48 protein-coding genes (1 of these 48 running past the window's edge) are annotated in these 56,465 nt (G+C 73.3%); 18 read left to right on the forward strand and 30 right to left on the reverse strand.

Annotated elements, in window-relative coordinates:
* Positions 1–387 precede the first annotated feature (387 nt).
* Positions 388–1,395, reverse strand: coding sequence for a stage II sporulation protein M (locus ACH4OA_RS09185; protein ID WP_397938093.1), 1,008 nt, complete (start codon positions 1,393–1,395; stop codon positions 388–390).
* Positions 1,396–1,537: 142 nt separating this feature from the next.
* Between ACH4OA_RS09185 and ACH4OA_RS09190 the strand changes: the two genes are divergently transcribed.
* The gene (locus ACH4OA_RS09190; RefSeq protein WP_397968375.1) at positions 1,538–2,542 is read left to right on the forward strand and encodes an RDD family protein; all 1,005 of its coding nucleotides are present in this window, start codon (positions 1,538–1,540) and stop codon (positions 2,540–2,542) included.
* A 19-nt stretch (positions 2,543–2,561) separates the two neighbouring features.
* Here ACH4OA_RS09190 and ACH4OA_RS09195 read toward each other — a convergent pair whose 3' ends face one another.
* The 8 genes from ACH4OA_RS09195 to ACH4OA_RS09230 all read right to left on the reverse strand — a co-directional run bounded on the left by ACH4OA_RS09195 (position 2,562) and on the right by ACH4OA_RS09230 (position 10,807).
* Entirely contained in the window at positions 2,562–3,176 is a 615-nt protein-coding gene (locus ACH4OA_RS09195; protein WP_365880872.1) for a hypothetical protein, read from the reverse strand.
* A 182-nt stretch (positions 3,177–3,358) separates the two neighbouring features.
* On the reverse strand, positions 3,359–4,816 hold the full coding sequence (gene ahcY, locus ACH4OA_RS09200) for an adenosylhomocysteinase (RefSeq protein WP_397938089.1): 1,458 nt from the start codon (positions 4,814–4,816) through the stop codon (positions 3,359–3,361).
* A 328-nt stretch (positions 4,817–5,144) separates the two neighbouring features.
* Positions 5,145–6,125, reverse strand: coding sequence for a cation diffusion facilitator family transporter (locus ACH4OA_RS09205; protein WP_365880876.1), 981 nt, complete (start codon positions 6,123–6,125; stop codon positions 5,145–5,147).
* Between the two features lie 174 nt (positions 6,126–6,299).
* Positions 6,300–7,451: a mannose-6-phosphate isomerase, class I gene (manA, locus tag ACH4OA_RS09210; protein ID WP_397946024.1), complete on the reverse strand. Its 1,152-nt coding sequence runs from the start codon at positions 7,449–7,451 to the stop codon at positions 6,300–6,302.
* A 63-nt stretch (positions 7,452–7,514) separates the two neighbouring features.
* Positions 7,515–8,642 carry an SIS domain-containing protein gene (locus tag ACH4OA_RS09215; RefSeq protein ID WP_397946025.1) on the reverse strand — a complete coding sequence of 376 codons (1,128 nt, stop codon included), beginning with the start codon at positions 8,640–8,642 and terminating at the stop codon, positions 7,515–7,517.
* Between the two features lie 56 nt (positions 8,643–8,698).
* A complete protein-coding gene (locus tag ACH4OA_RS09220; protein WP_365880882.1) occupies positions 8,699–8,869 on the reverse strand; it encodes a Trm112 family protein in 171 nt (56 codons plus the stop codon).
* Between the two features lie 72 nt (positions 8,870–8,941).
* Positions 8,942–10,309, reverse strand: coding sequence for a phosphomannomutase/phosphoglucomutase (locus ACH4OA_RS09225; RefSeq protein ID WP_397968378.1), 1,368 nt, complete (start codon positions 10,307–10,309; stop codon positions 8,942–8,944).
* Positions 10,310–10,381: 72 nt separating this feature from the next.
* Positions 10,382–10,807, reverse strand: coding sequence for a DUF3499 domain-containing protein (locus tag ACH4OA_RS09230; RefSeq protein WP_365880886.1), 426 nt, complete (start codon positions 10,805–10,807; stop codon positions 10,382–10,384).
* A 349-nt stretch (positions 10,808–11,156) separates the two neighbouring features.
* Between ACH4OA_RS09230 and ACH4OA_RS09235 the strand changes: the two genes are divergently transcribed.
* Positions 11,157–11,543, forward strand: a complete 387-nt coding sequence (locus tag ACH4OA_RS09235; protein WP_365880888.1) for a metallopeptidase family protein — start codon at positions 11,157–11,159, stop codon at positions 11,541–11,543.
* An 80-nt stretch (positions 11,544–11,623) separates the two neighbouring features.
* Here the strand turns inward: ACH4OA_RS09235 and ACH4OA_RS09240 are convergent, their stop codons facing one another.
* The 3 genes from ACH4OA_RS09240 to ACH4OA_RS09250 all read right to left on the reverse strand — a co-directional run bounded on the left by ACH4OA_RS09240 (position 11,624) and on the right by ACH4OA_RS09250 (position 17,343).
* Positions 11,624–13,081: a DUF5719 family protein gene (locus ACH4OA_RS09240; RefSeq protein ID WP_397968380.1), complete on the reverse strand. Its 1,458-nt coding sequence runs from the start codon at positions 13,079–13,081 to the stop codon at positions 11,624–11,626.
* On the reverse strand, positions 13,078–16,836 hold the full coding sequence (locus ACH4OA_RS09245; RefSeq protein WP_397968382.1) for a glycosyltransferase: 3,759 nt from the start codon (positions 16,834–16,836) through the stop codon (positions 13,078–13,080). The genes ACH4OA_RS09240 and ACH4OA_RS09245 overlap by 4 nt, the downstream gene beginning before the upstream one ends.
* 243 nt (positions 16,837–17,079) lie before the next feature.
* Positions 17,080–17,343, reverse strand: a complete 264-nt coding sequence (locus ACH4OA_RS09250; protein WP_003975777.1) for a WhiB family transcriptional regulator — start codon at positions 17,341–17,343, stop codon at positions 17,080–17,082.
* Positions 17,344–18,029: 686 nt separating this feature from the next.
* Between ACH4OA_RS09250 and ACH4OA_RS09255 the strand changes: the two genes are divergently transcribed.
* The 4 genes from ACH4OA_RS09255 (at position 18,030) to ACH4OA_RS09270 (ending at position 21,989) form a co-directional block, all read left to right on the forward strand.
* On the forward strand, positions 18,030–18,548 hold the full coding sequence (locus ACH4OA_RS09255; RefSeq protein ID WP_397938076.1) for a cysteine dioxygenase: 519 nt from the start codon (positions 18,030–18,032) through the stop codon (positions 18,546–18,548).
* Positions 18,549–18,598: 50 nt separating this feature from the next.
* Positions 18,599–19,558 (forward strand): 2-phospho-L-lactate transferase, encoded by a 960-nt coding sequence (cofD, locus tag ACH4OA_RS09260; protein WP_365879242.1) that lies wholly within the window; start codon positions 18,599–18,601, stop codon positions 19,556–19,558.
* Positions 19,555–20,883 (forward strand): coenzyme F420-0:L-glutamate ligase, encoded by a 1,329-nt coding sequence (locus ACH4OA_RS09265; RefSeq protein WP_397968384.1) that lies wholly within the window; start codon positions 19,555–19,557, stop codon positions 20,881–20,883. The genes cofD and ACH4OA_RS09265 overlap by 4 nt, the downstream gene beginning before the upstream one ends.
* A 74-nt stretch (positions 20,884–20,957) precedes the next feature.
* Positions 20,958–21,989, forward strand: coding sequence for a DNA-3-methyladenine glycosylase family protein (locus ACH4OA_RS09270; RefSeq protein WP_397938072.1), 1,032 nt, complete (start codon positions 20,958–20,960; stop codon positions 21,987–21,989).
* Between the two features lie 30 nt (positions 21,990–22,019).
* On the opposite strand, the gene ACH4OA_RS09275 is transcribed toward ACH4OA_RS09270, so the two are convergent.
* The gene (locus ACH4OA_RS09275) at positions 22,020–23,102 is read right to left on the reverse strand and encodes a sugar phosphate nucleotidyltransferase (RefSeq protein WP_397968385.1); all 1,083 of its coding nucleotides are present in this window, start codon (positions 23,100–23,102) and stop codon (positions 22,020–22,022) included.
* A 150-nt stretch (positions 23,103–23,252) separates the two neighbouring features.
* Complete coding sequence (locus tag ACH4OA_RS09280) at positions 23,253–24,761, reverse strand: N-acetylmuramoyl-L-alanine amidase (RefSeq protein WP_397968388.1); 1,509 nt, start codon at positions 24,759–24,761, stop codon at positions 23,253–23,255.
* Between the two features lie 129 nt (positions 24,762–24,890).
* On the opposite strand from ACH4OA_RS09280, the gene ACH4OA_RS09285 reads away from it, so the two are divergent.
* The 4 genes from ACH4OA_RS09285 to ACH4OA_RS09300 all read left to right on the forward strand — a co-directional run bounded on the left by ACH4OA_RS09285 (position 24,891) and on the right by ACH4OA_RS09300 (position 30,747).
* Entirely contained in the window at positions 24,891–25,646 is a 756-nt protein-coding gene (locus ACH4OA_RS09285) for a TIGR03089 family protein (RefSeq protein WP_397968389.1), read from the forward strand.
* A 150-nt stretch (positions 25,647–25,796) separates the two neighbouring features.
* Positions 25,797–26,969 (forward strand): LCP family protein, encoded by a 1,173-nt coding sequence (locus ACH4OA_RS09290; RefSeq protein WP_397946034.1) that lies wholly within the window; start codon positions 25,797–25,799, stop codon positions 26,967–26,969.
* Positions 26,970–27,200: 231 nt separating this feature from the next.
* Complete coding sequence (locus tag ACH4OA_RS09295) at positions 27,201–29,021, forward strand: LCP family protein (protein WP_397968390.1); 1,821 nt, start codon at positions 27,201–27,203, stop codon at positions 29,019–29,021.
* Positions 29,022–29,103: 82 nt separating this feature from the next.
* Positions 29,104–30,747, forward strand: coding sequence for an LCP family protein (locus ACH4OA_RS09300; protein ID WP_397968392.1), 1,644 nt, complete (start codon positions 29,104–29,106; stop codon positions 30,745–30,747).
* Between the two features lie 57 nt (positions 30,748–30,804).
* Here the strand turns inward: ACH4OA_RS09300 and ACH4OA_RS09305 are convergent, their stop codons facing one another.
* Positions 30,805–31,827, reverse strand: coding sequence for a glycosyltransferase family 2 protein (locus ACH4OA_RS09305; protein ID WP_397938059.1), 1,023 nt, complete (start codon positions 31,825–31,827; stop codon positions 30,805–30,807).
* Between the two features lie 251 nt (positions 31,828–32,078).
* On the opposite strand from ACH4OA_RS09305, the gene ACH4OA_RS09310 reads away from it, so the two are divergent.
* Positions 32,079–33,446 carry an LCP family protein gene (locus tag ACH4OA_RS09310; RefSeq protein WP_397968745.1) on the forward strand — a complete coding sequence of 456 codons (1,368 nt, stop codon included), beginning with the start codon at positions 32,079–32,081 and terminating at the stop codon, positions 33,444–33,446.
* A 19-nt stretch (positions 33,447–33,465) separates the two neighbouring features.
* Here ACH4OA_RS09310 and ACH4OA_RS09315 read toward each other — a convergent pair whose 3' ends face one another.
* Entirely contained in the window at positions 33,466–34,053 is a 588-nt protein-coding gene (locus ACH4OA_RS09315; RefSeq protein WP_365883603.1) for an acyl-CoA thioesterase, read from the reverse strand.
* 92 nt (positions 34,054–34,145) lie between these two features.
* Here ACH4OA_RS09315 and ACH4OA_RS09320 point away from each other — a divergent pair, with 92 nt between their 5' ends.
* Positions 34,146–35,444, forward strand: a complete 1,299-nt coding sequence (locus ACH4OA_RS09320) for an LCP family protein (RefSeq protein ID WP_397968394.1) — start codon at positions 34,146–34,148, stop codon at positions 35,442–35,444.
* Positions 35,445–35,504: 60 nt separating this feature from the next.
* Here the strand turns inward: ACH4OA_RS09320 and ACH4OA_RS09325 are convergent, their stop codons facing one another.
* Positions 35,505–35,882, reverse strand: a complete 378-nt coding sequence (locus tag ACH4OA_RS09325; RefSeq protein WP_397968395.1) for a four-helix bundle copper-binding protein — start codon at positions 35,880–35,882, stop codon at positions 35,505–35,507.
* A gap of 158 nt (positions 35,883–36,040) precedes the next feature.
* Complete coding sequence (locus ACH4OA_RS09330; protein WP_397938052.1) at positions 36,041–37,198, reverse strand: acyl-CoA dehydrogenase; 1,158 nt, start codon at positions 37,196–37,198, stop codon at positions 36,041–36,043.
* Between the two features lie 189 nt (positions 37,199–37,387).
* Between ACH4OA_RS09330 and ACH4OA_RS09335 the strand changes: the two genes are divergently transcribed.
* From ACH4OA_RS09335 to ACH4OA_RS09345, 3 genes are all read left to right on the forward strand, one after another.
* Positions 37,388–38,731 carry a UDP-glucose dehydrogenase family protein gene (locus ACH4OA_RS09335; RefSeq protein WP_397968397.1) on the forward strand — a complete coding sequence of 448 codons (1,344 nt, stop codon included), beginning with the start codon at positions 37,388–37,390 and terminating at the stop codon, positions 38,729–38,731.
* Positions 38,732–38,974: 243 nt separating this feature from the next.
* A complete protein-coding gene (locus ACH4OA_RS09340) occupies positions 38,975–39,337 on the forward strand; it encodes a VOC family protein (protein WP_365873523.1) in 363 nt (120 codons plus the stop codon).
* A gap of 33 nt (positions 39,338–39,370) precedes the next feature.
* Positions 39,371–39,763 (forward strand): VOC family protein, encoded by a 393-nt coding sequence (locus ACH4OA_RS09345; protein ID WP_397938050.1) that lies wholly within the window; start codon positions 39,371–39,373, stop codon positions 39,761–39,763.
* On the opposite strand, the gene ACH4OA_RS09350 is transcribed toward ACH4OA_RS09345, so the two are convergent.
* The 4 genes from ACH4OA_RS09350 to ACH4OA_RS09365 form a co-directional block, all read right to left on the reverse strand.
* A complete protein-coding gene (locus ACH4OA_RS09350; protein ID WP_397968399.1) occupies positions 39,760–40,893 on the reverse strand; it encodes a dipeptidase in 1,134 nt (377 codons plus the stop codon). The two genes, ACH4OA_RS09345 and ACH4OA_RS09350, sit on opposite strands and share 4 nt — an antisense overlap.
* 128 nt (positions 40,894–41,021) lie before the next feature.
* Positions 41,022–42,215 (reverse strand): dipeptidase, encoded by a 1,194-nt coding sequence (locus ACH4OA_RS09355; RefSeq protein WP_365880600.1) that lies wholly within the window; start codon positions 42,213–42,215, stop codon positions 41,022–41,024.
* Between the two features lie 4 nt (positions 42,216–42,219).
* A complete protein-coding gene (gene purE / locus ACH4OA_RS09360; RefSeq protein ID WP_365880602.1) occupies positions 42,220–42,741 on the reverse strand; it encodes a 5-(carboxyamino)imidazole ribonucleotide mutase in 522 nt (173 codons plus the stop codon).
* Positions 42,738–43,877: a 5-(carboxyamino)imidazole ribonucleotide synthase gene (locus tag ACH4OA_RS09365; RefSeq protein ID WP_365880604.1), complete on the reverse strand. Its 1,140-nt coding sequence runs from the start codon at positions 43,875–43,877 to the stop codon at positions 42,738–42,740. Before ACH4OA_RS09365 ends, purE begins: the two co-directional genes overlap by 4 nt.
* Before the next feature lie 142 nt (positions 43,878–44,019).
* Between ACH4OA_RS09365 and ACH4OA_RS09370 the strand changes: the two genes are divergently transcribed.
* Entirely contained in the window at positions 44,020–44,514 is a 495-nt protein-coding gene (locus ACH4OA_RS09370; protein ID WP_397938044.1) for a GtrA family protein, read from the forward strand.
* Between the two features lie 18 nt (positions 44,515–44,532).
* Here the strand turns inward: ACH4OA_RS09370 and ACH4OA_RS09375 are convergent, their stop codons facing one another.
* Both ACH4OA_RS09375 and ACH4OA_RS09380 read right to left on the reverse strand, forming a co-directional pair.
* Positions 44,533–45,804 (reverse strand): ATP-binding protein, encoded by a 1,272-nt coding sequence (locus ACH4OA_RS09375; protein ID WP_397938042.1) that lies wholly within the window; start codon positions 45,802–45,804, stop codon positions 44,533–44,535.
* A 35-nt stretch (positions 45,805–45,839) separates the two neighbouring features.
* The gene (locus ACH4OA_RS09380) at positions 45,840–46,517 is read right to left on the reverse strand and encodes a response regulator transcription factor (RefSeq protein ID WP_030653180.1); all 678 of its coding nucleotides are present in this window, start codon (positions 46,515–46,517) and stop codon (positions 45,840–45,842) included.
* A 487-nt stretch (positions 46,518–47,004) separates the two neighbouring features.
* Here ACH4OA_RS09380 and ACH4OA_RS09385 point away from each other — a divergent pair, with 487 nt between their 5' ends.
* Complete coding sequence (locus tag ACH4OA_RS09385) at positions 47,005–48,510, forward strand: peptide MFS transporter (protein WP_397968400.1); 1,506 nt, start codon at positions 47,005–47,007, stop codon at positions 48,508–48,510.
* 105 nt (positions 48,511–48,615) lie between these two features.
* Here the strand turns inward: ACH4OA_RS09385 and ACH4OA_RS09390 are convergent, their stop codons facing one another.
* Complete coding sequence (locus tag ACH4OA_RS09390) at positions 48,616–49,221, reverse strand: ATP-binding protein (RefSeq protein WP_365880612.1); 606 nt, start codon at positions 49,219–49,221, stop codon at positions 48,616–48,618.
* Between the two features lie 417 nt (positions 49,222–49,638).
* Positions 49,639–50,016: an STAS domain-containing protein gene (locus ACH4OA_RS09395; RefSeq protein WP_397938035.1), complete on the reverse strand. Its 378-nt coding sequence runs from the start codon at positions 50,014–50,016 to the stop codon at positions 49,639–49,641.
* A 234-nt stretch (positions 50,017–50,250) separates the two neighbouring features.
* On the opposite strand from ACH4OA_RS09395, the gene ACH4OA_RS09400 reads away from it, so the two are divergent.
* Entirely contained in the window at positions 50,251–51,159 is a 909-nt protein-coding gene (locus tag ACH4OA_RS09400) for an RNA polymerase sigma factor SigF (protein ID WP_397968403.1), read from the forward strand.
* A 172-nt stretch (positions 51,160–51,331) separates the two neighbouring features.
* Here the strand turns inward: ACH4OA_RS09400 and hutI are convergent, their stop codons facing one another.
* The 4 genes from hutI to hutU form a co-directional block, all read right to left on the reverse strand.
* The gene (gene hutI, locus ACH4OA_RS09405; RefSeq protein ID WP_397968404.1) at positions 51,332–52,504 is read right to left on the reverse strand and encodes an imidazolonepropionase; all 1,173 of its coding nucleotides are present in this window, start codon (positions 52,502–52,504) and stop codon (positions 51,332–51,334) included.
* A 20-nt stretch (positions 52,505–52,524) separates the two neighbouring features.
* Positions 52,525–53,862, reverse strand: a complete 1,338-nt coding sequence (locus ACH4OA_RS09410; protein WP_397938029.1) for a formimidoylglutamate deiminase — start codon at positions 53,860–53,862, stop codon at positions 52,525–52,527.
* Positions 53,859–55,061 (reverse strand): allantoate amidohydrolase, encoded by a 1,203-nt coding sequence (locus ACH4OA_RS09415; protein WP_397968747.1) that lies wholly within the window; start codon positions 55,059–55,061, stop codon positions 53,859–53,861. Before ACH4OA_RS09415 ends, ACH4OA_RS09410 begins: the two co-directional genes overlap by 4 nt.
* A 74-nt stretch (positions 55,062–55,135) precedes the next feature.
* Positions 55,136–56,465 carry the 3' portion of a urocanate hydratase gene (gene hutU / locus ACH4OA_RS09420; protein ID WP_397938027.1) on the reverse strand. Its footprint extends 335 nt past the window's final position, so only the last 1,330 of its 1,665 coding nucleotides appear in the window; its start codon lies off the right edge, out of view; it ends in the stop codon at positions 55,136–55,138.

Here is a 56,465-nt window from a genome sequence, read left to right on the forward strand (position 1 = left end):
TTTGTACTCACCCTCTCGGGCTTTCCTCCGGGCTGCTTCCCTTCGGTCTTGCGTTTCCGACTCTATCAGATCTTTTTCCGATCCGATTTCCTCGGCGCTTTCCAGGTTCCCGCTTCCGCGTTTCCCTTTCCGGCGGTTCCGACTTTATCAGAAGTTCTTGGCCGGTCTGACCGGCCGCTCATTTCTGAGTAATCGGGGGATGCTTTCGCGGAATGCCGTTCACGGCGTTCCCGAGAAGCTAAGTAGATTCTAACCCTTGCCCGTGCGCTTTGTCCAGCTCCAGGCAACTCATAGAATCTACCTCCCCACTCCCTCCGTGTCAACGGCTCTTGCGGGGCGAAGAGGACACTAGCAGCTCACCGGGGCCGGACGCACATCCGGCGGGTGTCAGGCGGCCGTGGGGACGGACGCGCTGCGGTCCGTCGCTTCCAGATCGCCCGTCTCGCCCGCGCGTGCCGCACGCCCTCCGAGCACGTAGACGTACGCAAGGAACGCCAGCTCGGCCGCGATCCCGATGCCGATGCGTGCCCAGGTGGGCAGGCCGGAGGGCGTGACGAAGCCTTCGATGGCCCCGGAGACGAACAGGACCAGGGCGAGGCCGATCGCCATGCCGATGGCCGCGCGCCCCTCTTCCGCGAGCGCCGCGCGCCGGGTGCGCGGGCCGGGATCGATCAGCGTCCAGCCCAGGCGCAGTCCCGTGCCGGCCGCGACGAAGACCGCGGTCAGTTCGAGGAGGCCGTGCGGCAGGACCAGGCCGAGGAAGGTGCCGAGGCGGCCCGCCGAGGCCATGAGGCCGAAGCCCACGCCCAGGTTCAGCATGTTCTGGAAGAGGATCCACAGCACGGGCAGGCCCAGGAAGACGCCCAGGACCAGGCACATCGCGGCCGCCTGGGCGTTGTTCGTCCACACCTGGGCGGCGAAGGCGGCCGCGGGATGGCTGGAGTAGTAGGTCTCGTACTCGCCGCCCGGGCGGGTCAGCTCGCGCAGGTGGCCGGGGGCCGCGATGGACGACCGCACCTCGGGATGGGTGCCGATCCACCAGCCGAGCAGGACCGCGACGGCGGTGGAGACGAGCGCCGTGGGCACCCACCAGTGGCGGGCGCGGTAGACGGCGGCCGGGAAGCCCCGGAGCAGGAAGCGCGTGACGTCCCGCCAGGAGGCGCGGCGGGTGCCGGCGACGGTGTTGCGCGCGCGGGCCACGAGCTGGCTGAGCCGTCCGGTCAGGTACGGGTCCGGAGCGCTGGACTGGATGAGGGAGAGGTGGGTGGCGGTGCGCTGGTAGAGGGCGACGAGTTCGTCCGCCTCGGCGCCGGTGAGCCGGCGCCGGCGGCGGAGCAGTACGTCGAGCCGGTCCCATTCGGCCCGGTGTACGGAGACGAAGACGTCCAGGTCCATCGGGTCTGCCTGCTCCTCGGCTGATCGTCCACGGCTCGTCGTGGTGCTCGTACTAGCTGTCAGCTTGTCGTACTGCGGTGCGGCGCGCCCACAGCTTGGCAGACTTGCGGTCCAGGGGGCGGACCAGGGAAGGGCGGCGGGCGTGAGTGAGCTGGTGACCGGTGAGGCGGTGGCGCTCGAACTGCGGCCCGCGAAGCTGCCGAGCAGGGCGCTGGCCGTGCTGCTCGATCTGGCGGCGGCGATGGCCGCGTACATCGTCGTGTTCATGGTGCTGGTGGCGGCGACGGCGTCGCTGGACGAGGCGGCACAGGTGGCGGTGTCGATCGCGGCGTTCCTGCTGGTGCTGGTGGGCGGGCCGGTCGCGGTCGAGACGCTCAGCCATGGGCGTTCGCTGGGGAAGCTGGCGTTCGGGCTGCGGGTGGTACGGGACGACGGCGGGCCGATCCGGTTCCGGCACGCGCTGGTGCGGGGTGCCGTCGCGGTGGTCGAGATCCTGATGACGCTCGGTGTGGTGGCGTGTATCGCCTCGCTGGTGTCGGCGCGCGGGCGGCGGCTCGGTGACGTGTTCGCGGGCACCCTGGTCGTACGGGAGCGTGTGCCCGCCGGGCGGACCGGCTTCGTGCCGCCTCCGCCGCCGTGGCTCGCGGGGCGGTTCGCCGGCCTGGACCTGTCGGCGGTGCCGGACGGGCTGTGGCTGGCCGTCCGGCAGTACCTGGCCCGGATGGGACAGCTCGATCCGGGCGTGTCGGCGGGTATGGCGCGACGGCTGGCGGACGATCTCGCGGGGCGCGCGGGGGCTCGTGTGCCGCCGGAGCTGCCTTCGGCCGCCTTCCTGGCAGCCGTGCTGCACGAGCGGCAGTCCCGTGAGGCCCGGCAGGCGTTCGGGCCGGGCGGGGCCCCGGCCGGCGTCTTCGGCCCGCCCACCGCGTATCAGCAGCCTCAGGAATCGCACCAGCCTCAGGAGGTTCACGGCCACCGGTCCGGTGACCGGCAGGCGGCTCACGAGCCGTATTCCTCCGGGGATTCCTCCGCCGCCCCGGCCGCGTACCAGCCGCCGCGGGATACGGCGCCGGGCGGGCGGAAGGAAGCGGTGCGGGACGAGTCGCGGAGCGGGCCCCCGGCCACCGGGTTCGCGCCGCCTGGATAGGCGGGGCGCGGTGCCGGGCTCAGTCGAAGCGCGACGGCGGTGACTGGAGGTCCTCCAGCTCGATGCCGGGCGCGGCCAGGACCACGTCGCCGGCGAGGTGCACGGCGTACTGCTCGCCGGTGTCCAGGGCGGTGACCTGGTACGCGTCCACGGTCAGGGGGCCGTTGTCAGTGGCGTGTGCTTCGCTGTTCACCAGAGCCCAGGACTGGTCCACGGTGCGGGGGGCGAGGACGGGTCCGGTGAGGGCCACGAGGCGTACGCGGGTCGCGGCGGACGAGGGGGTGAGGCGCAGCAGCCGGGCGGTGGCGACGAGGAACGCGGGGGACGTGCCGGTGAAGGCGTGGGCGCGCACCTGGCCTTCGGTGGCGTGCAGGCCGGCGGGGTCGGTGCGGACCCAGGTGACGCCGTCGAGGGCGGCGCCGCGCACCTGCCAGTCACCCGCGTGCAGTTCTAGACGGAGCGGGCGGCCGAGGTCGTCCAGGGCCAGGTCGACCGAGCCCAGGTGATCGCCGGACGGGCCGGTCAGCCGGGAGACGTAGCGCCAGCCGGACGGGCCGGGGGCGCACTGGAAGTGCTCTTCCGCGAGAGGGGTGTGATCGTGCGGATCGTGGAGCGAATAGCGGCCGCGGGGCATGAGTGTCCTGGGTCTTGACGGCTGGTCCGGCCGGAAGCGGTGGGTCGTAGGGCCAACGGGGCAGGCCCCCGGCACGGGGGTGCGGGGGCCTGCCTCACGGGACCTGCTGCCGGAGCCGCCGGGAGGGGTGCGCCGGTGCGCCGGCGCACTCCCCCGGTGGTCCGGGCTACCGGAGCACCGGCTCAGTAGCGGTAGTGGTCCGGCTTGAAGGGGCCGTCGACGTCCACGCCGATGTACGCGGCCTGCTCCGGGCGCAGCTGGGTCAGCTTGACGCCGAGGGCGTCGAGGTGGAGGCGGGCGACCTTCTCGTCGAGGTGCTTGGGCAGCACGTAGACGCCGATCGGGTAGGCGTCGGGCTTGGTGAACAGCTCGATCTGGGCCAGGGTCTGGTCCGCGAAGGAGTTGGACATCACGAACGACGGGTGGCCGGTGGCGTTGCCCAGGTTCAGCAGGCGGCCCTCGGACAGCACGATGATGACCTTGCCGTCGGGGAACTTCCAGGTGTGGACCTGCGGCTTGACCTCGTCCTTGACGATGCCGGGGATCTTGGCGAGGCCGGCCATGTCGATCTCGTTGTCGAAGTGGCCGATGTTGCCGACGATCGCCTGGTGCTTCATCTTGGCCATGTCCGAGGCCATGATGATGTCCTTGTTGCCGGTCGTGGTGATGAAGATGTCGGCCTTGTCGACGACCTCGTCCAGGGTCGTGACCTGGTAGCCGTCCATCGCGGCCTGGAGGGCGCAGATCGGGTCGATCTCGGTGACGATCACCCGGGCGCCCTGGCCGCGCAGGGACTCCGCGCAGCCCTTGCCGACATCGCCGTAACCGCACACCACGGCGGTCTTGCCGCCGATCAGGACGTCGGTGGCGCGGTTGATGCCGTCCACCAGGGAGTGGCGGCAGCCGTACTTGTTGTCGAACTTCGACTTGGTGACGGCGTCGTTGACGTTGATCGCCGGGAACAGCAGGACGCCGTCGCGCTGCATCTCGTACAGCCGGTGGACGCCCGTCGTGGTCTCCTCCGTGACACCACGGATCTCGGAGGCGAGCTGGGTCCACTTCTGCGGGTTCTCACCCAGCGTGCGGTGCAGCAGCTCCAGGATGACGCGGTGCTCGTCGGACTCGGCGGTCTCCACGGAGGGGACCTCGCCGGCCTTCTCGTACTCCACGCCCTTGTGCACCAGGAGGGTGGCGTCGCCGCCGTCGTCCAGGATCATGTTCGGGCCGCCGGTGGGGCTGTCCGGCCAGGTCAGCGCCTGCTCGGTGCACCACCAGTACTCCTGGAGCGTCTCGCCCTTCCAGGCGAAGACCGGCACGCCGCGCGGGTCGTCCGGCGTGCCCTCCGGGCCGACCGCGATGGCGGCGGCGGCGTGGTCCTGGGTGGAGAAGATGTTGCAGGAGGCCCAGCGGACCTGCGCGCCGAGGGCGACCAGGGTCTCGATGAGCACGGCCGTCTGCACGGTCATGTGCAGGGAGCCGGTGACACGGGCGCCGGCCAGCGGCTGCGCCTCGGCGTACTCCCTGCGGATCGCCATCAGGCCGGGCATCTCGTGCTCGGCGAGGGTGATCTCCTTGCGGCCGAACTCGGCCAGCGAGAGATCGGCGACCTTGAAGTCCTGCCGGTTGTCGACAGTCGTCATTGCGAGCTGCTCCTCGGGGGTTGGGTCGAGGTGGGTACGGCTGGTCTGCGCGGCGGCGGACACAGGGGTGCCCGAGAAGAGGGCACAGGCATGCCCGCGTGCGCGCAGCGCAGTCCGTCGGAGGCCCTCTCTCCCTCGGCCGGTCCGTACGGGACCGCCCGACCGCCATCAGCAGCGACGTCTGGCTCCGTCCCAAGCTACACCGGACGGCCCGGTCGTCCCCAGTCCGTCTCGGTGATCCGGGCGTCTTTCCGGGGCCGGGTGCGGGGTGTTCCGGCCCCGGGAGGCGCCGGCGGCGCGGCCGGACGGGCGACGGCCGGCACGGCCGTCAGTGACCGGTGGCGTGCGGGGCCGGGCCGCCCGGGGTGGCCTCCGGGTCAGGGCCCTTGGCGGCCTCGGTCTCGCTGTAGATGTCCGGTTCCAGGTAGATGACGCGGGCGATGGGGACGGCGGCGCGGATGCGGGTCTCGGCGGCGTTGATGGCGGTCGCGACCTCGGCCGCGGTGTCGTCGTGCCGGACGGCGATCTTCGCGGCGATCAGCAGTTCCTCGGGGCCGAGGTGCAGGGTGCGCATGTGGATGATGCGGGGCACCGTGGCGCCGTCGACCATCGCGGCCTCGATCTGCCGGACCACGTCGAGACCCGCGGCCTCGCCGAGCAGGAGCGACTTGGTCTCGGCGGCCAGGACGAGGGCGATCAGGACGAGCAGGACGCCGATGCAGAGGGTGCCGATGCCGTCCCAGACGCCGTCACCGGTGAGCAGGGCGAGGCCGACGCCGCCGAGGGCGAGGACCAGACCGATGAGCGCGCCGAAGTCCTCCAGCAGGACGACGGGCAGCTCGGGGGCCTTGGCGCGGCGGATGAACTCCTTCCAGGAGAGCGCGCCGCGGGTCACGTTGGACTCCTTGATGGCCGTGCGGAAGGAGAAGCCCTCGGCGACGATCGCGAAGAGGAGGACGCCCACCGGCCAGTACCAGTGCTCCAGTTCGTGCGGGTTGCGGATCTTCTCGTAGCCCTCGTAGATCGCGAACATGCCGCCGATGGAGAAGAGCACGATCGAGACGAGGAAGGCGTAGATGAAGCGCTCGCGGCCGTAGCCGAACGGGTGTTGCGGGGTGGCCTCGCGCTGGGCCTTCTTGCCGCCGACGAGCAGCAGGAACTGGTTGCCGGAGTCCGCGAGCGAGTGGACGCCCTCGGCGAGCATCGAGGAGGAGCCGCTGAACGCGAACGCCACGAACTTCGATGCCGCGATCGCGAGATTGGCGCCGAGTGCCGCCACGATCGCCTTGGTACCGCCTGACGCGCTCATGTGTCCGCGTTGTCCCTTCGCCTCTGCCGGCCTCGTCCGTCCGGGCGGGTACCCGGTTTTGCCCGGCCTTTGCCGGTGGGCCATTCTTGCAGCCCGGCCGGGCACCGGGGCGTCAGGTGTCCACCCGTCCGGTCAGCCGGACGGCCGCCTGCCCACAGGCCCGGTCATGCCCGGTCATACGGTCACGGTGGCGCGGAAGAGCGTGCCCGCGCCCGAGATCTCCGTCCTCTCGCCGGCCGGGACGAAGACCGACCGGCCGGGGCGCAGCTCGTCCGTGCCCGCCCGGACGGCGCCGGCCGTGCAGAGCAGGATCTGCGGGGCGTCCCGGGTCAGGTCGTGGGTGGAGCCGCCCTCGGGCAGGACGTAGCGGGAGAGGCGGAACTCGTCGGTCGGCGTCTCGTAGACCTCCTCGCCGTCCGGGGAGGCCTCCGGGCGCAGCACGCCCGGGTCGCTCGGTGCGAAGCGCACGATCCGCAGCAGTTCGGGGACGTCGACGTGCTTGGGGGTCAGGCCGCAGCGCAGGACGTTGTCGGAGTTGGCCATGATCTCGACGCCGAGGCCGCCGAGGTAGGCGTGCGGGATGCCGGCGCCGAGGTACAGGGCCTCGCCGGGCTGGAGCCGGACGTGGTTGAGGAGCATGGCCGCGATGACGCCGGGGTCGCCCGGGTAGTGGTGGGCGATCTCGGCGTAGGGGGCGTAGGCGCCGCCGAGGCGGGTGCAGGCGGCGGTGGCCTCGGCGACCGTGCGGGCCATCTCCTCGGGGTCGGCGGTGAGGACCGCGGTGAGGACCTCGCGCAGCGCCGCGTCCTCGGGGTGGGCGTGCAGCAGGTCGACGTACGGCGTGAGGGAGCCGACGCCGAGTCCGTCGAGCAGGCCGGCGGCCTGGAGCGGGGCGCGGAAGCCGCACAGGCCGTCGAACGCGGTGAGGGCGCAGAGCAGTTCGGGTTTGTGGTTGGCGTCCTTGTAGTTGCGGTGCGGGGCGTCGGCCGGGATGCCGCGCCGCTCCTCGTCGGCGTACCCCGCCCTGGCCTGTTCCAGGTCCGGGTGCACCTGGAGGGACAGGGGGGCGCCGGCGGCGAGGAGTTTGAGCAGGAACGGCAGCCGCGGGCCGAACCGGGCGACCGCGCGGGCGCCGAGTTCCCGCTCCGGGGCGGCCTCGACGACCTCGGCGAGGGTGCCGCGCGGGGTGCGCGACGGGGCGCCGGGGTGCGCGCCCATCCACATCTCCGCCTGGGGCTGGCCGGTCGGCTCGATACCCAGGAGCCGCGGGATGGCGGTGGGCGAGCCCCAGGCGTAGGGCCGGATGGTGTTGTCGAGGCGGTCCATGTGTCTTCTCTGTCTCCGTACGTGCGCGGGCCGGCCGGCGCGTGCGGCCGGCCTGGAGTCAGATCAGGCCCCGGAAGCGAGCGCCAGGTAAACGGCGGCGAAATCCGTGACGGCGATCAGTTCCGCGAGGGTCTCCAGATCGCCGCCCTCCTCGGGTTCGAGTTCGCTGATGGGCGTGTCGTGGCTGAGGGCCATGTCACGGGCGGCGGGGGCCGCGCTGATGCCGCCGCTCGGGCGGTCGCGCAGCAGCACCACGCGCGCGTGCAGCGCGGGCGGCTCCGTCACGCGGTCGCGGAAGAAGTCGTCCGGGTCGGCGCTGGCGGCGAGCGGGCCGGCCAGCAGGGCGCTGTGCGCGGCGAGCGCCTCGGGCAGTTCGGCGACCAGGGCGGGGCGGCCGGCGAGTTCGGCGAGGGCGGCGGCGAACCGGCGGCCCGCCGGACCGGCCGAGGTGCCTTCCGTCCACACCAGCGGCAGCGCGTCGGCGAGTTCGGCGGCGAGGGTCTTGGCCGGGTTGCTGTAGGTGGCGATGGCGGGGCCGCAGCGCTCCGCGATGTGGTCCAGCCGGCCGGCGACCTTCTCCAGGGTGTCCGGCGGGGCGGCGAGCAGGCCGACCCGGTCCAGGAGCACCAGCAGCGGGGTCAGCAGCGCCCAGAAGACGCCCGGGGAGGAGGCGGCGAGCGGCTCCTCCTGGTCGTAGGGCGTCGTGGCCATCGGGGCGAACAGGCCGTGGGCGCCGGCGACCGCGTCGGCGAGCGGGGTGCCCGCCGGGGCCACGGCGACGACGGAGCAGCCGCGGCGGTAGGCCTGCTCGGCGAGGAGGGCGAGGCTCGGTTCGGTGCCGTCCGGGGTGGCGATGAGCAGCAGGTCCACGGAACCGGCCCAGCCGGGGAGCTCCCAGCGCAGGGCGCCCGCGGCCGGGGCGACGCCGGAGGGGGCGAGGCGGACGACGGGGCTGCCGGGGCCGGCCAGCGTGCCGAGGAGGTCGGCGGTGTGGGTGGCGGCGGCGCCGGGGCCCGCGATGAGGACCGCGCGGGGGCGGCCGTCGGGTTTCAGCTCGCCGATGCCGGCCTCGGCGGCGTGCCGGGCGGCGGTGCGGACGCGGGCGCCGGCCTCCGCCGCGCCGCGCAGCAGACCTCGGCGGTCGGCCTCGGCGAGGCCCTCCGGGGTGTCGAGCAGCGATTCGTCCAGCATGGGCGGCAGCCTCCGGTCGCCGGGGATCCTGGGGTGCTACGACGTGACGGAGCCGGTCACCCGGGGCGGCGGGCCTCGTCGACCAGCAGGACGGGGATGCCGTCGCGGACCGGGTAGGCGAGGCCGCAGTCCTGGCCGGCGCAGATCAGCTCGGTGTCCTGCTCCGTCAGGGGGGCGTGGCAGGCCGGGCAGGCGAGGATCTCCAGGAGGCCGGCTTCGAGCGCCATGGGATGTCCCTTCGGAGACGGATGTGGGTCGGTGGACAAGCCTGGTCAGCGTACCGCCGTTGGGCGGGCCGCTCAGCCCCTGATGATCGCCAGCGCCTCGTCGCGGACCCGGGTCATCGTGGCCTCGTCCGTGGCTTCGGCGTTCAGCCGGAGGAGGGGCTCGGTGTTGGACGGGCGGACGTTGAACCACCAGTCGCCGGCGGCCACCGTGAGACCGTCGAGGTCGTCCAGGGTGACGCCGGCGCGGCCCTCGTACGCGGCGCGGATCGCGGCGAGGCGCCCGGACTGGTCGGCGACGGTGGAGTTGATCTCGCCGGAACCGCGGTAGCGGTCGTACTGCGCGACCAGGGCGGACAGCGGGCCCTCCTGCTCGCCCAGGGCCGCGAGGACGTGCAGGGCGGCCAGCATGCCCGTGTCGGCGTTCCAGAAGTCCTTGAAGTAGTAGTGCGCGGAGTGCTCGCCGCCGAAGATGGCGCCGGTGCGGGCCATCTCGGCCTTGATGAAGGAGTGGCCGACCCGGGTGCGGACCGGGGTGCCGCCGTTCTCGCGCACCACCTCCGGGACCGTGCGGGAGGTGATCAGGTTGTGGATGACGGTGCCCTCGCCGCCGTTGCGGGCCAGTTCGCGGGCGGCGACCAGGGCGGTGATCGCGGACGGGGAGACCGGGTCGCCGTTCTCGTCCACGACGAAGCAGCGGTCGGCGTCGCCGTCGAAGGCGATGCCGAGGTCGGCGCCCTCGACCGGGACCCGCTTGCTCAGGTCCACGAGGTTGGCCGGGTCGAGCGGGTTGGCCTCGTGGTTGGGGAAGGTGCCGTCCAGTTCGAAGTACATCGGGACGAGGGTCAGGGGCAGGCCGGCGAAGACCGGCGGGACCGTGTGGCCGCCCATGCCGTTGCCGGCGTCGACCACGACCTTCAGCGGGCGGATGGAGCCGAGGTCGACCAGGGAGCGCAGGTGCGCCGCGTAGTCCTCCAGCGTCTCGCGCGCGGTGAGGGTTCCCGGCCGGTCCACGGGTTCCGGGGCGCCCTCGGCCAGCCGGCGCTCGACCAGCTCGCGGATCTGCGTCAGGCCGGTGTCCCGGCCGACGGGGGCGGCGCCGGCGCGGCACATCTTGATGCCGTTGTACTGGGCCGGGTTGTGGGAGGCCGTGAACATGGCACCCGGGACGTCCAGCGTGCCGGAGGCGTAGTACAGCTGGTCGGTGGAGCACAGGCCGATCTCGACGACGTCCGCACCGCGGTCCGCCGCGCCGCGCGCGAAGGCGCGGGAGAGGGCCGGGGACGAGGGCCGCATGTCGTGGCCGACGACGATGGCCGTGGCCGCCGTCACGTCCGCGAAGGCGGCGCCGAAGTGTGCGGCCAGCGTCTCGTCCCACTGGTCCGGAACCACTCCGCGTACGTCGTACGCCTTCACGATCTGCGACAGATCGGCCACGGCCAACCTCCTGAAAGTCCTAGGGGTGCCCACAAACTACCCGTCGGGGGCAAAGGTGATCTCGGAAGCGCGACCGGCTCAGTTGTCCGGGGAGCGCAGGACCCTCAGGTGACCGCGGCGGGCGACTTCCATGGGGTCCACGGTGCGGGCCCCGCCGCCGCTGGCCTCGGCCGCGCGCTGCTGGGGGCGGGCCGCCTCGCGCACGGCGTTGGCGAGCGCTTCCAGGTCGTCCCCGCTGGGCCGCGCGGGCGCGGAGCCGTCGAGGAGCCGGACGACCTCCCAGCCGCGCGGGGCGGTGAGGCGCTCGGAGTGCTCGGCGCACAGGTCGTAGCAGTGGGGTTCGGCGTAGGTGGCGAGCGGGCCGAGGACCGCGGTCGAGTCGGCGTAGACGTACGTCAGCGTCGCGACGGCGGGTCGGCCGCAGGCGGTGCGCGAACAGCGACGTACAGGGCTCACGACGTTGGACGGTACCGCACTCTTGAGCGGGCCGCGACGACTCTCCACCAGGTCACTCCCCCGTGTCGTGCTGTGAAACACCCCACACACCCCTTCGAGCGGACCTCATTGACCTGCATGGACGAGTTCGCGGCTCATGTCCGGAACCGTCCCCTCCGGTCATGAGCCGGTACAAACCCCGTCAATCGCCCTGAGTCCGGTGGTCTCGGAGAGTTACGGAAACGAGTCAGACGTTGGCCGGAATGGTCATCCCGCGACACGGCGGGCGCGGTCCGGTTCCCGTGGGGAGCCGGACGGGCGCGGGCTGCGGGGACTACGCTGCACCGTGATGGACAACCGTGTACCGCCCCCTGCCAGCGGCCCCGGGCCCCGTCGTCGTGATCGCCACGGGCGGGGCATGCGAGGGCCGATCGCGCCGCCGCAGGTGCCGCTGGCGGCCAGCCGTGCCGAGGTGTTCGCGGACCTGGTGCAGGACTCCGTGGAGCGTCTCGAACGGCGGTGGCCGCAGCTGGCGGACATCGACTTCCTCGTGCTGGAGGTGCCCCGGCTGGACGGCCGGGACGAGGGGATGGCCTGGGCGGACGAGGCCGTGCCGCTCGGCGGGGTCGTGCCCGCGCGGGACGGGCAGCGGGCCCGGGTCGTGGTGTACCGGCGGCCGGTGGAGATCCGGTCCAAGGGACGCGACGAGCGGGCCGCGCTGGTGCACGAGGTGGTGGTGGAGCAGGTGGCCGAGCTGCTCGGGCTGACGCCGGAGACGGTCGACCCCCGGTACGGCGAGGACTAGCCCTCGCCGGTGGAGCGGCCCCGGCGCCCGCCGGGGCCGCTGTCGGCGGTGGCCCGCGCCCCTCGCGGGGGCGCGGGCGGTCACTTCAGCAGGACCGACACGTCCTGTTCCGTCTCCGGGACCGCCACCAGACCGTGGTCGTTCGGGAGGGTCTGGACGGTGAAGGCGGGCACGCCCGAGCCGGTGGCCTCCAGGGTGCGCGAGGCGTAGACCGGGGCGCCGGAGGCGGGCTCCACCGTGAGGGCGTAGGTGCCCTTCAGGCCCGCCGGGACCGGCGCGTCGACGTTCTGCGTGGTGCCGGACCTGATCGTGTAGGTCTTGGTCGCCGGTGTGCCGCCCTCGCTGCCCGCCGAGGCCGTGACCTTGACCGTGGCCGTGCCGCCGGGCGCCGTCAGGGCCAGTGTCGTGCCCTTCGCGCTGTTGCCGGCCGCGGTCGCGCGCGTGCCGACGGCCGCGGTGGCCGGGATGAACGCCGTCTCCCGCCCGTCGCCCTTGCCCCGGACCACCTGGAGCGCCGCGACGACCGGGACGTCCCGGTCGGTGGGCGTGAGGACCAGCGAGCCGGCCTCGCCGCGGGTGACGTCGCCGAGGTCGACCGCCGCGGTCATGCCGGACTTGACGTGCAGGCTCTCGTTGCCCGCCGGGGTGATCAGGCCGCCCGGCGAGGAGAGGCGGATCTTCAGGTCGGCGTCGTCGTCACCGGGGCTGAAGGCGATCAGGCGGACGTCGGTGGCGTCCTTCGGGATGCCGGGCAGGACCAGGCTGCCGGCCGGGTCGGCGGCGGCCGCCAGCCAGTCGCCGCCCGCCTTGTCGTCCAGGGCCTGCACGGCCGCGCCGACCCGGCCGCTGCGCACGCTGACGTGCACGGTCAGGTCGGACTGCCGTTCGTCGGTGAGCGTGGGGAGCAGGATCGCGTCGCTCGCGTGCGGCTTGACGGTGACGTTCTCGCCCAGCGGGGCCTTGATCGCGCCGTCCTTGCCGTACAGCTCGATGTCGACCACGGCGGCGGAGTCGTCCGGGTTGGTCAGGTGGACGTAGTCGGTGCGGCCGGCGGCCGTGCCGGCGCCCGGGAACCAGAACTCGGTGTCGGCGCCGGTGCAGGTGACGCCCTGGAGGCCGCGGCCGGTGCCGGCGGCGACCTCGGTGGTCTCCTGGACGGTCCAGCCGGGCGCGAACGCGCCGTCCGCGGTGCCGAGGAGCGCGGACGCGTCGCCGCCGGAGGCGTCGCCGGCGGCGGGTGTGCCGGGCGCCTTCGGGGTGAGCACCGGGTGCCCGGCCTTGCGGGCGCCGGCCGCCTGGAGCAGGGCCTTGCCGCCGCTCGCGGCGCCCTGGGTGACGGGTGTGAACGACGTGTACGACGTCTCGGCGATGTCCGACGTGCTCGGCGCCGGGCACACCAGGCTGGTGCGCTCCACCGGCAGCCGGGCGGCCGCCTCGGAGGCGGCGCCGGACGCGGACGGCGAGTCGAACGCGGCGTATCCGGTGACGGCGGCCAGCGCGGCCGTGCCGGCGATCAGGGACAGGGTGGCGCGGTTCACTGCTGGCTCCCGTCGGGGCGCTGGCTGGCGGTGCCGTGGGGGTGCTCGGGCCGGCCGGGGTCGTACGCCGGGTCGTAGCCCTGCTGCGGGTAGGCCGCCGGGTCGTAGGACGGCTCGCCGTCGGTGGTGCCGTAGCCGTAGGGGTCGTACGGGGCCGGCTGGTACGGGTCGGGCTGCTGGTAGGGCTGCTGGTCGTAGCCGGTCGTGGTCTGGTACGGGTCGGTGGGATAGGCCGTGTTCTCGTAGGTGGCCGGGTTCCACTCGTCGTACGGCTGCTGGTGGGGCTCGGCGGCCGGGGGCTCGGCCGGGGCCGGGGCGGGCTGCTCCCCGGCGGGCTGCTCCCCGGCGGGCGGCGCCTCGGCCTGGGCGCGCAGCCGGCGGGCGCGGCGGCCCTCGCCGGCGGTGGCCTGGGCGGGCACGGGCTGCTCCTCGGGCAGGTCGTCGTCGACGTCGCGGCGGCGGCCGGGCAGGGCGAGGACGACCAGGACGACGGCGAGCAGGCCCTGCGCCCAGAGCCAGGCGGTCCGGGTGAACGGGGTGTCGTAGGTGACGTCCAGCCTGCCTCCGGCGGAGGGCAGCCGGAAGCCCTGGGCCCAGCCGTCGACGGTGGTCGGGGTGAGCGGCTTGCCGTCCAGGGTGGCCGTCCAGCCGCCGGCCGCGCTGTCGGCGAGCCGCAGGACGCGCCCGTCGGCACCGGCGGGGACCGTGGTGTGGACCTCCACCGGGCCCGCGGTGACCGGCTGGGCCGTGCCCGTGCCGCCGGCGGGCAGGATGGCGGCGCGGGCGGTGCGCTGGTCCACGCGCCACAGGGCGATGCCGTTCTGCCGGCTGAGCCGGGACAGGCCGGGAGTGGCGTCGAGGACGCGGGTGATCTCGCGCGGGGCGCCCTTGTGGACGAGGACGTACCGCACGGCGAAGCCGCCGAGTTCGTCGGCCTGGTCGGCGCCGGAGCCGGCCACCAGATGGGCGACGGTCTTGTCCAGGCGGGCGTTGCCGCCGTCGGCGGCGGTGAGCTCGGCGTCTCCCATGCGGGCGCCGGCACCGCGGACCAGGGTGTAGCGCACGCGCGCGCCGGAGTCGCTGTCGAGGACCAGGGTGCGGGCCTGGTCGCCGCCGGTGGAGTCCTCGGCGACGAACGCGGGCACCTGGGCAGGGTCGCGGCGCTCCAGCGGGCCGTCGGCGCCGCGGATCATCCAGCCGGCGGCGACGAGCAGCGGGCCGGCGGCCGAGGCGAAGGCGATCAGCGCGGCGACGGGCTGGCGCCAGCCGAAGCTCTGCTCGGCCACGCGGGCGCGGGCGCCGTCGGCGCCGAGGACGGCGGCGGCCAGCAGGGCGATGCCGTAGACGAGGGTGGCGGGTCCGGCCCAGGCGGACTTGTCGGACAGGACCGCGAAGACGAGGCCGGTCAGGGCGACGGCCCAGGCGGTACGGATGCCGAGCCGGCGTTCGGAGCGCAGCAGGGCGCCGAGCGCGGCGAGCACGATGCCGATGAGCATCAGGCCGTGCACGGTGCCGGGGCCGCCGGGAGCGGCGCCGAGCAGGTCGAGCGCGGAGGCGGCGGACGGGCCGTACTCCAGGCCGGCCTCGCGGAAGAAGCCGGCCGGGAACAGGGTCAGCGACCAGGGGGCGAGGATCAGCAGCGGGGTGCCGAGCTGGGCGAGGAAGCGCAGGCCGTAGGCGGGGAGGTCGCCGCGGCGCAGCACCAGCACGCCGAGGCCGAGCAGCAGCGCGAGGGGCCAGACGATCGGGGTGCAGGCGGTGGTGACGGTGAGCAGCAGCGCGTACGCCCAGGTGGCGCGCCAGCTGCCGCGCGGGCCGGCGCGGTGGGCCAGGCCGCTGGCGGCGATGCCGGCGCGCGCGAGGAGCGGCAGCAGCACGGCGAGGACGGCGGTGCCGATCCGGCCGCCGGCCAGGGCGCCGGTGGTGGCGGGCAGGAAGGCGTAGGCGACGGCGGCCCAGGCGCGCAGCAGCCGGGAGGTGACCAGGGGCCGGGAGGCGAAGTAGGCGGTGCATCCGGCGAGCGGCACCGAGCCGACCAGCAGGACGGTGACGGCCAGGCCGGCGGAGCCGAACAGGAGCGAGCCGAGGGTGGCGACGACGGCCAGGTAGGGCGGTGCGGAGGAGGTGCCGCCGGTGCCGGTCGGATGCCAGGCGTCCAGGTAGCGGGACCACAGGTCGCCGGCGCCGGCCGGGGCGGGCAGCAGGGCGCCGCCGGCGAGCGCGCCGCCGCCGAGCAGGGCGCGGCAGGCGGCGAGGGAGACGAGCAGCAGGACGAGGAAGAGCACCGGGCCGGGCCGGCGGGCGATCCGCTTGAGCCGGGCGAACTGCTCGACCTCCAGGAAGTCGGCGTCGTCGCCGCCGGGCCCGGACTCCACGGCGCCGCCGTGCCGGCCGGCCGAGGAGGTGTCGGTGTCGCCGCCGCCGCCGAGGTTGCCCGCGAGCTGTTCCACGGTGGCCCGGACGGTGGCGCCGGGCGGCGGGAAGAGCGCGCGCAGTTCGCCCTTGTCGATGCGCGCGGGGCCGCGGCGGCGCCGGGCGGCGATGATCCGCTCGGGCCGCAGCAGGGTGCTCAGCAGACCGCGGATCTCGTCGAGGGCCTGGCCGGGGACCTTGCCGACGAGGTAGGCGAGGGTGCGCAGGACGGTGCCGAGGACGAGCCGCAGCAGCACCCAGGGCAGCGCGGCCGTACGGGCGTTGGCGAGCAGGGTGTAGACGGCGCCGGCCTTGTCGACCTTGTGCGGGGAGGCGGTGGCGCGGCCGGCGCAGTCGACCGCGCGGCGCTCGCGGGAGGCGGCCTCGGCGTGCCGGACGACGGCGTCGGGTGCGACCAGGACGCGGTGGCCGGCGGTGTGGGCGCGCCAGCACAGGTCGACGTCGTCGCGCATCAGGGGCAGTCTGCGGTCGAACCCGCCGAGCTGTTCGAAGACATCGCGGCGGACGAGCATGCCGGCGGTGGACACCGACAGCACGGCGCGGACGTGGTCGTGCTGGCCCTGGTCCTGTTCGCGGCGGTCCAGACCGGTCCAGCGGCGGCCGGAGTTGGCGATGGAGACGCCGACCTCCAGCAGTTGGCGGCGGTCGTACCAGCCGCGCAGCTTGGGGCCGACGATCGCCACGTCGTCGCGGCCGAGTTCGAGTTCGTTGTCGACGACCCGCAGCAGCTGGGCGAGGGCGTCGGGTTCGGGCGCGCAGTCGTCGTGCAGCAGCCACAGCCACTGGACGGGTTCGCCGTGCGGCAGTTCGGGCAGGTCGTAGGCGTCGTCGTGCCAGCTGCGCGTGACGGGGTCCCAGCCGCTGGGACGCGTGAGGTACGGCAGTTCCCCGGGGCCGAGGACGGGCGCGGTGCGGCTGGCCTCCTCCACGGCCTGGCCGAAGCCGGTACGGCGGGCGAGGTGCAGCACGCTCGCGTCGCCGAGAGCCTCGGCGAGCAGGTGGGCGGAGTCGTCCGCGCTGCCGGTGTCGGCGGCCACCGCGTACTGGACGGGGCGCTCCTGGCCGAGCAGCCCGGCGAGCGCGTCGGGCAGCCAGCGGGCCCCGTCGTGGGAGACGAGGACGGCGGTCACGACGTGGCGCGGGAACTCGGGCGGGCGGGACGGGTCAGACACGACCGAGCGGGACGGGTCAGACACGACCGAGCGGGACGGGTCAGACACGACCGAGCGGGACGACGGGTCGGACCCGAGCGGGCGGGACGACGGGTCGGACCCGGCGGTGGCAGCGCCGTGTCGGGCTGCCGCATGGCTGTGCACGGACATCGAGGTACGGGCCCCGGTTCGATGGACTGCGGTGGACGCCCGCGCCTCCTCGTGCGCCGAGGGGACAGCGGGCGTCTCGGACGAGCGCCCACACTATCGGCTGGCCATGACGACGGCCCGCCGCCTGTGGATAACCCGTGGGCGGCGGGCCGTTCGTGACGTTCGGGTGCGTACGCGGAGGTACGGGTGGGTGGGCGTGCGCGTCCGCACGCGGCGGTGTGGGTGCGCGTCCGCCGGGCCGTGTCAGACGGCGGCCTTCTTCAGCCGGCGGCGTTCGCGCTCGGACAGACCACCCCAGATGCCGAAGCGCTCGTCGTTGGCGAGGGCGTACTCGAGGCACTCGGAGCGGACCTCGCAGGCGAGGCAGACCTTCTTGGCCTCTCTGGTGGAGCCGCCCTTCTCGGGAAAGAAGGACTCGGGGTCGGTCTGGGCGCACAGCGCGCGCTCCTGCCAGCCGAGTTCCTCGTCCGCGTCGTCGACCAGCAGTTGCTGCACCAGCTCGGTCATGTGCGCCCCTCGTCTGTCTTCGCGTCCCCGTGCGTGGCCGTTACCGTTCCGGCTGAACGACACGAGTGAAATTACAAGTGTGCTGCTCCGGGCGAGTCAAGCCGAGATCTGCTATTGGGCCCGTTATTCACTCTGCGGAACCAAGGCCGTGCGGAAAGTGTTCAAATCGCCATAAACCTTGACACGCAGCAGGACCCACGGGGGCGGCCGCACCCCGTACAGATCTCTGTACGGAGAAGGACGCCTCCGTGTTCGATCGCGTTCCGCGAGGCTCACGCGCTCGGATGTGCCCCATGTGTCCCGAGACCCCTCTGAGCAAACCTTTCACCTAAGAAATAAACCGGATGCGGTGAAACATGTCCCACATAACGGGCGTCGAGTTGACACTGCGCGTGTGAACCGATGTCCTAGTGGGCATGCTCGCGAACTTGGCACTCACCTCGACCCGCTCCGCCGGGTCCCTCGGTGCCGCCCGCGCGCGCTGTAGCTGTTGTTGCTGTCCCAGCTGTTGAGCCACGTCCGCTCCGGCTGTTCCCGAGCCCATCCCGGCCCGGCCGCGTACCGCGTCTGCTGATCCCTGATCCAGGGCGTCTCCCGCCCGCCCGCGACCCGGGCGGCCCCCACGCGTCACCCAGCTCCGCCCCCAGCTCCAGCCCCCACCCTTCGCCGAGGACCACCGCACCCCGATGAACAGCGACAACGACCTCCAGATCGCCGGCGACATCCTCGAAGTCCCGCACCTGCTCCAGCCGCCGCGCGCGCACCCGGCCACCGTCGCCGAGTTCGCGGGGCTCGCCCGTTCGATCGCCGCCGACCGCGACCAGTGGGCACACCTGGTCCGGTTCGACGCCACCACCCGCTGGTACCACCGGCTGCGCACCGGCCCCGGCTACGAGGTGTGGCTGCTGTCCTGGGTGCCCGGACAGGGCAGCGGACGGCACGGCCACGGGCGCTCCTCCGGTGTGCTCACCGTCCTGGAGGGCACCCTCACCGAGCACACCGCGCGCGGCACGCGCGCGCTGGCGGCGGGCGCCCAGCGGGTGTTCGCGCCCGGGTACGTGCACGAGGTCGTCAACGACGCGCTGGAACCGGCGGTCAGCCTGCACGTGTACCACCCGGGCCTGACCGAGATGCCGATGCACACCTCCCCGCACTGCGCGGCGCGCACCGGACCGCACACCGCGGCGCGCGCGGTGACCGCCTGACGGGCCGACTGGCTGACACGTTGTCGGCCCCGCCTGCAAGACTGGCTCCCATGCGCATTGTGGTTCTGGCAGGGGGCATCGGCGGTGCCCGTTTCCTGCGCGGTCTGAAGCGGGCCGCGCCGGACGCGGACATCACGGTCATCGGCAACACCGGCGACGACATCCATCTCTTCGGTCTGAAGGTCTGCCCGGACCTGGACACGGTGATGTACACGCTGGGCGGCGGCATCAACGAGGAACAGGGCTGGGGGCGGGCCGACGAGAGCTTCCACCTCAAGGAGGAACTGGCGGCCTACGGCGTCGGACCGGAGTGGTTCGGGCTCGGCGACCGTGACTTCGCCACGCACATCGTGCGGACGCAGATGCTCGGCGCCGGCTTCCCGCTCAGCGCGGTCACCGAGGCGCTGTGCGACCGCTGGCAGCCGGGCGTGAAGCTGATCCCGATGACCGACGACCGCGTCGAGACGCACGTCGCCGTGCAACTGGACGGCGAGCGCAAGGCGGTGCACTTCCAGGAGTACTGGGTGCGGCTGCGCGCCTCCGTCCCGGCCGAGGCCATCGTCCCGGTCGGCGCCGAGCAGGCCAAGCCCGCCCCGGGCGTCCTGGAGGCCATCGCCGCGGCGGACGTGATCCTCTTCCCGCCGTCCAACCCGGTGGTGTCCATCGGCACCATCCTCGCCGTGCCCGGCATCCGCGGGGCCATCGCGGACGCGGGCGTGCCGGTGGTCGGCCTCTCCCCGATCGTCGGGGACGCGCCCGTGCGCGGGATGGCCGACAAGGTGCTCGCCGCGGTCGGCGTGGAGTCCACGGCCGCCGCGGTCGCCGAGCACTACGGCCCCGGGCTGCTGGACGGCTGGCTGGTCGACACGGTAGACGCCGGCGCGGTGGAGCGGGTCGAGGCGGACGGCATCCGCTGCCGGGCCGTCCCGCTGATGATGACCGACGTGGACGCGACCGCCCGGATGGCGCGGGAGGCGCTGGCGCTGGCCGAGGAGGTGCGGGGCGCGTGAGCGGGACGGCGTCCGCCGCGGCGGACGAGCGGCCCGGGTACCGGGTCTGGGCCCTGTCCGGCATCCCCGAGGTGCGGCCGGGCGACGACCTCGCCAAGCTGATCGCCGCCGCCGGACCGGACCTGGCCGACGGGGATGTCGTGATCGTCACCTCCAAGATCGTTTCCAAGGCGGAGGGCCGGGTGGTGCGGGCGGCCGACCGGGAGGCCGCGATCGACGCGGAGACGGTGCGCGTGGTGGCCCGGCGCGGCCCGCTGCGCATCGTGGAGAACCGGCAGGGCCTGGTGATGGCCGCCGCCGGCGTCGACGCCTCCAACACCCCGGCCGGGACCGTGCTGCTGCTGCCCGAGGACCCGGACGCGTCCGCGCGCGCGATCCGGGCCGGCCTGCGGGACGCGCTCGGCGTCGATGTCGGTGTCCTCGTCACCGACACCTTCGGGCGGCCCTGGCGCACGGGACTGACGGACGTGGCGATCGGCGCCGCCGGGGTGCGCGTGCTGGACGACCTGCGCGGGGGCACGGACGCGCACGGCAATCCGCTCAGCGCGACCGTCGTCGCCACGGCGGACGAGCTGGCCGCCGCCGGCGACCTGGTCAAGGGCAAGGCGGCGGGGCGGCCGGTGGCCGTGCTGCGCGGGCTCCCCGGCGCCGTGCACCCCGAGGCCGGCGAGGGCGCCCGCGCGCTGGTGCGCGGGGCGCGGGACGACATGTTCCGGCTCGGCACCTCCGAGGCGGTCCGGGAGGCCGTCACCCAGCGCCGCACCGTGCGGGACTTCGCCGACGAGCCCGTGGACCCCGGCGCCGTCCGCCGCGCGGTGGCCGCGGCGGTCACCGCGCCCGCCCCGCACCACACCACGCCCTGGCGGTTCGTGCTGCTGGAGTCGGAGCGCTCGCGGGTACGGCTGCTGGACGCGATGCGGGACGCCTGGATCGCCGACCTGCGCCGGGACGGCAAGAGCGAGGAGTCCATCGCCAGGCGCGTCCGGCGCGGTGACGTGCTGCGGCGCGCGCCGTATCTGATCGTGCCCTGCCTCGTCATGGACGGCTCGCACACCTACGGGGACGCCCGGCGCGACGGCGCCGAGCGGGAGATGTTCGTGGTCGCGCTGGGCGCGGGCGTGCAGAACCTGCTGGTCGCGCTGGCCGGGGAGCGGCTGGGCTCGGCGTGGGTGTCCTCCACGATGTTCTGCCGGGACGTGGTGCGCGAGGTGCTGGAGCTGCCGGCGGACTGGGATCCGATGGGCGCGGTGGCGGTCGGCCATCCGGCCGGGGAGCCGGGACCGCGGCCGCGGCGGGAGGCGGAAGCGTTCGTGGAGGTGCGGTGAGCGCCGAGCGCCTACCCTCGTAGGGCGGCACCGGCACCTCGGGCACCTCCCCCGGCTCCCCCTAGGACTCCTTCGTGGCAGGACGTTTCCCCCAGCGGCCCACGCTCCCCCGCGGCCCGGAAGGCGCGGGAGGCGCGGGAGGCGCCCCCCTGCCCGCCGGGGCCGCCGGGATACCCCGCCAGGCGGCGCCCGCGCGGACACGGCGGTGGGTGCCCGACGGGCCGCTGGACCTCGGGCTGACCCTCGGGCCGCTGCGCCGCGGGCCCGCCGACCCGACGTTCCGGGCCACCGCGGACGGCTCCGTGTGGCGGGCCTGCCGTACGCCCGCCGGTCCGGGCACCGTGCGGGTGCGCGCGTACGGCGGTGAGGTGACCGGCGAGGCGTGGGGCCCGGGGGCGGAGTGGCTGCTGGAGCAGTTGCCGCAGCTGCTCGGTGCCGCCGACGATCCCGGGGCGTTCGTGCCGCGGCACCGGGTGGTCGCGCTGGCCCGGCACCGGCGGCCGGGGCTCCGGCTGACCCGGACCGGGCTGGTGCTGGAGTCGCTGATCCCGTCGGTGCTGGAGCAGAAGGTCACGACCGACGAGGCGTACCGGGCGTGGCGGCTGCTCGTCCGGCGGTTCGGGGAGCCGGCGCCGGGACCCGCGGGCGCGGGCGAACGGCCGATGTGCGTGATGCCGGCCGCGCGGACATGGTCGCTGATCCCGTCCTGGGAGTGGCACCGGGCCGGTGTGGACGACAAGCGGGCGGCCACCATCCTGCGGGCCGTGCGGCTGGCCGCGCGGCTGGAGCAGGCCGCGGGGATGCCGGCGGCGCGGGCCCGGGCCCGGCTGGAGGTCGTGCCGGGGGTGGGGCCCTGGACGTCGGCGGAGGTCGTGCAGCGCAGTCACGGGGCGGCCGACGAGGTGACCGTCGGGGACCTGCACCTGCCCGGGATCGTGGGGTGGGCGCTGGCGGGCGACCGGGACGCGGACGACTCCGCGATGCTGCGGCTGCTGGAGCCGTATGCCGGGCAGCGGCACCGGGCGGCCCGGCTGATCCTGCTGAGCGGGCACGTGCCGGCCCGGCGCAAGCCGAAGATGCCCCGGGTGGACATCGGGCTGCTGTGAGGGTGCCGGGGGGCGTCCGGCGGCGCCCGGCTACCGGTCCGGGGAGAATCTCACCGCGCCCGCCGGGATGCGGGCGTCGCACCAGATCCGGGCCCCCTCCCGCAGTTCGTTGTCGGCCCCGACGACCGCGCCGTCGCCGACGACCGTGCCGGTGAGGACGGAGCGCTCGCCGACCCGGGCGCGGCTGCCGATGAGGGAGTCGGTGATGACGGCGCCGGGCTCGATGACGGCACCGGGCAGGATGGTCGAGCCGGAGACCCGCGCTCCCCGGGCCACGGACGCGCCCTCGCCGACCACCGTGCCGCCGGTCAGCTTGGCGTCCGGCGCCACCGTGGCCGTGGGCAGCACGAGCCGGTCGCCGCAGCGGCCGGGGACGGCCGGGGACGGCGCGCGGCCGAGGACCAGGTCGGCCGAGCCGCGGACGAAGGCGGCCGGGGTGCCGAGGTCCAGCCAGTAGGTGGAGTCGACCATGCCCTGGAGGTGGGCTCCCGCGGCCAGCAGGCCCGGGAACGTCTCGCGTTCGACCGAGACCGGGCGGCCCGCCGGGATGGTGTCGATGACCGAGCGCCGGAAGACGTACGCCCCCGCGTTGATCTGGTCGGTGACGATCTCCTCCGGTGTCTGCGGCTTCTCCAGGAAGGCCAGGACCCGCCCGGTGCCGTCCGTGGGCACCAGGCCGTACGCGCGCGGGTCCGTCACCTGGGTCAGATGGAGCGAGACGTCGGCGCCGGCCGACTGGTGCGTGTCCACCAGCGCCCTGATGTCCAGGCCGGTCAGGATGTCGCCGTTGAAGACCAGCACCGGGTCGTCGGGACCGGAGTGCAGCCGCCCGGCGACGTTGCGCAGGGCGCCGCCGGTGCCGAGGGGCTCCTCCTCCGTGACGTACTCCAGGTGCAGGCCCAGGGCGGAGCCGTCGCCGAAGTACGGCTCGAAGACCTCGGCGAGATAGCTGGTGGCGAGGATGATGTGCTCGACGCCCGCCGCCCGCGCCCGCGCGAGCTGGTGGGTGAGGAACGGCACCCCGGCGGCCGGGACCATCGGCTTGGGCGTGTGCACCGTGAGCGGGCGCAGCCGGGTGCCTTTGCCGCCGACCAGGAGGATCGCTTCTTTCACCTGTCGTCTCTGCTTCCTGCCGGGACCGGCCGCACTGCTCGTCGGCTCTCGTTTCGGCCGGTCAGTGTATGCAGACCGGCCGGTGCGGCCCGCGCCGGCCGCGCGGTGTCCAGCGGGATCGGCGCGCGGTTTCCCCCGTCCGCACCCTCCTCAGCGCCCCTGGTAGTCCGCCGCGCCGGTGCGGGCGGTGCCCAGCTCGGCGTAGAGCCGTTTTCCGGGGCACTCGGTGGCGTACCCGTCCCGGTGGCCGGAGATCACGTTCAGCCGTACGCTCCTGCCCTTGGCGAAGAGGTTGCCGCCGCCCGAGGTGAGCTGCGTCTTGGCCCGCGGGTCGACGCCGTACAGCCCCAGCTTCCACGCGGTGAGCCGGGCCACGGCCGTGACCGCGGCGCCCGGCGGCCGGGCGGTGCCGTACGTGCCGATCACGGCGATGCCCATGCTGTCGGTGTTGAACCCCAGGGTGTGCGCGCCGAGCACCGCCTTCGCCACGCCCCCGGCCCGGCCCTCGTAGAGGGTTCCGCACTTGTCGGCCAGGAAGTTGTAGCCGATGTCCCGCCAGCCCATGCTTCTGACGTGGTAGCGGTAGATGCCGCGGATGACCGAGGGTGCCTGGGCGCAGGTGTAGGTGTTGCCCGAGGCCGTGTGGTGCACGAAGGCCGCCTTGATCTTCTTCGTGTAGACGAACCCGCGTTCGCGCAGTGACTCGTCGGCGCCCCAGCCCCGGCGGGTGACGATCCGCGGGCGCGGCCCGATGTACGGCTTGGTCCGCGCCGGGCCCAGCAGCAGGGTCATCTCGTCCTCGGTGGCCTGCCGGTCCAGTTCCGGGATCTCGGTGGCGCCGAAGGCGGTGATGTCGGAGTTGGCGCCCGACGCGGCGATCGACGCCTCCGTGTCCAGCTCGGTGTGGGGCGGGTCGTCGGCCGGGCCGGACCCGGGCGCCGCCTCCCCCGGCTCCCCGGACTTCGCGCCCGGCTCCGCGTCCGCCGTCCCCCCGGCGTCCCCACCGGGATCGACCAGCTCCAGACGCAGCCCCGACGGCAGCCTGGACGACGGCCCGGACGACGCGGCCGGCCGCACCGCTCCCGCCCGCCGGTCCCCGGTCCCCGTGCCGTCCGCTCCGCCCGTGCCCTCCGCGCGCACCCGTACCTCCACGCCGTCCGAGGCGCCCACCCACAGCGGCGCCGTCCCGCCGCGCACCGGCCGGGCGGCACGGTCCGCCGCGCCCGGGTCCGCGCCGTGGTCGGCGTGGTGCGTCTCGATGTCCCGCCAGCCGGTCCAGCGCCCCGTCCCGGCGGACCGGGTGCGCACCCGCGCCCGGCCGCGCAGCGCGCTGCCGGGGTCGTCCCAGACCACGCCGACCAGCGCGAAGCGGCCGGTGGCGGCGCGGTACACCCCCTGTTCCGGGGCCGCGCCGGCGGCGCGCGTCCGGGAGAGCGGGGCAAGCGGCAGCGAACGGGTCCTGCCCGGGACCGCGCCCCCGGTCGGCTCGCCCACGGCCGTGACGGGCGTCGCGGCCGGGACCGCCGCCGTAGCCGGGGCGGCCGGCACGGCCCGCGCCGGCGGGGCCGGCAGCAGGGCGGCGACCGCGGCGCAGGTGACACCGATCGGGCGGACGGCGCGCGGGGAGACGCCAGGAGAGAAAGTGAGGAATCCACGCATGCGTACGATCTTGGGCATATACTTACACATATGTCTATAGGCAAATTGACGGAGCGTCGGAAACCGTTCCGCCGAACCGGTGGCCCCGGCCGCCCTCGTGCCCGCCGGCCCGCGCGTACCCTGTCCCGCGTGAACGCCACCGATCGCACCCCCGCCGACCTGCTGGCTTCCGCGCTCGCCGCGGATCCCGGCCGCCCGCTGGTGACCTTCTACGACGACGCCACGGGCGAACGCGTCGAACTGTCCGTGGCCACCTTCGCCAACTGGGTGGCCAAGACCGCCAACCTCCTCCAGGGCGACCTGGCCGCCGGACCCGGCGACCGCGTCGCGCTGCTGCTGCCCGCGCACTGGCAGACGGCGGTGTGGCTGCTGGCCTGTTCCTCGGTGGGCGCGGTCGCCGACGTCGCCGGGGACCCGGCGGCGGCCGACGTGGTGGTGAGCGGGCCGGACGCGCTCGACGCCGCGCGCGCCTGCCCCGGCGAGCGGGTCGCGCTGGCGCTGCGGCCGCTCGGCGGACGTTTCCCGCAGACCCCGGCCGGGTTCGCCGACTACGCCGTGGAAGTGCCGGGCCAGGGCGACCGGTTCGCCCCGTTCGCCCCGGTGGACCCCCGGGAGCCGGCGCTCATCGTGGCCGGGCGGGAGTTCAGCGGCGCGGAGGCCGTCGAACGGGCCGTCGCCGAGGCGCCGTCGCTGGGCCTGACCGGGCCCGGCTCCAGGGTGCTGTCCGGGCTGCCGTACGACACCTGGGAGGGGCTCGCCGCGGGGCTGTACGCGCCGCTGGCCGTCGGCGGGTCCGTGGTGCTGGTCCGCAACGCGGAGCGGCTGGACGAGGAGGCCCTCGCCAAGCGGGTGGAGAGCGAGCGGGTGACCGTGGTGCGCCGCTAGGGCCCCTCGTCCGGATCATGCCGGGCTGATCCGGACGACAGACCCCGGGTCCCCCGTTCGGAGTAGCACCGGGCGCTGTCGGCGCCGCTCGCCGCCATCGTCGTAAGGGCAGCACGTGACGCCCGTACGCGATGAGGGGACGGCCCCACCGTGACCGACACCGCAGGCAGGCCCCCCGGTCCGGGTCCCTCCGCCACGGGGAACGGGCCGGGACGGCGCCGGCGGCGCTTGCTGCGGAACTCGGCGCTCGCGGCGGCCGTCCTGCTCCTCGCGGCCGCCGGGGCGGGCTGGGCCGTCTACGCCCGGCTCAGCGCCAACATCACCGCCGACGAGGCCGCCGCCGCCGAACTCGCGCGCTACGAGCGGGAGCGGCCCACCGCGCTGGTGCGGGGCGCGCAGAACATCCTGCTGATCGGGTCCGACACCCGGGCCGGGGACGGCAACCAGGCCTACGGCAAGGGCATCCGCGGCGAGCGCTCGGACACGACGATCCTGCTGCACCTGGCCGCCGGCCGGGCCGGCGCCACCGCCGTCTCGCTGCCCCGGGACCTGATGGTGGACATCCCGTCCTGCCGGCGGGCGGACGGCAGGCGCAGCGACCCGGTGTTCGCCATGTTCAACCACGCCTTCGAGGTGGGCGGTTCGGCGTGCACGGTGCGGACCGCCGAGCTGCTCACGGGCATCCGGATCGACCATCACCTGGTGGTGGACTTCAGCGGGTTCAAGGAGATGGTGGACGCCGTCGACGGCGTGCGGGTGTGCCTGAAGGAGCCCGTGGACGACAAGGCGGCGAAGCTGCGGCTGCCCGCGGGGAAGGTCACGCTCGACGGGGAGCAGGCGCTCGGGTACGTGCGTGCCCGCAAGTCGCTCGGGAACGGCAGCGACACCGAGCGGATGGACCGGCAGCAGCGGTTCCTCGGCGCGCTCGTGGACAAGGTGCGCGGTGACGACGTGCTGCTGAACCCGGTGAAGCTGTACCCGCTGCTGGACGCGGCGACCTCCGCGCTGACCACCGACCCGGAACTGGCGAGTCTGCGGGGCCTGTACCAGTTGGCGCGCGGACTGCGCGACATCCCCACCGCGCAGGTCCGGTTCCTGACGGTGCCGCGGAAGTCGTACGTCTACGACGCCAATCGCGACCAGCTCGTGGAGCCGGAGGCCGAGGAACTGTTCGCCCGGCTGCGGGCCGACCAGCCGGTGGCCGTGAGCCGGGAGAATTCACCGGGCGTTCCCCGGCGGGACACCGGTGCGGGCGGCCCGGACGGGCCCTCGCCGGTGCCGACGTTCCGCGGTTACACGGCCTCCGAACACACCTGTGAGTAAGGCGCGTACCAAAAACAGCGGTCTTCCGTTCAGAAAATGAGGCGGATTGCCCGTTGTAGGCAGGTGGAATTTGTCACCGGCGTCGCCCGACGCTGAACTGGGCGGATAGTGTGAGCGATCCGGTGCACCTGGCCGCGAGGTCCGTCCTGGGTCGTGCACTGTTTCACCGAGACCCGAGCGCCTTGCAGGGGGAAGGCGCCGCGTGGGCCCCGACGGAGGATTCGGACAACCGTGGACGCGCAAGGCCGTGGGCGGGCGGAGAACATCGACCCCGCAGACCAGTGGGTACTCAATCCGAACACCGGCGAATACGAACTGCGACTGAGCCCTTCCGCAGCGCAGCCGCCGGTTCCCGGACCGCGCAGACCGTCCGCCCGGGACGGCGCCGGCGCCGCGGACGGCCGTCCGCGGCGGGCGGCCCGGGACACGGGGCAGACCGGCGGCGGGAAACGCCCGTCCGGCGGCGGGAACCCGCAGTCCGGCGAGGCCCGGGGGACCTCGCGGGCGCGCGGTGGCGAGGTGCCCGCACCGCGCTCGGCGCGGCGCCGGAGCGCCGAACCGGAGCCGCCCCAGGGCCGGCGCGCGGCCCGTCGTCCGGTGAAGAAGACGTCGAAGGCGAAGAAGGCGCTGCTGTGGACCGGCGGTTCCATGGCCTTCGTGCTGGTGGCCGTGTCGGCCGCCGGCTACCTCTACATCAAGCACCTGAACGACAACATCACGTCCGTGTCCGACGACGGCGCGAGCACCGGCGGCTTCAGCAAGGACGAGGCGATCAACATCCTGCTGATCGGCACCGACAAGCGCACCGGCAAGGGCAACGAGGGCTACGGCGACGCGGGCAGCGTCGGGCACGCCGACACCACGATCCTGCTGCACGTCTCCAAGGACCGGTCCAACGCCACCGCCCTGAGCATCCCGCGCGACCTGATCACGGACATCCCGGACTGCCCGACCCGGCAGGAGGACGGCAGCGAGAAGGTCATCCCGGGCTCCCAGGGCGTCCGCTTCAACACCAGCCTCGGGCAGGACGACCGTACGCCGAGCTGCACCATGCGCACGGTGACGGAGCTGACCGGGATCAAGCCGGACGACTTCATGGTGGCCGACTTCAACGCGGTCAAGACGCTGACCGAGGCGGTCGGCGGCGTCGACGTGTGCCTGGCCAAGGACATCGACGACCCGGACTCGCACCTGAAGCTGTCCGAGGGCACGCACAGGATCTCCGGTGAGCAGGCGCTGGCGTTCGTGCGCACCCGGCACTCCGTCGGCTTCGGCGGCGACCTGAGCCGGATCGGGCTGCAGCAGCAGTTCCTCGGCGCGCTGATGCGCAAGCTGAAGGGCAACGACACGCTCACCAGCCCGACGAAGATGGTGAAGCTGGCGGAGGCCGGCACCAAGGCGCTGACCGTCGACGACAAGCTGGACGACATCGGCAAGCTGAAGGACCTGGGTCTGGAGCTGGGCAAGCTGGACCCGAAGAACCTGGCCTTCACGACGGTGCCGGTCAAGGACAACCCGGCCGACGGAGTCACGCACAAGACGGTGATCATCGACCCGGCGCTGGCCCCGCAGGTCTTCCAGGCGGTCCAGAACGACGTGTCCTTCACCGAGGTGAAGAAGAAGCAGAAGGCGGCGAAGGACGCCCGGGCCGCCCGGCTGAAGGGCACCAAGGCGCCCGCCTCCGAGGTGCGGGTGCGCATCCTCAACGGCGGCGCCGAGACCGGCAGCGCCCAGGCGGTGCTCAACTGGCTGCAGAACGACGCGGGCGTGACCAAGTCGGAGAACGACGGCAACGCCCCGGCGGCACTGAGCCGGACCACGCTCGAGTACGCGCCCGACCAGGCGGCCCAGGCGCGCCGGCTGGCCGCGATCATGGGCTTGTCCGGATCCGCGCTGAAGCCGGGCGAGAGCGTGACCAACGGACAGGGACTGCCGGCGATGACGCTGACCCTGGGCAAGGACTTCAAGGGAGCCGGGATCTCCCTGACACCTCCGACAAAGGCGCCGAAGGTCGACAAGTCCACGGCGGACAAGGTGAAGTGCGCCTCGTAGGTAACCCAAGGGGCCCGTCGTGCGTCTAACCGGACGCGGGGCGGGCCCGTTGCTTGGCGCAAGGGTGTGGGGAGGGCAGGGAGTGGCGCAGAGCGAGGTGCGCGGGGGGGCTCCGGCGGTCGAGGGCACGGTGGCGCGCACACCGCAGCCCCCGGACGCGCCGGCACGTCCGGGCCGGCGCGGAGACCGAGACAGACGGCGGACGCAGACGACGGCCGACCGCAAGCGGCGCAGACGGCGCACGCTGCGCTGGTCGGCGATGGTGCTGGCGGTGGTGATACTCGGCACGGCGGGAGCCGGATACCTGTACTACCAGCATCTCAACGGCAATATCCAGAAGGGCCGGCGGGCCAACGGTGACGACTCCAAGGCGCACCGCACCGCGCCCAACGCGGCCGGGCAGACCCCGCTGAACATCCTGCTCATCGGCTCCGACAGCCGGAACTCCAAGGAGAACGTGAAGCTGGGCGGCAGCCGCGACCACGCCGGCGACCCGCCGCTCGCGGACGTGCAGATGCTCATCCATCTCTCCGCGGACCGCAAGAGCGCCGCCATGGTCAGCATCCCGCGGGACACCCGGGTGGACATCCCCGAGTGCAAGGACCCGGACACCGGGAAGACCTACCCGCCGACGAACGACATCATCAACGTCACCCTGGCCCGCGGCGGAGCCGGCTGCACGCTGCTCACCTGGGAGAACCTCACCGGGGTCTATATCGACCACTGGATGACGATCGACTTCGCGGGCGTGGTGCGGATGGCCGACGCCATCGGCGGGGTGGACGTCTGCGTGAACCAGAACGTGTGGGACCGGCCGACGGCCACCGTGTCCGGCGGCTCCGGGCTGAAGATGACCAAGGGCACGCACAAGGTGCAGGGCGAGCAGGCCCTGCAGTGGCTGCGCACCCGGCACGCCTGGGGCGACGACCTGATGCGGGCCCGCGCCCAGCACATGTACCTGAACTCGATGATCCGCACGCTGAAGAAGCAGAACGTGTTCACCGACACCGGCCGGCTGATGGACCTGGCCGACGCGGCGACCAAGTCGCTGAAGGTGTCGGAGGAGATCGGCACGGTCAAGGAGCTCTACGCCCTCGGCATGCAGATGAAGTCGGTGCCGGCGGACCGCATCACCTCGGTGACCATGCCGAACAAGCGGGACCCGCAGGACGAGAACCACGTCGTACCGGACGAGGCCAACGCCGACAAGATGTGGCGGATGCTCCGGGACGACGTGGCGTTCGACAAGAACGGCGGGAAGGACGGGAAGGACGCGGGCAAGGACGAGCCGGCCAAGAAGCCCTCGCTCGATCCGGGCCGGCTCGGCGTGCTGGTGCGGAACGCCACCCGGACCTCCACCGAGGGCGCGGTGGCGCAGCGGGCGTCGGCGATCGGCCGGGAACTGGTGGACAAGGGCTACACCCGGGCGCAGGCCGACACCTCGGGGAGCCTGGCCGAGGAGAAGACGGTCGTGCGGTATCCGAGCGCGGACCTGGAGGGTGACGCCCAGGCGGTGGCCGACGCGCTGGGCATCCCGCGGGAGCAGGTGCAGAAGTCGACCGACGTGTCCGGCGTGACCGTCGTGGTCGGCGCGGACTGGCGCACCGGCCCGTCGTACCCGAAGACGTCGGAGCCGGAGGCCGGGGACCTGCCCGACAACACCGACGCGGTCAACGGCTCGGACACCACCAAGTGCATGGACGTCTACAGCGTCTACCAGTGGTGAGCGGCCGCCGGCGCTGACAGGGCCCCCTCCCGCGCGGACGGGGGCCCTGGCGGACGCTCAGTTCGCGACGGCCGGCCGGCGGGAGGCGATGACCTTGCGGGCCAGCGACTTCGGGCTGGTCAGGAAGCCCCAGCCCCAGGACATGTGCATGGTGGCGAGGGCCACGGGTATCCGCAGCCGGGCCGCCGCCGGCAGTCCCCGGCCGGCCGGGACGGAGCCCGCGACGATCGCCGCCAGGTAGCCGCCGGGGACCACCAGGGCCCACGGGGTCAGCGCCACGCCGGCGACCAGGCCCGCCGCGATCGCGCACACGGCCACGGGCGGGGCGAGGTAGCGCAGGTTGATGGAGCCCGAGTGGTAGCGGGCGACGACGTGCCGCCAGCGGCCGTAGTCCTTGTACTGCCGGGCCAGCGCGCGCACGGACGGACGCGGCCGGTACGACACCCTCAGCTCGGGCGAGAACCAGATCAGTCCGCCCGCCTCGCGGATGCGGAAGTTCAGCTCCCAGTCCTGGGCGCGGATGAACTCCTCGTTGTAACCGCCCTGCTGCTCCAGCGCCGCGCGCCGGAACACCCCGAGGTAGACGGTCTCGGCGGGGCCGGCCTCGCCGCCGGTGTGGAAGGCCGCGTTGCCGACGCCGATCCTGGAGGTCATCGCGGCGGCCACCGCGCGCTCCCAGTCGTTCTCGCCCTCGGCGTGCATGATGCCGCCGACGTTCTGCGCGCCGGTCTCCTCCAGCAGCCGCACGGCGGTGGCGATGTAGTCGGGCGAGAGCATGCCGTGGCCGTCCACGCGGACCACGACCGGATGCCGGGAGGCCTTGATCGCCGCGTTCAGCGCGGCCGGGGTGCGGCCGGACGGGTTGGGCACGGTGTGCACGCGGGGGTCCGCGCGGACCAGCTCGGCGGCGATCTCGTCCGTGCGGTCCGTGGACGGACCCAGGGCGATCACGACCTCCAGCTCGCCGGCGTACTCCTGCGCGAGGATCGCTTGGACGGCCCCGCGCAGATGCCGCTCCTCGTTGAGGACGGGCATGATCACGGACACAGCGGGGAGCCGCACGTCGGGCTTGGCGTTCATAGGAGCCTCACGTTACCGCGAACGGGGGACACGGATGCGCGCCGCCGGGCCTGCGGCGCGGGCTGGAGATCGTATCGGCCTACTGTGCTCCCGGATCCCGCGTACGGCCTCGTCCGGAGGTGTCCTCCTTGTCCAGCCCGCCCCGGTCCCCGGCGCCCTCACAGCGCCGCCCGCAGCCGCCCCGCCGTGTGCCGCGCCCGCCCGAGCGGCCCGTGCGGCCCGTCCGGCCGCCGCGGCGGCCCCGCTGGGCCATGCGGGCGCTCACCACCTTGTCGGTGGTGGTGCTCGCCTCCGCCGGGATCGGCCACGCCGTGGTCAGCAGCCTGGACGCGGGCATCGCCCGGATCGACGCCTTCAAGGACATGAAGAACCGGCCCCGGGGCGGCCACGGCATGAACGTCCTGCTGGTCGGCACCGACGGCCGGGACAAGATCAGCGAGCGGGACCGGCGTGCCTACCGGCTGGGCGGCGAGCCCTGCCACTGCACCGACACCATGATGATCGTGCACATCGCCGAGGACCGGGAGCGGGCCACGGTGGTGAGCCTGCCGCGTGACTCCTACGCCGAGATCCCGGCGCACGTCGACCAGACCTCGGGGCGGCACCACGGCCCGCACCCGGTGAAGCTGAACGCGGCCTACGCCGAGGGCGGTCCGCAGCTGACCATCCGCACGGTCGAGAACATGACCCACGTGAAGATCGACCACTATCTGGAGGTCGACTTCACCAGCTTCATGCGGACCGTGGACGTGCTCGGCGGGGTCGAGGTGTGCACGCCGACCCCGCTGAAGGACCGGTACACCGGGCTCGACCTGGCGCCGGGCCGGCATGTCCTGCCGGGCGGGCGGGCGCTGCAGTACGTCCGCGCCCGGCATGTCGACGGGGCCAGCGACCTGGGCCGGATGAAGCGGCAGCAGCGGTTCCTGGCCGCGCTGATCGACAAAGCGACCTCCTCCGGGGTGCTGCTGAACCCGATGCGGTTCCGGGACGTGACCCGGGCCGTGCTGGGCTCGGTCCGCGCGGACGCGGGCTTCGGCACCGACGAGCTGCTGGACCTCGGCCGGGCGATGCGGGACTTCTCGCCGTCCTCCTCCGAGTTCACCACCGTGCCCATCGGACAGCTCGACTACCGGGTCAAGGGCCTCGGCTCGACGCTGAAGTGGGACCCGGCGAAGGCGGCGCGGCTGTTCGGCGCGCTGCGCGACGACAAGCCGCTGAGCACGGACCGTCCGCGCCGGTCCCCGGCGCCCGCCCCGGTGCCGGTGGAGGTGGCCCCGGACACCGTCCGGGTGCAGGTGGCGAACGGCAGCGGCACGGCCGGGCTGGGCAAGCGGGTCGACGCGGCGCTCGCGGCGACCGGTTTCGCGACCACCCGCCAGCCGGTCACCGCGCCGGCCCACACGCCGCGCACGGTGGTCTTCTACGACCCGCGCTGGGACCGCTCCGCCCGCTCCCTGGCCGCGGCCCTGCCGGGCAGCGAGCTGCGCGCGGTGCCGGGCCAGGGCCCGCTGCTGAAGGTGACGGCCGGCACCGACTTCACCCACGTCCGCCAGGTCCGCTTCGACGACCCGGGCCGGCCGGAGCAGAACGTCGTGCGCGGCAACGAGGTGACGTGCTGAGCGGGGCGGGGCTCCCCGTCTACTCCTCGAACCCCTCCGCCGTCCTGCGCTCGCGCAGTTCGCGGATGGCCCGGCGGCGGGCCAGGCGGTGGGTGCGGCGGATCTGGGCCTCCTGGTAGCGGCGGCGGTCGCGGTCGGTCTCGGGCAGGACCGGCGGCACCCGGCGCGGCTTGCCGTCGGCGTCCACGGCCGCGAAGACCAGATAGGCGGAGCCGACCTGGGTGGCCGGCGCGGATTCGTTCCAGCGTTCGGCGAGGACCCGGACGCCGATCTCCATGGAGGTGCGGCCGGTCCAGTTCACCTGGGCCTTGACGTGGACCAGGTCGCCGACGCGGACCGGCTCCAGGAACGCCATCTCGTCCATGGACGCGGTGACGGCGGGGCCGCCGGAGTGCCGGCCGGCCACGGCGCCCGCCGCGTCGTCGACCAGCTTCATGATCACCCCGCCGTGCACCGTGCCCAGCAGGTTGGTGTCGTTGTGGGTCATGATGTGGCTGAGGGTGGTGCGCGAAGCGGACGTGGGTTTGCCCGGGATGTCCGTCTCCTGGTCCGGTTCCGCTTCCATGGCCTGGTCTGTCATGCCCTCCACCTTATGCCGAGGGACCATTCGCGGACTTTGTGTCGGCTTCGCAACAGCACCGCCCTGATTTTCCGACAGCCCTTGTACGGGACATACCGGCGCCCGGCACACTGGGGCCCATGAATGACTGGCCCGAGGGATGGTCCGACGACAACCGCGGCCCGCGCTACGGACGCGGCAGCGCCGGCGCGCAGCCGGAGAGCGCCCGCGTGATGCGTCAGGTGCGGCGCGGCCCGGCGGTGCCGCCCGGACCGCGCTCGGCGTACGGCGAGCCCGGCCCGGCCGCGCCGCCGCACCAGGCCGGTGTGCCGCGCCAGCCGTCGTACGTCGACGGCCGGGGGCACGACGACGGCGCCGGCTACAACACCGGCCAGGTCTACGGCACGCCCGGCGGCGGTGCCGGCACCCCGGGCACGCCCGGCCGCGCCCCGCGTCCCGCGCCAAACTGGCGGCGCCGGATCAAGTGGACCGCGATCACGCTGGCGGCCGTGGTGGTCGTCACCTCGGTCTCGACCTACTTCTGGGCCGACTCCAAGCTGCGCCGCGAGGTGGACCTGTCCAAGGTCATCGACCGGCCCGAGGGGGGCGACGGCACGAACTACCTGATCGTCGGCTCGGACAGTCGTGAGGGCATGTCCAAGGAGGACGAGAAGAAGCTGCACACCGGCGGCGCGGAGGGCAAGCGCACCGACTCGATGATGATCCTGCACGTCGGCGACAACGGCGACACGCTGATCTCGCTGCCGCGCGACTCGGACGTGGTGGTGCCCTCGTACGAGGGCTCGACGTCCGGGAAGGTCTACCCGGCGCAGGGCCGGCACGCGAAGCTGAACGCGACCTACGCGGAGGACGGGCCGACGCTGCTGGTCCGCGCGATAGAGGCCAACACCGGGCTGCGCATCGACCACTACGTGGAGATCGGTTTCCAGGGCTTCGCCGGCATCGTGGACGCGGTGGGCGGTGTCGAGATCGACATCGACAAGGGCTTCAAGGACAAGTGGTCGGGCGCCGACTTCGAGGCGGGCAAGCAGACCCTGGACGGCCAGCAGGCCCTGGCCTTCGTCCGCACCCGGCACGCGTTCGCCGCGTCCGACCTCCAGCGCACCAAGAACCAGCAGAAGTTCCTGGCCGCCCTGGCCCACCAGGTGGCCACCCCCTCGACGATCCTGAACCCGTTCAAGCTCTACCCGACCATGGGCGCGGGCCTGGACTCCCTGATCGTCGACGAGGACATGTCCCTGTGGGACCTGGCCTCGATGTTCTGGGCGATGAAGGGCGTCAGCGGCGGTGACGGCACCTCGATGAACATGCCGATCTCCGGCTCGGTCGGCGGCAACCTCCTCTGGGACAAGGCCAAGGTGAAGACCCTGGTGGACGAGCTGAACAACGACGAGAAGGTCACCGTCTCCGGGAACTAGGGCATGCGCACCACGGCCGGGGCACCCGTGGCGGGCGCCCCCGGCCGTGGTGCGCGGGGCTCACATGCTGCCGGCGCCCGCCATCGCCCGGCAGGTCTGCGCACAGCGGCGACACGCCTCCGCGCAGCGCATCAGCTGCTGATCGTCCGGCATCGCCGTACACGCCTCGGCGCACATGTCGCACACCTTGGCGCACAGCGCGCACATGTCGGCGGACATGGGCGAGCGGCGCATCATCATGTCGGCGCACATGCGGGTCGCCTCGGAGCAGTCCATCAGCGCGCGCATGATCTGCATCTGCTGCTGGCCGCCCTTCTGCATGCAGGCGCTCATGGTCTCCTCGCACATGCTGTGGCAGTTCATGCAGGCCTCGATGCACTCCTGCATCTGCGCGCTGAGGGCAGGCATCGACTGCGTCTGCGACTGCGACTGGGTCATGGCTCCTCCTGGAAGGCGGGGCCCGGAACGGGCCCGTCTGCTTCCGTCCTACGTCCGGCACAGCCACCCCGCACGTCGGCCCCCGGCCCACCGGGAGGCCGGAAAAACGAGAAGGCGCCCGGAGGGGCGCCTTCCACAGGGTTCCGCAACCGCGGGGGTTACGGCAGGTTGCGGGCCATGACGATCCGCTGGACCTGGTTCGTGCCTTCGTAGATCTGGGTGATCTTGGCGTCGCGCATCATGCGTTCCACCGGGTAATCGCGGGTGTAGCCGTAGCCGCCGAGGAGCTGGACGGCGTCGGTGGTGACCTCCATCGCGACGTCCGAGGCGAAGCACTTGGCGGCGGCGCCCAGATAGGTGAGGTCGGCGTCGCCGCGCTCGGAGGCGGCGGCGGCCTGGTAGGTGAGGGCACGGGCCGCCGAGATCTTCATGGACATGTCGGCGAGCATGAACTGGATGCCCTGGAAGTCGGCGATCGGCTTGCCGAACTGCTTGCGCTCCTGGACGTAGCCCTTGGCGTAGTCGAGGGCGCCCTGGGCGACACCGAGGGCCTGGGCGGCGATGGTGATGCGGGTGTGGTCCAGGGTCTTCATGGCCGTCAGGAAGCCGGTGCCCTCCTCGCCGATCATGCGGTCGGCGGGGATGCGGACGTTGTCGAAGTAGACCTCGCGGGTCGGGGAGCCCTTGATGCCCAGCTTCTTCTCCGGGGCGCCGAAGGAGACGCCCGGGTCGGACTTCTCGACGACGAAGGCGGAGATGCCCTTGGAGCGCTTCTCCGGGTCGGTCACGGCCATCACCGTGTAGTACTCGGAGACGCCCGCGTTGGTGATCCAGCGCTTCACGCCGTTGAGGATCCAGTGGTCGCCGTCGCGGACGGCCTTGGTCTTCATGCCGGCCGCGTCCGAGCCCGCCTCCGGCTCGGAGAGGCAGTACGAGAACATCACGTCGCCCTTGGCCAGCGGGCCCAGGTACTTCTTCTTCAGCTCCTCGGAGCCGGACAGGATCACCGGCAGCGAGCCCAGCTTGTTCACCGCGGGGATCAGCGAGGAGGAGACGCAGGCGCGGGCCACCTCCTCGATCACGATGACCGTGGCGAGCGCGTCGGCGCCGGAGCCGCCGTACTCCTCGGGGACGTGCACGGCGTGCAGGTCGTTGGCCACCAGGGCGTCCAGCGCCTCCTGCGGGAAGCGGGCCTCCTCGTCCACCGCCGCGGCGTACGGCGCGATCTTCGCCTCGACCAGCGAGCGGACGGCGTCCCGGAGCATGTCGTGCTCCTCGGACGGGCGGTACAGGTCGAACTCAGCCGATCCGGCCACGGTCTCTCACGCTCCAAAGACGCAGTGATACTTGACGCTAATTACCGTTAAGTAACTCAAATTTTAGTTGCCCCGCTCCAACACGCCTACGTGAGCTACGCGACAGCGGCGAAGTTGCCCGGTGAGAGGCCCGGATATGCTCGGGCGCGCATGACCGCGCACCACCGACGGACCCGAGCTGGAGCACCCATGAGCCTGAAGATCACCGTGATCGGCACCGGCTACCTAGGCGCCACGCACGCCGCGGCCATGGCCGAGTTGGGCTTCGAGGTGCTGGGCCTGGACGTCGTACCGGAGAAGATCGCCCTGCTGGAGCGCGGCGAGACACCGATGTACGAGCCGGGGCTGCAGGAGCTGCTGCGCCGGCATGTGGCCGGGATCGAGGGCTCCTCCGGCCGGCTGCGGTTCACCACGGACTGGGCCGAGGCGGGCGCCTTCGGCGATGTGCACTTCGTGTGCGTGAACACCCCGCAGAAGCACGGCGAGTACGCCTGCGACATGTCCTACGTGGACTCCGCGATCGCCTCCCTGGCCCCGCATCTGCGCGGCCCGGCGCTGGTGGTCGGCAAGTCGACCGTGCCGGTGGGCTCCGCCGACCGGCTGGCCGCCTACCTCGCCGCGCACGCCCCCGCGGGCGGCGATGCCGAGCTGGCCTGGAACCCGGAGTTCCTGCGCGAGGGCTTCGCCGTCAAGGACACCCTGCACCCGGACCGGATCGTGGTCGGCGTGCGCAGCGAGCGCGCGGAGAAGCTGCTGCGCGAGGTGTACGCGACGCCGCTGGCGGCCGGCACGCCGTTCGTCGTCACCGACTTCCCGACCGCGGAGCTGGTGAAGACGGCCGCGAACTCCTTCCTCGCCACCAAGATCTCCTTCATCAACGCGATGGCGGAGGTGTGCGAGGCCGCCGACGGCGACGTGGCCAGGCTCGCGGAGGCCATCGGGTACGACGACCGGATCGGGGCCAAGTTCCTGCGCGCCGGCATCGGCTTCGGCGGCGGCTGCCTGCCCAAGGACATCCGGGCGTTCATGGCCCGCGCGGGCGAGCTGGGCGCCGACCAGGCGCTGACCTTCCTGCGCGAGATCGACTCCATCAACATGCGCCGGCGCGGCCAGATGGTGGAGATGGCCCGGGAGGCGCTGGGCGGCGGCTCCTTCCTCGGCAAGCGGGTCGCGGTGCTCGGCGCCACCTTCAAGCCGGACTCGGACGACGTCCGCGACTCGCCCGCGCTGAACGTGGCCGGCCAGATCCACCTCCAGGGCGGACAGGTGACGGTGTACGACCCGAAGGGCATGGACAACGCCCGCAAGGTCTTCCCGACCCTGGGCTACGCCGACTCCGCCGAGGCGGCCGTCCGGGGCGCCGACGTGGTCCTGCACCTCACCGAGTGGCGGGAGTTCCGCGAGCTGGACCCGGTGGTGCTCGGCGAGGCCGCGGCGGCCCGGGTGCTGCTGGACGGACGCAACACGCTCGACCCGGAGCTGTGGCGGCGGGCCGGCTGGACCTACCGGGCGATGGGCCGTCCGACGGCCTGAGGGCACGGGGCCGGGCCGGGTGACGCCGGTTCGGCCGAGGCTCAGTCGGCCGAACCGGCGTCTGTGCGCAATTCTGCCCCATCGCCGCCACGCCGCACGGCCCTTCCCCTCCGGCGCGGCACGGCCCCCGCGCGCCCGCCTCCGGCACCGGCGGCCGGCACCGGCGTGTCCGGCGCGCCGGTGCGGGTCTCGCTGCCACCGTTTCCGGTTACCCGTCTGTACAGGCAACGCAAGGAGGTAGTCATGGCTCTCGCCAAGCTGGACGTCGTGGTCCTGGACTGTCCCGACCCGTACGCGCTGGCCGGCTTCTACGCCGCCGTGCTGGGCGGCACGGTGGAGGGGCACGGCGAGTGGGTGGACCTGAACCTGCCCGACGGGCGGACGCTGGCCTTCCAGCAGGCCGCGGGCTACACCCCTCCGGAGTGGCCGCGGGCGGACCGCAACGGCCAGCAGTTCCACCTGGACCTGACCGTGGACGACCTGGACACGGCCGAGAAGGAGGTGCTGGAGCTGGGCGCGCGGCCGTTGGACACGGCGGACCGGTCCCGGACCTTCCGTGTCTACGCCGACCCCGCTGGGCACCCGTTCTGTCTGTGCGCCGGTTAGCGGCGCTTTCCGAAGACGACCGGAGGGACCCTGATGGCTTCCGTGGCCCGTTTGCGCAGCATCGTCCTCGACTGCCCCGACCCGCACGCGCTGGCCGCCTTCTACGCGGCGGTGGCCGGCGGCACCCCGCAGGCCGAGGACGACAACTGGGTCGTCCTGCGGGTGCCGGACGGGCCCCGGCTGGCCTTCCAGCGGGCCGAGGACCACACCCCGCCGCAGTGGCCGCGCGCGGACCGCAACGGCCAGCAGTTCCACCTCGACTTCGACGCCGGCCCGACCTGGGCGGACGTCGACGCGGCACACGAGCGGGTGCTCGCGCTCGGCGCCCGCCCGCTGGACCTGGAGGACCGCGAGAAGAAGGACTTCCAGGTCTACGCCGACCCGGCCGGGCACCCGTTCTGCCTGTGCCGGATCGAGGGGTCCTAAGGTCCGTCCAGGCCGGTCGTCCGGGGCGGCGCCGTCGGCTCCCGGCGGTGCTGCGCGGCCCGGGCCGTGAAGTCCGCGCTGCGCAGCACCCGCTGGACGTTGCCCCAGGTCAGCAGGGCCAGCTCGGTCTCGGACCAGCCGCGGCTGAGCAGCTCGGCGATCAGGTGCGGATAGCGGGAGGCGTCGGCGAGGTCCCGGGGGTGGACGGTCCCGCAGTCGTAGCTGCCGGACAGGCCGACGCACTCGGGGCCGGCCACGTCACGGATGTGCTCCAGGTGGTCGGCGACGTCCGGGACGGCCGGGCCGGTCTGCTCGGCGGTCAGCGGCACCATGCACAGGCCCTTCGCCCCGCCCAGCACGGCGAGGAGCTGGTCGGACAGGTTGGCCGGGTGCGGGCGCAGGGCGCGGGCGGCCGAGCGGGTGCACAGCACCGGGGTCTTGGACAGGGCGGCGGTCCGCTCGACGGTGGCCGGACCGGCGCCGCTGACGTCGGCGAGCACGCCGAGCCGGTTCATCTCGCGCACCACCTCCTCCCCGAACCGGGTCAGGCCGGACGCGCCGGCCCAGGCGGTGCCCGCGAGGCTGAGCACGCGGAGCCCGAGGGCGTGCAGGACGCGCAGGAGGCCGAGGGAGCCGTCCAGCGCGGCGCCGTGCGCGGGGCCCAGCACCACGGCGACCCGGCCGCGGTTGCGGGCGTCGATGACCTGCCCGGCGGTGCGCACCAGCCGCAGCCCCTCCGGATGGGCCCCGACGACCGTGCGGACCAGGTCCAGCTGTTCCAGGGTCGCCGTCACCGGGCGGTCGCGGCCGGGTCCGTCGGGCAGGTGCAGCGACCAGAACAGCGCGCCGACGTGTCCCTCGCGCATCCGGGGCAGGTCGGTGTCCACGGCGCTCTCGCCCAGCTCCAGGTCGTACCGGGGCAGCCGGCGCAGGGCCCAGGGCAGGCCGCTGTAGCCGTCGGCGACCGGGTGGGCGGCGAGCACGGCGCGCGCCCGCTCCAGCAGCTCCCCGGCCGGCCGGGGCGGCGGGCCGTAGCCACCGCCGGGCCCGGCCGGGCGCGGGCCGTCCGGCAGGCCGTCGTCCCGGCCGACCTCGGTGGCGAGGGGGATGTCGTCCTGGAGGTCGGCCATGGCGGGCTCCGTACGTCGTCGGCGGCTACGCCGGCCGTGAGCTACGGCGGCTCCGGCCGGCGTACCGACACGGTCGCACGGAGCGGAGGGAACTCTCCTGGTGAGTGGCGCGTTCGGGGGTCACCCGGTCAGCTCTCGCCGCGCGGGCCGTCCAGCGACTCGATGGTGGCCACGGACGGACCGCGCGCGGCCTGGTGGCCGCGGGCCACGTCCTCCGCCGCGCCCAGCACCCGCACCGCGTTCTGCCAGGTCAGCTTGGCCAGGTCGGTCCGGGACCAGCCGCGGTCCAGCAGCTCGGCGACGAGGTTCGGGTAACCGGAGACGTCGTCCAGACCGTCCGGTGTGAACGCGGTGCCGTCGTAGTCGCCGCCGATGCCCAGGTGGTCGACGCCGGCCACCTCGCGCATGTGGTCCAGGTGGTCCGCCACCGTGGACGCCGTGGCGACCGGGCGCGGGTTGCGCTCCTCGAAGGCGCGGTGCAGCCGCATCGCCTCCGGGCCGGTGTCCAGGGGGTGCAGGCCGTGGGCGCGCAGGTTGTCGTCGGCCGCCGCCGTCCAGTCGACGGCCGCCTGGAGGACGAACTTGGGCACGAACGTCACCATCGCCACCCCGCCGTTGGCGGGCAGCCGCTCCAGGACGTCGTCGGGGATGTTGCGCGGGTGGTCGCACACCGCGCGGGCGGAGGAGTGCGAGAAGATCACCGGCGCGGCGGTGGCGTCCAGCGCGTCCCGCATGGTCGTGGCCGCCACGTGGGAGAGGTCGACCAGCATGCCGAGCCGGTTCATCTCCCGGACCACCTCGCGGCCGAAGGCGGTCAGGCCGCCGGCCCGGGGCACGTCGGTCGCGGAGTCCGCCCAGTCCACGTTGTGGTTGTGGGTGAGCGTCAGGTACCGCACGCCGAGCGCGTACAGGCCGCGCAGGGTGCCCAGGGAGTTGGCGATGGAGTGGCCGCCCTCGGCGCCCATGAGGGAGGCGATGCGGCCCTCGGTGCGGGCCGCCTCCAGGTCGGCGGCGGTCAGCGCGGGCGCCAGGTCCGCCGGGTAGCGGTCCAGCATCCGGCGGACGCAGTCGATCTGCTCCAGGGTGGCCGCGACCGGCTCGGGGTGGTCGGACGGCACGTACACCGACCAGTACTGGGCGCCGACGCCGCCCGCGCGCAGCCGCGGCAGGTCGGTGTGCAGCCGGCCGGGGTGGTGCCCGGCGAGGTCCAGGGCGTCGAGGTCGTAGCGGACCTGTTCGCGCAGCGCCCACGGCAGGTCGTTGTGGCCGTCGACGACCGGGAACTCGCGCAGCAGCGCGCGGGCCTCCTCCAGTGCGGTCACGGCGTCACTTCCCGAAGCCGAAGCCGCTCGCGCCCTCGGCCTTGGCGCGCAGCCGCTTGCCCTTCTCGGTGGCCTGGTCGTTGAGGTCCTGCTGGAAGTCGCGCATCCGGTGCAGCAGGTCCTCGTCGTGGGCGGCGAGGATGCGGGCCGCGAGCAGGCCGGCGTTGCGGGCACCGGCGACGGAGACCGTGGCGACCGGGACGCCGGCCGGCATCTGCACGATGGACAGCAGCGAGTCCATGCCGTCCAGGTACTTCAGCGGCACGGGCACGCCGATGACCGGCAGCGGGGTGACGGAGGCGAGCATGCCGGGCAGGTGGGCGGCGCCGCCCGCGCCCGCGATGATCACCTTCAGGCCGCGGTCGGCGGCCTGCTCGCCGTACGCGATCATCTCGCGGGGCATGCGGTGCGCGGAGACGACGTCGACCTCGTAGGCGATCTCGAACTCGCCCAGGGCCTTCGCGGCGGCTTCCATGACGGGCCAGTCCGAGTCGGACCCCATGACGATGCCAACAACGGGGCTCATTCGGTGATCGTGCCTCTCAGGTAGCCGGCTGCGTGACGGGCGCGCTCCAGCACGTCGTCCAGGTCGTCGCCGTAGGTGTTGACGTGTCCGACCTTGCGGCCGGGCTTCACGTCCTTGCCGTACATGTGGATCTTCAGCTTGGGGTCGCGGGCCATGCAGTGCAGGTACGCGGAGTACATGTCCGGGTAGTCGCCGCCCAGGACGTTGACCATGACCGTCCACGGGGCGCGCGGGCGCGGGTCGCCCAGCGGCAGGTCCAGCACCGCGCGGACGTGGTTGGCGAACTGCGAGGTGATCGCGCCGTCCATGGACCAGTGGCCGGAGTTGTGCGGGCGCATCGCGAGTTCGTTGACCAGGACGCGGCCGTCGCGGGTCTGGAACAGCTCGACGGCGAGGTGACCGACGACGCCCAGCTCCTTGGCGATGGTCAGGGCCAGCCGCTCGGCGTGCAGGGCGAGGTCCTCCTCCAGGCCGGGCGCGGGCGCGATCACCGTGTCGCAGACGCCGTCGACCTGCCGGGACTCCACGACCGGGTAGGCGACGGCCTGGCCGTGCGGGGAGCGGACGACGTTGGCCGCGAGTTCGCGGACGTAGTCGACCTTCTCCTCGGCGAGGACCGGGACGCCGGCGCGGAACGGGTCGGCGGCCTCCTCGGCGCTGCGCACGACCCACACGCCCTTGCCGTCGTAACCGCCGCGGACGGTCTTCAGGACGACCGGGAAGCCGTCGCCCTCCGCCGCGAACCGGGCGACATCCTCCGGATCGGCGACGATCCGGTGCCGTGGGCACGGGATGCCGAGCGCGTCCAGCCGCGCGCGCATCACGCCCTTGTCCTGGGCGTGCACCAGCGCGTCGGGGCCGGGGCGCACGGGGATGCCGTCCGCTTCGAGCGCCCTGAGGTGCTCGGTGGGTACGTGTTCGTGATCGAAGGTGATCACATCGCACCCGCGCGCGAACTCGCGCAGCGTGTCCAGGTCGCGATAGTCGCCGACGACGACTTCGTTCACGACCTGCGCCGCGGAATCCTGAGGAGTGTCACTGAGGAGCTTGAACCTGATGCCCAACGGGATGCCCGCCTCGTGCGTCATACGCGCGAGCTGCCCCCCGCCGACCATGCCGACTACCGGGAACGTCACACCCCTAGCGTATCGGCCGCGCCGGGGCGGCCGGAGCGCGGCGGCCCCTTCGCGGGCCGTGGCCCGGTCCGCAGGGCGGCGGCGGCCCCGCACGGCTAGCATGGCGGGGTTGACGAAACCTACCGACGGGAGCTGCACAGCCATGGAACCTCGTTCCTCGGGGGTGCAACGGCTCGTACGCGAAGTGGTCAGATTCGGCGCCGTCGGCGCCGCCGGCGTCCTGGTCAATCTCGGTGTGTTCAACCTGGTCCGGCACGTCTCCGACCTGCCGGTGGTGCGCGCGAGCGTCATCGCGACCGTCGTGGCCATCGTCTTCAACTACGTCGGCTTCCGGTACTGGACCTACCGGGACCGCGACAAGAGCGGGCGCACCCGGGAACTGATGCTGTTCCTGCTGTTCAGCCTGGCCGGCCTGGTGATCGAGAACGGGGTGCTGTTCCTGGCGACCTACGGTCTCGGCTGGGACAGCCCGCTGCAGAACAACGTCTGGAAGTTCGTCGGCATCGGCGTCGCGACGCTGTTCCGGTTCTGGTCGTACCGCAGCTGGGTGTTCCGGGCGCTGCCGGCCGGGGCGGATGCGGAATCGATTCTGGAAGGTCCCTCACAGCCGGCGCCGCGCCACCAGCGTGTGCCGTAGCGGACGCCCGGCGGCGGGTCAGCGGACCATCGGCCGGTCCTCGTCCGCCTTCCGCGCCGGGGCCGTGCGGGAGAGGAACAGGCCGAACACCGGCGGCTGCGCCTGGAGCAGTTCCAGCCGGCCGCCGTCCGCCTCCGCCAGGTCCCGGGCGACGGCCAGGCCGATGCCCGTGGAGTTCCGCCCGCTGATCGTCCGCTCGAAGATCCGCGCGCCGAGGTCGGCCGGCACGCCCGGCCCCTCGTCGGTCACCTCGATCACCGCCTGGTTGCCGGTGACCCGGGTGCGCAGGGCGACGGTGCCGCCGCCGTGCATCAGCGAGTTCTCGATCAGCGCGGCCAGCACCTGGGCGACCGCGCCCGGTGTGCCCACCGCCGTCAGATGCCGCTTCCCGGAGCTGACCACGGCCCGGCCGGCGCTGCGGTAGGCGGGCCGCCACTCGGCGAGCTGCTGCTGGATGACCTCGTCCAGGTCGAAGGAGACCGCGGAGCCGGTGCGCGGGTCGCGCGAGTTGGTCAGCAGCCGCTCCACCACGTCGGTCAGCCGCTCCACCTGGGTCAGCGCGATGGTGGCCTCCTCCTTCACCGTGTCCGGGTCGTCGGTGAGGGTGATCTCCTCCAGCCGCATGGACAGCGCGGTGAGCGGGGTGCGGAGCTGGTGCGAGGCGTCGGCCGCGAGGCGCCGCTCGGCCGTCAGCATGCGCCCGATCCGCTCGGCGGAGGAGTCCAGCACATCGGCGACCCGGTCGAGCTCGGGGACGCCGTACCGCTTGTGCCGCGGGCGCGGGTCGCCGGAGCCGAGGCGTTCGGCGGTCTCGGCGAGGTCGGTCAGCGGGGAGGCGAGCCGGCTGGCCTGCCGTACGGCGAGCAGCACCGCCGCGATCACCGCGAGCAGCGCGACCAGCCCGATGATCAGCAGCGTCCGGCCGACCTCGCGGGTCACCGCGGAGCGGGGCTCCTGCACGGTGACCGTCTCGCCCTCCTCGCCGTGCTGCGTGGAGTGGATGGTGTCGCCCTCGGGCCTGCTGCCGATCTCGATGGGCGGCTTGCCGGGCATGCTGATGACCGCGTACTGCTCCTTGCTGACCGGGTTGCGCAGCACGTCCGCGTTGACGTTCTCCGCGGCGAGGATCCGGCTGTCCACGATGCTGGCCAGCCGCACCGCCTCGGACTCCACCCGTTCCTGGGCGCTGTTGCTGATCGTCCGCGTCTCCACGATCACGAGGGAGACGCCGAAGACGGCGATCACCACCAGGACGACGGCGAGGGTGGACTGGATGAGACGTCGGCGCATGGTCCTTTACCCGTGGTGATCGCCCGAACCCGGGCTCAGCTCTTCTCGAACCGGAAGCCCACGCCGCGCACGGTGGCGATGTACCGGGGGTTCGCCGCGTCGTCGCCCAGCTTCTTGCGCAGCCAGGAGATGTGCATGTCCAGGGTCTTGGTCGACGACCACCAGGTGGTGTCCCAGACCTCGCGCATCAGCTGGTCCCGGGTGACCACGCGGCCGGCGTCGCGCACCAGCACCCGCAGCAGGTCGAACTCCTTGGCGGTGAGCTGGAGCTCCTCGTCGCCCATCCACGCGCGGTGCGACTCGACGTCGATCCGCACCCCGTGCGTGGCCGGCGGCTGCTGCGGCTCCGCGGCGCCGCGCCGCAGCAGCGCCCGGACCCGGGCGAGCAGTTCGGCGAGCCGGAACGGCTTGGTGACGTAGTCGTCGGCGCCCGCGTCCAGGCCGACGACGGTGTCCACCTCGTCGGCCCGCGCGGTCAGGATGAGGATCGGCACGGTGTGGCCGTCGGCGCGCAGCCGGCGGGCGACCTCCAGGCCGTCCATGCCGGGCAGCCCCAGGTCGAGCACGACCAGATCGACGCCGCCCTGCATTCCGGCGTCGAGCGCGGCGGGTCCGTCCTCGCGCACCTCGACCTCGTAACCTTCCCGGCGCAGGGCGCGGGCCAGCGGTTCCGAGATGGACGCGTCGTCCTCGGCGAGCAGTACACGGGTCATGAGGTGATGGTAGACCGCCCGTGCGCGGTGCCGGGGTGTGATCGGCCGCAGGGCTTCTTACCTTCACGCGCCCCTGGTACACACCATTGACCTGGGGATGCGATCGTGGAAGAGACCTTCGAATTCCCCCGCGCGGTTCCCCCGACACCTGTGATCCCCGTCTCAAGACCTTCCATATCCGGCAGTGTCCTGCCGTATGGTGACCTGAACGCCTGTAGTACACCGGGGACCTTTGGCGGGAACATACGCTGAAGGTCTCTTTTGTGTGCGGGCTGATCATGATCAGCCTTGAAAGGAATGACCTCTGGCCGGGCTCCGGACGCAGCGACGCGTCGCGGGGCGTGGATCCCGGTGGTCGCCGTCCGCCGCTCCGTGATCCGGAACGGACTCCCCCTGGGCGTGGGGGTGGGCGGCCGACTGCCGGTGCCGGCCGCCCCCCACCGGGCGCGCACGCTCAACCGCGCGTCCCGACCAGCAAGGAACGACCATGGCGTCCAGCCTGACGAAGGACTCGGTCCGACCGGGCACCCCCGGTTCCGAGAAGACCTTCTTCGGCCACCCCCGCGGACTGGCCACTCTCTTCATGACCGAGATGTGGGAGCGCTTCTCCTACTACGGCATGAGGGCCCTGCTCCCGCTGTATCTGGTGGCTCCGGGTGGCCTGCACCTCAGCGCGGGCACGGCGAGCGCGATCTACGCGGTGTACCTGTCGCTCGTCTACCTGCTCGCCCTGCCCGGCGGCTGGTTCGCCGACCGTCTGCTCGGCCCCCGCAAGACGGTCGCCGTCGCGGGCGGCGTCATCATGCTGGGCCACCTGTGCCTGGCTTTGCCCGCCGCCGCCAGCTTCTACGTCGGCCTGGTACTCGTCGCCATCGGTTCGGGTCTGCTGAAGGCCAACATCTCCACGATGGTCGGCCACCTCTACAAGGGTCCGCAGGACCCGCGCCGTGACGGCGGCTTCACGCTCTTCTACATCGGCATCAACCTCGGTGCCTTCGTCGCCCCGCTGGTCATCGGCACCATCGGCGAGAACGTCAACTGGCACCTGGGCTTCGCGCTGGCCGCGCTCGGCATGGCGCTGGGCCTGACCCAGTACCTGCTGGGCGGCCGCCACCTGAACCCGAGGAGCAGCGAGGTCCCGACCCCGCTGTCCGCCGCGGAGAAGGCCGCCACGCTGCGCAAGGGCCTGATCTGGCTGGCCGCCGCCGCGGTGTTCTACGGCGTCGTCGGCGGCACCGGTCACTTCACCCTGAACTGGGCGCTGATCCCGCTCACCCTGATCGGCCTGATCGTGCCGATCATGGTCATCGCCCGAATGCTGCGGGACAAGGACCTCGACACGGCCGAGCGCACGAAGGTGTCGGCGTACATCTGGTTCTTCGTCGCCGCCGCCGTCTTCTGGATGATCTACGACCAGGGCGGTTCGACCCTGTCGCTGTTCGCCGAGAAGAGCGCCGAGAACTCGGTCCTCGGCTGGGACTTCCCGGTCTCCTGGTACCAGTCGGTCAACCCGGTCATGATCATGGCGCTGGCGCCGGTCTTCGCCTGGCTGTGGCTGTGGCTGAACCGGCGCGGCAAGGAGCCGAGCACGATCGTGAAGTTCTCCTCCGGCCTGGTGCTGGTGGGCGCGTCCTTCTTCGTCTTCCTCGCCCCGCTGTCCGTCGCCGAGGGCGGTCACAAGGCCGCCGCGCTGTGGCTGGTCGCGATCTACTTCGTGCAGACCGTCGGCGAGCTGACGCTGTCGCCGGTGGGTCTGTCCGTCACGACGAAGATGGCACCGAAGAAGTACGCCTCGCAGATGATGGGCGTCTGGTTCCTCGCGGTGACCGCGGGCGACTCCGTGACCGCCCTGCTGTCGAACCCGGCCATAGGCGGTGTCAACCTCGACCGGAAGGGCTTCGTCGCCCTGGAGGCGGTGCTCGCGGTGGTCGCGGGCGCGGCGGTGTGGATGTACCGCAACAAGGTCAAGAAGATGATGGGCGACGTCAACTAGCCGCCGCCCGGACAGCCGGGAGGGCCGCCGCATCCAGGGGATGCGGCGGCCCTCTTAGCGTTCCGGGGTGCCGTCAGGCGGGGGTGCCGTCAGGCGGGGGTGCCGTCAGGCGGGGGTGCCCAGTTCCGCCCAGACCGTCTTGCCCGGCGTACCGGTGACGCGCAGGACGCCCCAGTCCAGGCAGAGCCGCTGCACGATGAACATGCCGTGGCCGCCGGGCCGGCCGGCCCGGTGCGGATTGCGCGGGGCCGGCTGGCCGGCGCCGCGGTCGGAGACCTCGATCCGGATCACCTTGTTGTCGCAGGCGAGCCGGAGTTCGTCGGGGCCCTCGGCGTGCAGGCAGGCGTTGGTGACCAGTTCGGAGACGACGAGCAGCACGTCCTCGGCCGCGGCCCGCTGGTCACCGCCCTCGGCGGGCAGCCAGCCCCACGCGTACAGCGCCTGGCGGGTGAAGTCGCGGGCGAGCGGGACGACCCCGCTCTCGCCTTCCAGGCGGAGTCTGCGCACCTGCCGCCCACCGGGCCGCGGGGTGCCGTCGGCCGGGCCGGACGACCCGGACGGCGCGGCCGGGCCCGACGGCGCGGACGCCCCGGACGGCGCGGCTGCCCCCGTGGCCGCGCCGGCAGCCGGCGAGGCTTCCTCGGACGCCCCGGAAGCGCCGCTGGGCTCCGGGCCGCGGTCGCCCGGCGAGTAAGGCCGGGTGGTGCTCATCAGCGCTTCACCTCACCGATTCACCAGTTCAGAATTCAAAAGTCCGTCAACAGTCCGGTCCGTGGTCCGGCATCAGGTCCGGCCGGCACTCCCGCCGCCGGTGTGGCCGGGGCCGGACCGTGGGCACCGGCCGCCCGTCGCACCGACCGGAGTCCGGCCGTCCGTCCGGCGGGCGGGGTCCCGTTCCCGCCCGTCCGCCGGACGCTCGTTCCGTCCAGGTCGTTCGCCGGCGTCCCGCGTCCGTGGTGTCCGCCGGTCCTCGCGAGGTCCGGCGGGCGGCGGCCTGCGGGACGCCTCCTGTGTTCTTCTGCCCTCTCCTGCCCGGCCGATCCCAGGGAACACCCCCGTGTTCGGCGTGACACGCGCGACGCCGCGGGGGCCGGTGCCCGGATCGGGCCGGCGGGAAGGGACGGTGGATCAGTCGGCACCGTCGGCCAGGGCCGCCTCCACGGAGTCGTGGACGGTGAAGACCGCCTCGGCACCGGTGATCTCGAACACGCGCGCGACCACCGGCTGCATTGCGGCCAGGTGGACCCCGCCGCCGGCGGCGTCCGCCTTGAGACGGGCGCCGAGCAGGACGTTCAGGCCCGTGGAGTCGCAGAACTCCAGGCGTGAGCAGTCCACCACGAGCCGCGAGAAGCCCTTGGCCAGGAGGTCGTCGAGGGGCTCCCGCAGAAGATCGGCGGTGTGGTGATCAAGCTCACCCGCCGGTGTCACAACGGCGCTGGAGCCCTCTTCCCGCACCTCCACCAGAAGCCGGCCCGACTGTGCGCTGCCGACCGTCCCGTGGTCCATGCCGTCTCTCTCTCCCGAGGTCGTGGCTGCTGATGCCCTCGAACATTACGCCTTCCCTGCGCACTGCGACACCCGAACTTCCGCGCAGAAACGGACATAGCGCAACAGAAGGCACTTGCGACCCGCTCGGTACAGCGGGTAGGGCTAGTAAGGCACACATTTCTACACGCCGGCTTCGGAGGCGCCGCACACCGCAGTGCACGTACTGGCTTCGGCAGCCGTATGCCGAGAACGATGGAGGACACCATGTCACCCCGGCTCGACGCATCGCCTACCCCGATCGCGACGTCGACACCCCCACCGGCCGAACTGGATCATCCCATCGATCTCCTCGACCCCTGCGCGGGGCTCCCGGAGATCCCCCCTTACGACGAGATCGGCCCGGTGGACGCGCGGGCCCTGTCCAAGACCCTCTTCGGACGCCTGGAGGGACTGGAGGAAGGGACGCACGAGCACGCGTACGTCCGCAACACCCTGGTCGAGCTGAACCTCGCGCTGGTCAAGTTCGCCGCCTCCCGCTTCCGCTCCCGCAGCGAGCCGATGGAGGACATCATCCAGGTCGGCACCATCGGCCTGATCAAGGCGATCGACCGCTTCGAGCTGGCCCGCGGCGTGGAGTTCCCCACCTTTGCGATGCCGACCATCATCGGCGAGATCAAGCGGTTCTTCCGGGACACCTCGTGGTCCGTGCGCGTCCCGCGCCGGCTCCAGGAGCTGCGGCTCGACCTCGCCAAGGCGGGCGACGAACTGGCCCAGCAGCTCGACCGCGCCCCCACGGCCGGGGAACTCGCCGAGCGCCTCGGCATCTCCGCCGAGGAGGTCGTCGAGGGCATGGCCGCCTCGAACGCCTACACGGCCTCCTCGCTGGACGCCCAGCCCGTCGAGGACGACTCCGAGGGCGCGCTCGCGGACCGGATCGGCTACGAGGACCACGGGATCGAGGGCATCGAGTACATCGAGTCGCTCAAGCCGCTGATCGCCCGGCTCCCCTCCCGGGACCGGAGGATCCTGTCCCTGCGCTTCGTGGCGAACATGACCCAGTCCGAGATCGGCGAGGAACTGGGCATCTCCCAGATGCACGTCTCCCGGCTGCTGTCGCGGACGCTGGTACGGCTGCGCAAGGGACTGACCGTGGAGGAGTGACCTCCGTCCGGTCGCGCGAGCGGTGCACCGACGCTGCGCCGACGGCCCCCGACGGCTCGCGGAGAGCGGCCCGGCCGACGCCGGGCCGCTTCGCGTCCCACTCCACCGGTTCACGGGTACCCGGCCTCCGAGCCGCCATGCGGCGCGGACGGCCCGGGACCGACGGCGCCGCTCAGACCACCCGGACCCCGGCGCGCCACACCTGGGCGACCAGGGGCACGCCCGGGCGGTAGGCCAGGTGGACGTGGCTCGGGGCGTCGAGCACGAGAAGGTCGGCCCGGGCGCCCGGAGTGAGCCGGCCGATGTCGGTGCGGCGCAGGGCGGCGACCCCGCCCGCCGTGGCCGACCAGACCGCCTCGTCCGGGGTCATCCGCATGTCGCGGACGGCCAGGGCGATGCAGAACGGCACCGACGAGGTGAACGACGAACCCGGGTTGCAGTCGGTGGACAGGGCGACCGTCACGCCCGCGTCCAGCAGGCGCCGGGCGTCCGGCCACTCGGCGCGGGTGGAGAACTCGGCGCCGGGCAGGAGGGTGGCGACCGTACGGCTGTGCGCCAGGGCGTCCACGTCCGCGTCGGTGAGGTGGGTGCAGTGGTCGGCGCTGGCCGCGTCCAGTTCGACGGCCAGCTGCACACCGGGGCCGTGGGAGAGCTGGTTGGCGTGGACGCGCGGGTGCAGCCCCCTGGCCTGGCCGGCCGTGAGGATGGCGCGGGCCTGGTCGCCGTCGAAGGCGCCCTTCTCGCAGAAGACGTCGATCCAGCGGGCGTGCGGCGCGCAGGCGTCCAGCATCGCGCCGGTGACCAGGGCGACATAGGCCGCCGGGTCGTCGGCGAGGTCGGGGCTGACGATGTGCGCGCCGAGGTAGGTCACCTCCTCGGTGTGCCGCGCGGCCAGGCGCAGGGCGCGGGCCTCGTCCTCGACGGTGAGGCCGTAGCCCGACTTGGTCTCGCACGTGGTCGTGCCCTGGCGCAGGGCCTCGGCGAGGTACCGGGTGAGGTTGGCCTCCAGTTCCGCGTCGCTCGCGGCACGGGTGGCCGCGACCGTGGTGCGGATGCCGCCCGCGGTGTAGGAGCGGCCGGACATGCGGGCGTTGAACTCCTGCGTCCGGTCACCGGCGAAGACCAGGTGGGAGTGGGAGTCCACGAAGCCCGGCAGCACCGCCCGGCCGCCCGCGTCGACCCGGTTGTCGGTGGCGGGTGCTTTGCTTGACTCACCGGTCCACACGACGCGGTCGCCGTCGATGACGACGGCCGCGTCCTGGATCAGACCGAGCGGGGAGTTGTCGCCGAGGGAGGGGTCGTTGGTGACCAGCGTGGCGATGTGCGTGATGGCGGTGCTGCTCATGGTGTCCTCGTGGGTGGTCGTCAGGAGCGGAGGGCCGCGACGGCTTGGGCCAGGGCCCGCGGCACGTCGGGCACGCGCGTGTGCGCACCGTCGCGTACGACGTGCCGGCCGCCCACGACCGTGTGCCGTACGTCGGCCGCCGTCGCCGCGAATACGGCGGTCTCGGCGCCCAGCGCGGGCAGCGGCCCGGCTGTCCTGACCGAGTCCAGGGCGATCGTCGTCAGGTCGGCGAGCGCGCCGGGCGCGAGGGTGCCGGCGTCGTCCCAGCCGAGGGCGGCATGGCCGTCGGCGGTGGCGGCCCGCAGCAGGGCGGCGGCCGTCCAGTGGCCCCGGGTGCGGGTGCGCAGCCGCTCGTCCAGCTCCATGGCGCGGGCCTCTTCGAGCAGGTCGATGACGGCGTGGCTGTCGGAGCCGAGGGACAGCGGGGAGCCGGCCCGCTGGAGGGCGGCGGCCGGGCCGATGCCGTCGGCCAGGTCCCGTTCGGTGGTCGGGCACATGCAGGTGCCGGTGCCGGAGCCGCCGAGCAGGGCGATGTCCTCGTCGGTGAGGTGGGTGCTGTGCACCGCGGTGGTGCGCGGCCCGAGGACTCCGTGGTCGGCGAGCAGGCGGGTGGGGGTGCGGCCGTGCGCGGCGCGGCAGGCGTCGTTCTCGGCGGTCTGCTCCGACAGGTGCACGTGCAGCGGGGCCCGCCGCTGCCGGGCCCAGCCGGCCACGGTCCCCAGCTGCGCCGCGGGCACGGCCCGCACGGAGTGGACGGCCGCCCCGATCCTCGCGTGCTCCCGCTCCTTGAGCACCGCGCAGCGTTCGGCCCAGGCGTCCGCGCTGCCGTCGGAGAAGCGCAGCTGGTGGGGGTCCGGCGGTTCGCCGAAGCCGGCGGAGAGATAGCAGGTGTCGAGGAGGGTGATCCGGATGCCGGCCTCGGCGGCGGCCGCGATCAGCGCCTCGCCCATGGCGTTGGGGTCGGCGTAGGGGGTGCCGCCGGGCGCGTGGTGCACGTAGTGGAACTCGCCGACACAGGTGATCCCGGCGAGGGCCATCTCGGCGTACACCGCGCGGGCCAGGGCGTGGTAGGTCTCCGGGGTCAGCCGGTCGGCGACGGAGTACATCACCTCGCGCCAGGTCCAGAAGGTGCCGCTGCCGACCTGGACGGTGCCGCGCAGCGCCCGGTGGAAGGCGTGGCTGTGGGCGTTGGCGAGCCCCGGCAGGGTCAGTCCGCGCAGCACCTCGGCGCCGGGCGGCGGGGCGGGCACCGCGGTGCGGACGGCGCCGATCCGGCCGTCCGCGGCCTCGACGACGACGCCCGGCTCGACGTGCGTGCCGAGCCAGGCGTGTTCCAGCCAGTAGGTTGCGTGGGTCACCGGCAGGCCAGTCCTTCCAGTACGTCGGCGAGTGCGCGCACCCCGGCCACGCAGTCGTCCTCGGCGGCGGACTCGGCCGGGGAGTGCGAGACACCGGTGGGGTTGCGCACGAACAGCATGGCGGTCGGGACGCTCCCGGAGAGGATTCCGGCGTCGTGTCCGGCCCCGGTGCCGAGGACGGGCACCTTCAGGCCGGTGGCCGCGCCGAGGATCCGGCCGAGTTCGTCGCGCAGCGCGTGGTCGAACTCCACGACGGGCGTGAAGGACTCCCGTACGACGTCCAGGCCGACGCCGTGGGCGTCGGCGTAGGCGCGCGCGGCCTTCTCCACGCCGCCCACGACCGTGTCCAGGGTCTCCTGGTCGGCGGCGCGGGAGTCGAGCCAGCCGCGCACCAGCGAGGGGATCGCGTTGACGCCGTTCGGCTCGACGGAGATCTTGCCGAAGGTGGCGACGGCACCGGCGCGCTCGGCCTCGCGGCGGGCGGCGAGCACGGTCTCGGCGTACGGCGGCATCGGGTCGCGCCGGTCCACGAGGCGGGTGGTGCCGGCGTGGTTGGCCTCGCCCCGGAAGTCGAACCGCCAGCGCCCGTGCGGCCAGATGGCGCTGGCGACGCCCACCCGGTCGCCGGACAGGTCCAGCGCGCGGCCCTGTTCGACGTGCAGCTCGACGAAGGCGCCGATCAGGGCCAGCCGCTCGGGGTCGGGTCCGATGGCCTCCGGGTCGTAGCCGGCGGCCTCCATGGCGCGGGGCAGGGTGATGCCGTCGCCGTCGGTGAGCCGGTGGGCCTGTTCGGCGGTCAGCCGTCCGGCGGTGAGCCGGGAGCCGGCGCAGGCCAGTCCGAACCGGGCCCCTTCCTCGTCGCCGAAGTTGACGACGGCGAACGGCTTCGCGAACCGCGCTCCCCTGCCGCGCAGTTCGTCCAGCGCGGCGAAGGAGGAGACGACGCCGAGGGGTCCGTCGAAGGCGCCCCCGTCGGGCACGGAGTCCAGGTGCGAGCCGGTGACCACGGCGTCCCCGGCGGCGGGGTCGCCGAGCCAGGCCCACTGGTTGCCGTTGCGGTCCACCTCGTACGTCAGCCCGCGCCGCTCGGCCTGCTCCCGGAACCAGGCCCGGCACTCGGCGTCGGCACCGGTCCAGGCGTAGCGCCGGTAGCCGCCGGAGCCGGGGTGCCGGCCGATGGGCAGCAGCTCGCGCCACATCTCCTGGAAGGAGGGCACGCGGGGGGCGGCGGACCCGGCCGGGAGGCCGCCGCCGGGTCCGGTCTGTTCCGGGTTCACGCGTCGTCACCCTCGCGCATGGGCACCCGGACGCCGCGTTCCTCGGCCACCGACTCCGCGCTGTCGTACCCGGCGTCCACGTGCCGGATGACGCCCATGCCGGGGTCGTTGGTGAGGACCCGGCGGATCTTCTCGCCGGCCAGCTTCGTGCCGTCGGCCACGGTCACCTGGCCGGCGTGGATGGACCGGCCCATGCCCACCCCGCCACCGTGGTGGAGGGAGACCCAGGACGCGCCCGAGGCCACGTTGACCATGGCGTTCAGCAGCGGCCAGTCGGCGATCGCGTCGGACCCGTCGCGCATGGCCTCGGTCTCGCGGTACGGCGAGGCGACGGACCCGCAGTCCAGGTGGTCGCGTCCGATGGCCAGCGGTGCGGCCAGCTCGCCGCTCGCCACCATGTCGTTGAACCGCTCGCCGGCCTTGTCCCGCTCGCCGTAGCCGAGCCAGCAGATGCGCGCGGGCAGGCCCTGGAAGCGGACCCGCTCGCCGGCCAGCCTGATCCAGCGGGCCAGGGACTCGTTCTCCGGGAACAGCTCCAGGATCGCCTTGTCGGTCTTGGCGATGTCGGCCGGGTCGCCGGAGAGCGCCGCCCAGCGGAAGGGGCCCTTGCCCTCGCAGAAGAGCGGGCGGATGTAGGCGGGGACGAAGCCCGGGAAGGCGAACGCGCGGTCGTACCCGGCGAGCCGGGCCTCGCCGCGGATGGAGTTGCCGTAGTCGAAGACCTCGGCACCGGCGTCCAGGAAGCCGACCATGGCCTCCACGTGCCGCGCCATGGACTCGCGCGCGCGGGTGGTGAAGCCGGCCGGGTCCTTCGCGGCCTCGTCGGCCATGTCCTCGAAGGCGACGCCCACCGGGAGGTAGGACAGCGGGTCGTGGGCGGAGGTCTGGTCGGTGACGATGTCGATGGGGGCGTTCATCGCGAGGAGCTGCGGGACCAGCTCGGCCGCGTTGCCGAGGACGCCGATGGACAGCGGGCGGCGGGCGTCGCGGGCCTCCACCGCCAGGCGCAGGGCGTGCTCCAGGCTGTCGGCCCGGACGTCGAGGTACCGGTGCTCGATGCGCCGCTCGATGGCGCGCGGGTCGCAGTCGACGCAGAGGGCGACGCCGTCGTTCATGGTGACGGCGAGGGGCTGGGCGCCGCCCATGCCGCCGAGGCCGGCGGTGAGCGTGATGGTGCCGGCGAGGGTGCCGCCGAACTTCTTCGCGGCGACGGCGGCGAAGGTCTCGTAGGTGCCCTGGAGGATGCCCTGGGTGCCGATGTAGATCCAGGAGCCGGCGGTCATCTGGCCGTACATGGTCAGGCCGAGGGCCTCCAGGCGGCGGAAC

The sequence above is a fragment of the Streptomyces sp. NPDC017095 genome, from assembly GCF_044332325.1.
Taxonomy (GTDB): domain Bacteria; phylum Actinomycetota; class Actinomycetes; order Streptomycetales; family Streptomycetaceae; genus Streptomyces.

What these genes read in the sequence shown, in the direction of transcription:
- ACH4OA_RS09185 (WP_397938093.1), bottom strand. Translation starts at nt 1,395, where the DNA reads ATGGACCTGGACGTCTTCGTCTCCGTACACCGGGCCGAATGGGACCGG.
- ACH4OA_RS09195 (WP_365880872.1), bottom strand. Translation starts at nt 3,176, where the DNA reads ATGCCCCGCGGCCGCTATTCGCTCCACGATCCGCACGATCACACCCCT.
- ahcY (WP_397938089.1), bottom strand. Translation starts at nt 4,816, where the DNA reads ATGACGACTGTCGACAACCGGCAGGACTTCAAGGTCGCCGATCTCTCG.
- ACH4OA_RS09205 (WP_365880876.1), bottom strand. Translation starts at nt 6,125, where the DNA reads ATGAGCGCGTCAGGCGGTACCAAGGCGATCGTGGCGGCACTCGGCGCC.
- manA (WP_397946024.1), bottom strand. Translation starts at nt 7,451, where the DNA reads ATGGACCGCCTCGACAACACCATCCGGCCCTACGCCTGGGGCTCGCCC.
- ACH4OA_RS09215 (WP_397946025.1), bottom strand. Translation starts at nt 8,642, where the DNA reads ATGCTGGACGAATCGCTGCTCGACACCCCGGAGGGCCTCGCCGAGGCC.
- ACH4OA_RS09220 (WP_365880882.1), bottom strand. Translation starts at nt 8,869, where the DNA reads ATGGCGCTCGAAGCCGGCCTCCTGGAGATCCTCGCCTGCCCGGCCTGC.
- ACH4OA_RS09235 (WP_365880888.1), top strand. Translation starts at nt 11,157, where the DNA reads ATGCGAGGGCCGATCGCGCCGCCGCAGGTGCCGCTGGCGGCCAGCCGT.
- ACH4OA_RS09245 (WP_397968382.1), bottom strand. Translation starts at nt 16,836, where the DNA reads ATGTCCGTGCACAGCCATGCGGCAGCCCGACACGGCGCTGCCACCGCC.
- ACH4OA_RS09250 (WP_003975777.1), bottom strand. Translation starts at nt 17,343, where the DNA reads ATGACCGAGCTGGTGCAGCAACTGCTGGTCGACGACGCGGACGAGGAA.
- ACH4OA_RS09255 (WP_397938076.1), top strand. Translation starts at nt 18,030, where the DNA reads ATGAACAGCGACAACGACCTCCAGATCGCCGGCGACATCCTCGAAGTC.
- cofD (WP_365879242.1), top strand. Translation starts at nt 18,599, where the DNA reads ATGCGCATTGTGGTTCTGGCAGGGGGCATCGGCGGTGCCCGTTTCCTG.
- ACH4OA_RS09280 (WP_397968388.1), bottom strand. Translation starts at nt 24,761, where the DNA reads ATGCGTGGATTCCTCACTTTCTCTCCTGGCGTCTCCCCGCGCGCCGTC.
- ACH4OA_RS09305 (WP_397938059.1), bottom strand. Translation starts at nt 31,827, where the DNA reads ATGAACGCCAAGCCCGACGTGCGGCTCCCCGCTGTGTCCGTGATCATG.
- ACH4OA_RS09310 (WP_397968745.1), top strand. Translation starts at nt 32,079, where the DNA reads ATGCGGGCGCTCACCACCTTGTCGGTGGTGGTGCTCGCCTCCGCCGGG.
- ACH4OA_RS09315 (WP_365883603.1), bottom strand. Translation starts at nt 34,053, where the DNA reads ATGGTCCCTCGGCATAAGGTGGAGGGCATGACAGACCAGGCCATGGAA.
- ACH4OA_RS09320 (WP_397968394.1), top strand. Translation starts at nt 34,146, where the DNA reads ATGAATGACTGGCCCGAGGGATGGTCCGACGACAACCGCGGCCCGCGC.
- ACH4OA_RS09325 (WP_397968395.1), bottom strand. Translation starts at nt 35,882, where the DNA reads ATGACCCAGTCGCAGTCGCAGACGCAGTCGATGCCTGCCCTCAGCGCG.
- ACH4OA_RS09335 (WP_397968397.1), top strand. Translation starts at nt 37,388, where the DNA reads ATGAGCCTGAAGATCACCGTGATCGGCACCGGCTACCTAGGCGCCACG.
- ACH4OA_RS09340 (WP_365873523.1), top strand. Translation starts at nt 38,975, where the DNA reads ATGGCTCTCGCCAAGCTGGACGTCGTGGTCCTGGACTGTCCCGACCCG.
- ACH4OA_RS09345 (WP_397938050.1), top strand. Translation starts at nt 39,371, where the DNA reads ATGGCTTCCGTGGCCCGTTTGCGCAGCATCGTCCTCGACTGCCCCGAC.
- ACH4OA_RS09350 (WP_397968399.1), bottom strand. Translation starts at nt 40,893, where the DNA reads ATGGCCGACCTCCAGGACGACATCCCCCTCGCCACCGAGGTCGGCCGG.
- purE (WP_365880602.1), bottom strand. Translation starts at nt 42,741, where the DNA reads ATGAGCCCCGTTGTTGGCATCGTCATGGGGTCCGACTCGGACTGGCCC.
- ACH4OA_RS09370 (WP_397938044.1), top strand. Translation starts at nt 44,020, where the DNA reads ATGGAACCTCGTTCCTCGGGGGTGCAACGGCTCGTACGCGAAGTGGTC.
- ACH4OA_RS09375 (WP_397938042.1), bottom strand. Translation starts at nt 45,804, where the DNA reads ATGCGCCGACGTCTCATCCAGTCCACCCTCGCCGTCGTCCTGGTGGTG.
- ACH4OA_RS09380 (WP_030653180.1), bottom strand. Translation starts at nt 46,517, where the DNA reads ATGACCCGTGTACTGCTCGCCGAGGACGACGCGTCCATCTCGGAACCG.
- ACH4OA_RS09385 (WP_397968400.1), top strand. Translation starts at nt 47,005, where the DNA reads ATGGCGTCCAGCCTGACGAAGGACTCGGTCCGACCGGGCACCCCCGGT.
- ACH4OA_RS09390 (WP_365880612.1), bottom strand. Translation starts at nt 49,221, where the DNA reads ATGAGCACCACCCGGCCTTACTCGCCGGGCGACCGCGGCCCGGAGCCC.
- ACH4OA_RS09395 (WP_397938035.1), bottom strand. Translation starts at nt 50,016, where the DNA reads ATGGACCACGGGACGGTCGGCAGCGCACAGTCGGGCCGGCTTCTGGTG.
- ACH4OA_RS09400 (WP_397968403.1), top strand. Translation starts at nt 50,251, where the DNA reads ATGGAGGACACCATGTCACCCCGGCTCGACGCATCGCCTACCCCGATC.
- hutI (WP_397968404.1), bottom strand. Translation starts at nt 52,504, where the DNA reads ATGAGCAGCACCGCCATCACGCACATCGCCACGCTGGTCACCAACGAC.
- ACH4OA_RS09415 (WP_397968747.1), bottom strand. Translation starts at nt 55,061, where the DNA reads ATGTGGCGCGAGCTGCTGCCCATCGGCCGGCACCCCGGCTCCGGCGGC.